Annotated in this window: 47 protein-coding genes and 3 pseudogenes; 27 read left to right on the top strand and 23 right to left on the bottom strand. The window is 67.6% G+C overall.

Annotated elements, in window-relative coordinates:
* Positions 1–443 precede the first annotated feature (443 nt).
* The 5 genes and pseudogenes from AC3FNH_RS29555 (at position 444) to leuD (ending at position 3,928) form a co-directional block, all read left to right on the top strand.
* On the top strand, positions 444–1,205 hold the full coding sequence (locus AC3FNH_RS29555) for a GntR family transcriptional regulator (RefSeq protein WP_488722592.1): 762 nt from the start codon (positions 444–446) through the stop codon (positions 1,203–1,205).
* Positions 1,206–1,233: 28 nt separating this feature from the next.
* A pseudogene (locus tag AC3FNH_RS29550) lies at positions 1,234–2,022 on the top strand (ABC transporter substrate-binding protein); the annotation flags it as partial.
* Positions 2,023–2,038: 16 nt separating this feature from the next.
* Positions 2,039–2,848, top strand: a pseudogene (locus AC3FNH_RS29545) (CaiB/BaiF CoA transferase family protein); the annotation flags it as partial.
* Positions 2,845–3,294 (top strand): aconitase family protein, encoded by a 450-nt coding sequence (locus tag AC3FNH_RS29540; protein WP_488722591.1) that lies wholly within the window; start codon positions 2,845–2,847, stop codon positions 3,292–3,294. The pseudogene AC3FNH_RS29545 and the gene AC3FNH_RS29540, both read left to right, overlap by 4 nt.
* A 1-nt stretch (position 3,295) precedes the next feature.
* Complete coding sequence (gene leuD / locus AC3FNH_RS29535; RefSeq protein WP_488722590.1) at positions 3,296–3,928, top strand: 3-isopropylmalate dehydratase small subunit; 633 nt, start codon at positions 3,296–3,298, stop codon at positions 3,926–3,928.
* A gap of 395 nt (positions 3,929–4,323) precedes the next feature.
* Here the strand turns inward: leuD and AC3FNH_RS29530 are convergent, their stop codons facing one another.
* Entirely contained in the window at positions 4,324–4,845 is a 522-nt protein-coding gene (locus tag AC3FNH_RS29530; RefSeq protein WP_488722589.1) for an O-acetyl-ADP-ribose deacetylase, read from the bottom strand.
* A gap of 53 nt (positions 4,846–4,898) precedes the next feature.
* The gene (locus AC3FNH_RS29525) at positions 4,899–6,047 is read right to left on the bottom strand and encodes an iron-containing alcohol dehydrogenase (RefSeq protein ID WP_488722588.1); all 1,149 of its coding nucleotides are present in this window, start codon (positions 6,045–6,047) and stop codon (positions 4,899–4,901) included.
* A gap of 340 nt (positions 6,048–6,387) precedes the next feature.
* On the opposite strand from AC3FNH_RS29525, the gene AC3FNH_RS29520 reads away from it, so the two are divergent.
* The 3 genes from AC3FNH_RS29520 to AC3FNH_RS29510 all read left to right on the top strand — a co-directional run bounded on the left by AC3FNH_RS29520 (position 6,388) and on the right by AC3FNH_RS29510 (position 8,971).
* Complete coding sequence (locus AC3FNH_RS29520) at positions 6,388–7,359, top strand: alpha/beta hydrolase (RefSeq protein ID WP_488722595.1); 972 nt, start codon at positions 6,388–6,390, stop codon at positions 7,357–7,359.
* 78 nt (positions 7,360–7,437) lie between these two features.
* On the top strand, positions 7,438–8,421 hold the full coding sequence (locus AC3FNH_RS29515) for a tripartite tricarboxylate transporter substrate binding protein (RefSeq protein WP_276097526.1): 984 nt from the start codon (positions 7,438–7,440) through the stop codon (positions 8,419–8,421).
* Between the two features lie 112 nt (positions 8,422–8,533).
* Positions 8,534–8,971: a YbgC/FadM family acyl-CoA thioesterase gene (locus AC3FNH_RS29510; protein WP_276097525.1), complete on the top strand. Its 438-nt coding sequence runs from the start codon at positions 8,534–8,536 to the stop codon at positions 8,969–8,971.
* 100 nt (positions 8,972–9,071) lie between these two features.
* On the opposite strand, the gene denD is transcribed toward AC3FNH_RS29510, so the two are convergent.
* The 7 genes from denD to AC3FNH_RS29475 form a co-directional block, all read right to left on the bottom strand.
* On the bottom strand, positions 9,072–10,046 hold the full coding sequence (gene denD, locus AC3FNH_RS29505) for a D-erythronate dehydrogenase (protein WP_488722587.1): 975 nt from the start codon (positions 10,044–10,046) through the stop codon (positions 9,072–9,074).
* A gap of 20 nt (positions 10,047–10,066) precedes the next feature.
* A complete protein-coding gene (otnI, locus tag AC3FNH_RS29500; protein WP_276097523.1) occupies positions 10,067–10,849 on the bottom strand; it encodes a 2-oxo-tetronate isomerase in 783 nt (260 codons plus the stop codon).
* A gap of 37 nt (positions 10,850–10,886) precedes the next feature.
* Positions 10,887–12,251: an MFS transporter gene (locus AC3FNH_RS29495; RefSeq protein ID WP_488722586.1), complete on the bottom strand. Its 1,365-nt coding sequence runs from the start codon at positions 12,249–12,251 to the stop codon at positions 10,887–10,889.
* A 105-nt stretch (positions 12,252–12,356) separates the two neighbouring features.
* A complete protein-coding gene (gene otnC / locus AC3FNH_RS29490; protein WP_276100620.1) occupies positions 12,357–13,010 on the bottom strand; it encodes a 3-oxo-tetronate 4-phosphate decarboxylase in 654 nt (217 codons plus the stop codon).
* On the bottom strand, positions 13,010–14,308 hold the full coding sequence (gene otnK / locus AC3FNH_RS29485) for a 3-oxo-tetronate kinase (protein ID WP_488722585.1): 1,299 nt from the start codon (positions 14,306–14,308) through the stop codon (positions 13,010–13,012). Before otnK ends, otnC begins: the two co-directional genes overlap by 1 nt.
* A gap of 13 nt (positions 14,309–14,321) precedes the next feature.
* Positions 14,322–15,215 (bottom strand): L-threonate dehydrogenase, encoded by an 894-nt coding sequence (gene ltnD, locus AC3FNH_RS29480; RefSeq protein ID WP_488722584.1) that lies wholly within the window; start codon positions 15,213–15,215, stop codon positions 14,322–14,324.
* Positions 15,216–15,267: 52 nt separating this feature from the next.
* A complete protein-coding gene (locus tag AC3FNH_RS29475) occupies positions 15,268–16,005 on the bottom strand; it encodes a FadR/GntR family transcriptional regulator (protein ID WP_488722583.1) in 738 nt (245 codons plus the stop codon).
* A gap of 197 nt (positions 16,006–16,202) precedes the next feature.
* Here AC3FNH_RS29475 and AC3FNH_RS29470 point away from each other — a divergent pair, with 197 nt between their 5' ends.
* On the top strand, positions 16,203–16,631 hold the full coding sequence (locus AC3FNH_RS29470) for a GNAT family N-acetyltransferase (protein ID WP_488722582.1): 429 nt from the start codon (positions 16,203–16,205) through the stop codon (positions 16,629–16,631).
* On the opposite strand, the gene AC3FNH_RS29465 is transcribed toward AC3FNH_RS29470, so the two are convergent.
* The 3 genes from AC3FNH_RS29465 to ygfZ are packed head-to-tail and all read right to left on the bottom strand — an operon-like array spanning position 16,632 to position 18,819.
* Entirely contained in the window at positions 16,632–17,459 is an 828-nt protein-coding gene (locus AC3FNH_RS29465; protein ID WP_276100616.1) for an NRDE family protein, read from the bottom strand. It lies immediately after the preceding gene.
* A gap of 45 nt (positions 17,460–17,504) precedes the next feature.
* The gene (locus AC3FNH_RS29460; protein WP_276100615.1) at positions 17,505–17,795 is read right to left on the bottom strand and encodes a DUF4936 family protein; all 291 of its coding nucleotides are present in this window, start codon (positions 17,793–17,795) and stop codon (positions 17,505–17,507) included.
* A gap of 16 nt (positions 17,796–17,811) precedes the next feature.
* The gene (gene ygfZ, locus AC3FNH_RS29455; protein ID WP_488722581.1) at positions 17,812–18,819 is read right to left on the bottom strand and encodes a CAF17-like 4Fe-4S cluster assembly/insertion protein YgfZ; all 1,008 of its coding nucleotides are present in this window, start codon (positions 18,817–18,819) and stop codon (positions 17,812–17,814) included.
* 213 nt (positions 18,820–19,032) lie between these two features.
* On the opposite strand from ygfZ, the gene mltG reads away from it, so the two are divergent.
* The 7 genes from mltG (at position 19,033) to AC3FNH_RS29420 (ending at position 24,391) form a co-directional block, all read left to right on the top strand.
* Positions 19,033–20,028: an endolytic transglycosylase MltG gene (gene mltG, locus AC3FNH_RS29450; RefSeq protein WP_488722580.1), complete on the top strand. Its 996-nt coding sequence runs from the start codon at positions 19,033–19,035 to the stop codon at positions 20,026–20,028.
* A gap of 6 nt (positions 20,029–20,034) precedes the next feature.
* Complete coding sequence (tmk, locus tag AC3FNH_RS29445; RefSeq protein ID WP_488722579.1) at positions 20,035–20,646, top strand: dTMP kinase; 612 nt, start codon at positions 20,035–20,037, stop codon at positions 20,644–20,646.
* Between the two features lie 83 nt (positions 20,647–20,729).
* A complete protein-coding gene (locus tag AC3FNH_RS29440) occupies positions 20,730–21,743 on the top strand; it encodes a DNA polymerase III subunit delta' (protein ID WP_276100608.1) in 1,014 nt (337 codons plus the stop codon).
* 96 nt (positions 21,744–21,839) lie between these two features.
* On the top strand, positions 21,840–22,235 hold the full coding sequence (locus AC3FNH_RS29435; protein ID WP_488722578.1) for a PilZ domain-containing protein: 396 nt from the start codon (positions 21,840–21,842) through the stop codon (positions 22,233–22,235).
* A gap of 200 nt (positions 22,236–22,435) precedes the next feature.
* Positions 22,436–23,230 (top strand): TatD family hydrolase, encoded by a 795-nt coding sequence (locus AC3FNH_RS29430; RefSeq protein WP_276100605.1) that lies wholly within the window; start codon positions 22,436–22,438, stop codon positions 23,228–23,230.
* The gene (locus tag AC3FNH_RS29425; protein WP_488722577.1) at positions 23,223–23,966 is read left to right on the top strand and encodes an ankyrin repeat domain-containing protein; all 744 of its coding nucleotides are present in this window, start codon (positions 23,223–23,225) and stop codon (positions 23,964–23,966) included. Before AC3FNH_RS29430 ends, AC3FNH_RS29425 begins: the two co-directional genes overlap by 8 nt.
* Positions 23,966–24,391, top strand: coding sequence for a YkvA family protein (locus AC3FNH_RS29420; RefSeq protein WP_488722576.1), 426 nt, complete (start codon positions 23,966–23,968; stop codon positions 24,389–24,391). Before AC3FNH_RS29425 ends, AC3FNH_RS29420 begins: the two co-directional genes overlap by 1 nt.
* 13 nt (positions 24,392–24,404) lie before the next feature.
* Here the strand turns inward: AC3FNH_RS29420 and egtB are convergent, their stop codons facing one another.
* Both egtB and AC3FNH_RS29410 read right to left on the bottom strand, forming a co-directional pair.
* Positions 24,405–25,694, bottom strand: a complete 1,290-nt coding sequence (egtB, locus tag AC3FNH_RS29415; RefSeq protein ID WP_488722575.1) for an ergothioneine biosynthesis protein EgtB — start codon at positions 25,692–25,694, stop codon at positions 24,405–24,407.
* A 154-nt stretch (positions 25,695–25,848) separates the two neighbouring features.
* Positions 25,849–26,469 carry an FMN-dependent NADH-azoreductase gene (locus tag AC3FNH_RS29410; protein WP_276100600.1) on the bottom strand — a complete coding sequence of 207 codons (621 nt, stop codon included), beginning with the start codon at positions 26,467–26,469 and terminating at the stop codon, positions 25,849–25,851.
* A 149-nt stretch (positions 26,470–26,618) separates the two neighbouring features.
* On the opposite strand from AC3FNH_RS29410, the gene AC3FNH_RS29405 reads away from it, so the two are divergent.
* The 7 genes from AC3FNH_RS29405 (at position 26,619) to AC3FNH_RS29375 (ending at position 34,774) form a co-directional block, all read left to right on the top strand.
* A complete protein-coding gene (locus AC3FNH_RS29405) occupies positions 26,619–27,566 on the top strand; it encodes a LysR substrate-binding domain-containing protein (RefSeq protein ID WP_276100599.1) in 948 nt (315 codons plus the stop codon).
* Positions 27,567–27,736: 170 nt separating this feature from the next.
* Positions 27,737–28,150 (top strand): DoxX family protein, encoded by a 414-nt coding sequence (locus AC3FNH_RS29400; protein ID WP_276100598.1) that lies wholly within the window; start codon positions 27,737–27,739, stop codon positions 28,148–28,150.
* 68 nt (positions 28,151–28,218) lie between these two features.
* Positions 28,219–28,752 carry a DUF4136 domain-containing protein gene (locus tag AC3FNH_RS29395; protein WP_488722574.1) on the top strand — a complete coding sequence of 178 codons (534 nt, stop codon included), beginning with the start codon at positions 28,219–28,221 and terminating at the stop codon, positions 28,750–28,752.
* A 129-nt stretch (positions 28,753–28,881) separates the two neighbouring features.
* Positions 28,882–32,109 carry a DNA translocase FtsK gene (locus AC3FNH_RS29390; RefSeq protein ID WP_488722594.1) on the top strand — a complete coding sequence of 1,076 codons (3,228 nt, stop codon included), beginning with the start codon at positions 28,882–28,884 and terminating at the stop codon, positions 32,107–32,109.
* A 14-nt stretch (positions 32,110–32,123) separates the two neighbouring features.
* Positions 32,124–32,459, top strand: a complete 336-nt coding sequence (locus AC3FNH_RS29385; RefSeq protein WP_488722573.1) for a cupin domain-containing protein — start codon at positions 32,124–32,126, stop codon at positions 32,457–32,459.
* A 4-nt stretch (positions 32,460–32,463) separates the two neighbouring features.
* A complete protein-coding gene (locus AC3FNH_RS29380) occupies positions 32,464–32,997 on the top strand; it encodes a cyclase family protein (RefSeq protein ID WP_488722572.1) in 534 nt (177 codons plus the stop codon).
* Between the two features lie 109 nt (positions 32,998–33,106).
* Entirely contained in the window at positions 33,107–34,774 is a 1,668-nt protein-coding gene (locus tag AC3FNH_RS29375) for a class I adenylate-forming enzyme family protein (RefSeq protein WP_488722571.1), read from the top strand.
* Between the two features lie 95 nt (positions 34,775–34,869).
* Here the strand turns inward: AC3FNH_RS29375 and AC3FNH_RS29370 are convergent.
* The 4 genes and pseudogenes from AC3FNH_RS29370 to AC3FNH_RS29355 all read right to left on the bottom strand — a co-directional run.
* A pseudogene (locus AC3FNH_RS29370) lies at positions 34,870–35,448 on the bottom strand (peroxidase-related enzyme); the annotation flags it as partial.
* Between the two features lie 8 nt (positions 35,449–35,456).
* Positions 35,457–36,005: a CMD domain protein gene (locus AC3FNH_RS29365; RefSeq protein WP_276100592.1), complete on the bottom strand. Its 549-nt coding sequence runs from the start codon at positions 36,003–36,005 to the stop codon at positions 35,457–35,459.
* 26 nt (positions 36,006–36,031) lie between these two features.
* Positions 36,032–37,492: a SidA/IucD/PvdA family monooxygenase gene (locus AC3FNH_RS29360; protein WP_276100591.1), complete on the bottom strand. Its 1,461-nt coding sequence runs from the start codon at positions 37,490–37,492 to the stop codon at positions 36,032–36,034.
* Positions 37,485–38,483, bottom strand: coding sequence for a LysR family transcriptional regulator (locus tag AC3FNH_RS29355; protein ID WP_488722570.1), 999 nt, complete (start codon positions 38,481–38,483; stop codon positions 37,485–37,487). The genes AC3FNH_RS29360 and AC3FNH_RS29355 overlap by 8 nt, the downstream gene beginning before the upstream one ends.
* A 205-nt stretch (positions 38,484–38,688) precedes the next feature.
* Between AC3FNH_RS29355 and AC3FNH_RS29350 the strand changes: the two genes are divergently transcribed.
* From AC3FNH_RS29350 to AC3FNH_RS29335, 4 genes are all read left to right on the top strand, one after another.
* The gene (locus AC3FNH_RS29350) at positions 38,689–40,152 is read left to right on the top strand and encodes a glycine betaine ABC transporter substrate-binding protein (protein ID WP_488722593.1); all 1,464 of its coding nucleotides are present in this window, start codon (positions 38,689–38,691) and stop codon (positions 40,150–40,152) included.
* Between the two features lie 113 nt (positions 40,153–40,265).
* The gene (locus AC3FNH_RS29345; protein ID WP_276100588.1) at positions 40,266–40,451 is read left to right on the top strand and encodes a DUF2970 domain-containing protein; all 186 of its coding nucleotides are present in this window, start codon (positions 40,266–40,268) and stop codon (positions 40,449–40,451) included.
* Positions 40,452–40,514: 63 nt separating this feature from the next.
* Positions 40,515–41,792 (top strand): cytochrome c, encoded by a 1,278-nt coding sequence (locus AC3FNH_RS29340; protein WP_276100587.1) that lies wholly within the window; start codon positions 40,515–40,517, stop codon positions 41,790–41,792.
* 17 nt (positions 41,793–41,809) lie between these two features.
* Positions 41,810–43,648, top strand: coding sequence for a flavin monoamine oxidase family protein (locus tag AC3FNH_RS29335; protein WP_488722569.1), 1,839 nt, complete (start codon positions 41,810–41,812; stop codon positions 43,646–43,648).
* A 2-nt stretch (positions 43,649–43,650) separates the two neighbouring features.
* Here AC3FNH_RS29335 and AC3FNH_RS29330 read toward each other — a convergent pair whose 3' ends face one another.
* From AC3FNH_RS29330 to AC3FNH_RS29310, 5 genes are all read right to left on the bottom strand, one after another.
* On the bottom strand, positions 43,651–44,631 hold the full coding sequence (locus AC3FNH_RS29330) for a glutathione S-transferase family protein (RefSeq protein WP_488722568.1): 981 nt from the start codon (positions 44,629–44,631) through the stop codon (positions 43,651–43,653).
* A gap of 173 nt (positions 44,632–44,804) precedes the next feature.
* Positions 44,805–45,827, bottom strand: coding sequence for a 1-acylglycerol-3-phosphate O-acyltransferase, YihG family (gene yihG / locus AC3FNH_RS29325; RefSeq protein ID WP_488722567.1), 1,023 nt, complete (start codon positions 45,825–45,827; stop codon positions 44,805–44,807).
* 101 nt (positions 45,828–45,928) lie between these two features.
* Positions 45,929–46,228, bottom strand: a complete 300-nt coding sequence (locus AC3FNH_RS29320; protein ID WP_276100582.1) for a hypothetical protein — start codon at positions 46,226–46,228, stop codon at positions 45,929–45,931.
* A gap of 262 nt (positions 46,229–46,490) precedes the next feature.
* Positions 46,491–47,444, bottom strand: coding sequence for a hydroxymethylglutaryl-CoA lyase (locus AC3FNH_RS29315; RefSeq protein WP_488722566.1), 954 nt, complete (start codon positions 47,442–47,444; stop codon positions 46,491–46,493).
* A 1-nt stretch (position 47,445) separates the two neighbouring features.
* Positions 47,446–48,271 (bottom strand): acyl-CoA carboxylase biotin carboxyl carrier protein subunit (locus tag AC3FNH_RS29310; RefSeq protein ID WP_488722565.1); only part of this gene is annotated, 826 nt, incomplete at its 5' end.

The following is a 48,271-nucleotide window of genomic DNA, read 5'->3' as shown; positions in this document are numbered from 1 at the left end:
CTTCCGCCCTCCATTGTCCTTCATCGAAAGGCGGCGAGGCGACAACTATCCTGACATGGAGGGCTCGGACAAAAAGTGACTCGCCGGCTACGCCGGCGAAACAGCAGCGCCTGCCAAGCACGACACCCCAATCCGGACCAAAGCTCGCGCTATCGCTCCAAAACGTTTGGAGCGTTTGCTGAATAATCAGCCCCACCAATCTTCCAGTACTTGCTTCCCATAAGTTGAATTGGGGTAAGCCTCTACTGTGTCCTATCGATTGTCCTATTGAGATAACAATAATACTGATATATCGTTCCGTCACGCCCGAGAAGGCGCGATTGCGACGAAGGGTGCCGTGGTATCAGTATTCTGCATGTTGATAATTCGATCAATGGAAGCGATTGTGGAATTTTATTGCGCTCATAGCGAAGCCAGCCAGAATGCGAAATCCTAACTCTCCGATGCCCCGTTATCACCGGATTTACCTGGTATTAAGGCAGAAAATCCTGACCGGAGTTTATGACGAGGTTGGGCTGCCGGTGGAGTTCAGCCTGATGGAAGAATATGGCGCGGCGCGGGTAACGATACGCCGCGCGCTGTCCGAGTTGTGTAACGAGGGCCTGATTTTCCGGCGGCGCGGGCAGGGCACTTTCGTCAATGTCGACCATGTCCGGGGCAGCGCTACCCCGCCGCGCATGTGCGGGCTGCTTGACAGCCTGCTGGAAGCGGTCGCCGATACCTCGGCGCGGGTGGTCGATTTCGGCATGCGACCCTGCCCGCCGCAGGTGCGCACGGCGCTGCGGCTGTCGGAGCAGGAGGAGGCGCTGCACGTGGCGCGCGTGCGCCTGCACCACGGCAAGCCGGTATCGCTGATCACTACCTGGTCGCCGCCGCATGTGGCGCCGCTGTTGAGCCCCGCCGCGCTGCAGCAGCAGCCGATGCTGGCGCTGATGGAGAACGGCGGCATCCGCATCGGCGAGGCCGAACAGGTGCTGTCCAGTTGCCTGGCGGACGCGCAGGCCGCGGTGCCGCTGGACGAACCGGTCGGCGCACCACTGCTGTCCGTCGTGCGCGTGGTGCGCGATATCGACGGCGATCCGGTCCAGTGGCTGCACGGCCTGTATCGCCCGCAGTGCTACGACTACCGCATGGCGCTAACGCGTGCCGGCGAAGACAAGGCGCGCATCTGGCTTGCGCGCGACTTGGCCGCCGCGGCGCGGTGAGCCCCAAGACAACAAGGAGGAGACCACTATGACGAAGACCTATCCGGCAAGACGCCAATTTCTTGGCCAGGCTGCGCTGCTTGGCGCCGGTGCCCTGGCGCCCCGGATCGGAAGGGCCCAGCCCAGGCCGGTGCGCATTGGCGTGCTGCATCCGGTCACCGGCGCACTGGCATTTTCCGGCACGCAATGCCGTGCCGGCGCGCTGCTGGCAATCGCCGACATCAACGCCGCTGGCGGCATCAAGTCGCTGGGCGGCGCCCGGCTGGAAGCCGTGCTGGGCGATGCCCAGTCGCAGCCGGAAATCGGTGCGGCCGAAGTCGAGAAAATGAACGAGGCCGGCGTCAGCGCGGTGGTCGGCGCCTATGCCAGCGCGATCTGCCTGGCCACCACGCAGGCGGCGGCGCGGCATGGCCTGGCGCATGTGGTCGACGTGGGCGTCGCCGACGCGATCGTCGAGCGCGGCCTGCCCAACACGTTCCGCTTCGGCCCCGGCTACAAGGTCGCGACCGAAACCGCGATGAGCAACCTGCGCACCCTTAACCAGCGCAGCGGCAACCGAGCGCGCACCGTGATGATCATCCACGAGGAATCGCTGTTCGGCAGCGGCACGGCGAAGCTGCTGGGCCAGCGTCTGCCGGAGTTCGGCTTCGAGGTCAGCGAGGTGGTCAGGCACGCCAACCCCACGCGCGACTTCAGCAATATCGCGCTGCGAATAAAGGCGGCCAACCCGGACATCGTCATCGCGGCCAACTACTACAACGAGTACGCCTTGCTGATGCGCACCATGCAGCAACAGAAGTTCCGCCCCAAGGCGATTTAGGGGCTTTCTTGCCGGCCCCTATGACCGCCGCGTGGCACTGGACGAAGTCGCCCAGATGATGGGTGGCCTGGCCTATATGACGGGCCTGCCGGGCAAGCCGATGCGCGCCGGCGCATCGGTGATCGACGTGGCCGGTGCGATGTTCGGCGTGATCGGCATCCTCGGTGCGCTGCAGGAACGGCAACGGACGGGGCGCGGGCAGCATGTGTGCAGCTCGCTGTTCGAGACCACGGCCTTCCTGATGGGCCAGCATATGGCGCAGCAGGCGGTGACGGGCACGCCGGCCCCGCCGATGACGGTGCGCCGTTCGGCGTGGGGCGTCTATGACATCTTCGAGACCAGGGAAGGCGACCCGGTCTTTGTCGGCATCGTCAGTGACACCCAGTGGCGCAAGTTCTGCGAAGCGTTTGCGCTGGCGGACTTTATCGGCGACCAGGGCCTGGACCGCAATGAGGGGCGGGTACGGCAGCGGCCGCGGGTGCTGGGCGCACTGAGGCCGATGTTCGGCCGGTTTGGCAAGCAGGAGTTGATGGCGAAGCTGGAGGCGTGCGGCCTGCCATTCGCGCCGATAGCCCGGCCCGAGGACCTGTTCGACGACCCGCACCTCAATGCGGGCGGCGGGCTGGTGCCGGTGACGCTGCCCTCCGGGCAGCAGGTGCGGCTGCCGGCGCTGCCGATCGCGATGGGCGGCCGGCGCTTCGACGTCTGGCGCGACCTGCCGCGCGCCGGCGAGCATTCGCGGGCAACGCTGCTGGAGGCCGGCCTGAGCGAGGAATCCATCGATACGCTGGAGGCGGAGCGGGCGATCGGAGCGCAGCGATGAACGCCATGCCGCACGGCCGCACCCTGTTTGACCAGCCGATCGCCGGCCTTGCCATCGATGCCGCGTTTATCGGCTCGTGCACCAACGGCCGGCTCTCGGACCTGCGCAGCGCGGCGCGCGTGCTGGCGGGGCGCAAGGTGGCGCCCGGCGTCAGGGCCATCTGCGTCCCCGGCTCCAGCAGCGTCAAGCGCGCCGCCGAGGCCGAAGGTCTGGACCGGATCTTCCTCGAGGCGGGCTTTGAATGGCGGGAGTCGGGCTGCTCGATGTGCTTCTATGCCGGCGGCGAGAGCTTCGGCCAGCGGCAGCGGGTGATCAGCAGCACCAACCGCAATTTTGAAAGCCGGCAAGGGCCGGAAACCCGCACCCACCTTGCCAGCCCGGCCACCGTCGCGGCATCGGCGGTGCTGGGCCGGATCGCCGATCCGCGGCGCCTGCCGGGAGACTGAGATGGAACCGTTCAACGTGCATTGCGGCATTGCCGCGCCGCTGCTGCGCATCAATATCGATACCGACGCGATCATCCCGTCGCGGGAGATGAAAGACGTGTCCAAGGCGGGCCTGGCCGACGGCCTGTTTGCCGGCTGGCGCTACCTGGCGGGCACGCGGCGCAGTCCCGATCCATCCTTCGTGCTGAACCAGCCGGCCTATGCGGGCGCATCGATCCTGCTGGCCGGGGGCAATTTCGGCTGTGGCTCATCGCGCGAGCATGCGGTATGGGCGCTGAAGGAGTACGGCATCCGCGCCATCGTCGCGCCCAGCTTCGGCGCCATCTTCCACAACAACTGCGTGCGCAACGGCGTGCTGCCGGTGGCGCTGCCGATGGAGGCGGTGCAGGGGCTGGCCGACGACTGCGCCCAGGCGCCACGCGAGCGCCAGGTGACGGTCGATCTCGACCAGCTGTACGTGGAGTCGCCTTCGGGCCAGCGCTACGGCTTCACGCTTGGCAGCGAGCAGCGGCAGATGCTGCGCGAAGGGCAGGACCCGATCGCGCTGACGCTGAAGCTGGCATCGCGCATCGATGCGTTCCAGGCCGCGGACAGGGTGCGCCGGCCGTGGATTTATTTCGATAGCCAGGAGTAGCGACGGGCGGGCGGGATTATCTGACGCCTTTGTCCGCCTGAATCCGTCACTCGAAGAAGGGTGGTGGTTCTTCCTTCTGATTGATCCAGGGAATTCGTAGCGGGCTTGCGCCGGCGGCGCAAAGCCTTGCTCACCGCGGTGAGCGGCTTTGTCACGTCCGTTGCCGGTGCCAATCCGCTTGAAGGGTGCAGTGGCAGTGGCTTTTCACAGGGAGTTCGGGGGGGGCGATGGCGATCTGCCAGAGGGCATCGGGGATCGATTCCACCGGCGCGCGCGCGGTGGCCGCGATCAATGGCGTACGCCCGTCGGCTGATGACAGCCAGTGCTGCGCGTGGGCCTGCGCCACAAGTTCTGAGGCAGCGGACAGGGCCGCGGGGCTTGCCCCGCGACCCGTTTCAGGTCAAGCGCTCCCGATACAGGCGGTAGTTCTCGTCGTCGAAGCAGACGAAGGTCACCTGCTCGATGCCAGGCGCCGCCGCCAGCGCGTCGCGCACGGCCTTGATGGCAATATCGGCTGCACGTTCCCGCGGAAAGCCGTAGATGCCGGTGCTGATATTGGGAAAGGCCAGCGTGCGCAGATGGTGCTCGGCGGCCAGCCGGATGCTGTTGCGGTAGGCGCTGGCCAGCTGTGCGTCTTCGTCCTTGCCGCCGCCATGCCAGACCGGGCCGACCGCGTGGATGACGTATGGCGCGGGCAGCAGCCCGCCGGTGGTGATCACCGCTTCGCCGGTGGGGCAGCCGCCCTGCGCGTCGCGGATGGCCTTGCATGCCGCCATGATCGCGGGTCCGCCGGCACCGTGGATGGCGCCGTCCACGCCGCCGCCGCCCAGCAGCCCGCTGTTGGCCGCGTTGACGACAGCATCGACCTCCATCCGGGTAATGTCGCCATGCACAACCTGCAAATGTTCACCAGTCATTCGCTGTCTCCCGCAGTGGATGAGTGCCCCGGGCCGGCCAAGGCCAGGCTGGCCTACATGGACGCCTCAAGCATACGCCGATAATCCTCCGCGCTGGCCTCTTTCGGATTGGTCTTGTGGCAGTGGTCGAGCAGGGCGCCCGCGATCACCTTGTCGAACATGGCCTCGGTCACGCCCATCTGGCGCAGGCCGGTGGGCAGTCCCAGCCGCGCGGTCATGTCGTGCACGGCCTGGGCGATGTCGGCGCCTTCCGGCAGGTGCATGGCGCGGCGCAGGCGCGCATAGCGGTCGTCGCGCACCACGGTCGGCGCGTCGGCATTGAAGCGCAGCACGGCGGGCATGACCACCGCGTTGAGCGTGCCATGGTGCAGGCCGGTCTTGCCGTCGATCTTCAGGCCGCCAAGCGGGTGCGACAGCGAATGCACGCAGCCCAGGCCCTTCTGGAACGCCATGGCCCCCTGCATGGAGGCGCTCATCATGTTGAGCCGCGCATCGCGGTCCTGGCCATCGCGGGTGGCGCGCTCGATATGCATCCAGCCTCGCTCCAGTCCGTCCAGCGCAATGCCGTCGGCGGGCGGGTTGAAGGCGGGGGCCAGGAAGGTCTCGATGCAATGGGCAATGGCGTCCATGCCGGTTGCGGCGGTCAGGCCAGCGGGCAGGCCCAGCGTGAGTTCGGGGTCGCAAATGGCCGACTTCGGCAGCAGGTGCCAGGAATGGAAGCCCAGCTTGCGCCCGTCGTCGAGGATGATGATGGCGCCGCGCGCCACCTCGCTGCCGGTGCCTGATGTAGTAGGCACGGCGATCAGCGGCGCGGCGCGCTCCGTGATCTTCGTGCTGCCGCCTTCGATGGTGGCGTAGGTTGTCAGCTCGCCCGGGTGCGTGGCGAGAATCGCGATGCCCTTGGCCAGGTCGATCGACGAGCCCCCGCCGACCGCGACCAGGCCGTCGCAGCCGGCGTCGCGGTATTGCTGCGCGGCCTTGCGCACCATGGCCTCGGTGGGGTTGGACGGGGTCTCGTCAAACACGGCCACCGGCAGGTCTTGCATCGCGTCGATCGCGCGCTGGGCCACGCCCGCCGCGACCACGCCCTTGTCCGTCACCAGCAGCGGCCGGCGGATGCCGATGCGCTCACATTCGGCCTTGAGCATGTTCACCGCGCCGAAATCAAGATGGATGTGGGTGAGATAGTAGATAAAGGCCATGGTTAGCTGTCTCCTGCGGCGATCCGCCGCGAATTTTGCTTTTTGGGAATCACTGGCAAAGCAGAACGGATAGGGCGATCATCGCCCAGAATTGCCTGCCGTGCTCATGCATGGGGGTTATCTCGTAATGCCCGCTTCCTGAAACACTGGCATGATACTGAAATCGAACGATCGTTCACAATTCGAACTTCTCCCGATGCCTGGGGAAGCCACGAACATTTCCGCGGATGCCGGCCAGGCGGCCGCCAGGGCTGTATCGAATCCAGTGTCTGCCATGTCCGCCGTACCGTCCGCATCGTCTGGGTCGTCCGACTCACCCGCCAGCCACGCTGTTCCCGGCATGCCGACGGTGCCGCTCGACCCGCAGGTGGCCGCGTTGCTGGATCTGATCGCGCGCGCCAAGCGGCCACCGATCCACGTGATGGACGTTGAGGACGCCAAGATCGCGTACGAGAAGAGCGCGCCCATCCTCGATATCTCGCCGCCAGCGGTGCACGCGGTGGAAGATCTCCATATCTGCGCGCGCGACGGCCATGGCATTCCAGTACGCCTGTATTCGCCGCGCGAGGCCAGTTGGGCCGAGCCGCTGCCATTGCTCGTGTATTTCCATGGCGGCGGATTCACCGTGGGCAGCGTGAATTCGCACGATGCGGTGTGCCGAATGCTGGCGTCGCGTGCCGATTGCATGGTGCTGTCCGTCGACTATCGCCTCGGACCGCAATGGCGCTTCCCGACCGCGGCCAATGATGCATTCGACGTGCTGCACTGGGTCTTCGAAGAGGCGGCCCGCCTCGGCGCGGACCCGCAGCGCATCGCGCTGGGCGGGGACAGCGCCGGCGGCACGCTGGCCACGGCCTGCGCGGTGCACGCGCGCGACGGCGGCCTGGCACCGGTGCTGCAATTGCTGATCTATCCGGGCACCTGCGCACGGCAGGACACGCCTTCGCACCGGGCTTTGGCAGAGGGCTACCTGCTGACCGCGGACATGATCCAGTGGTTCTTCTCGCACTACCTGGACCAGGAAACCAGCCGCGACGACTGGCGCTTTGCCCCGCTCGACGGCGCAGTCACTGGCGCCGATGTGCGCGGCTGCTGTCCCGCGTGGATCGCCGTGGCCGGCTACGACCCGCTGCATGACGAGGGCGTGGCCTATGCGGAGAAATTGCGCGCGGCCGGTGTGACTGTCACGCTGGCCGACTATGCCGGCATGATCCACGACTTCTTCAAGATGGGCCGCTTCGTGCCCGCCGTGGCGCAGGCGCATGCCGACGCCGTGGCGGCGCTCCGGGCCGCATTCGGCACCGGTCAATAACAAGCGTCGGGCCGCGGCACGCCGCACCCGATCCCGATAATTTTCAGCAGTGACTCGCAGCACAAGGAGACATCGTAAATGCAACGCCGCCAATTCATCGCCCGCGCCGGCCTCGCCGCCGCCACCGCCGCGCTTGGCTTCGCCGCCATGCCCGCGCAAGCGCAGGCAGAGAAATTCCCGCAACGTCCGATCCGCCTGGTCATCGGTTACACCGCAGGCGGCTCCACGGATATCCCGTTCCGCGTGCTGGCCGAAAACGCGTCGAAGATCCTCGGCCAGCCCGTCATCGTCGAGAACAAGCCGGGCGCCGGCGGCGTGCTGCCGGCCCAGATGATGCAATCGACCGCGCCTGACGGCTACACGCTCGCGCAGGTGGCCATGCCGGTCTATCGCCTGCCGTACACCACCAAGATCAACTGGGACCCGGTCAAGGACCTGAGCTATATCATCAACCTGGCCGGCTACTCGTTCGGGCTGGTCGTGCCGGCGGATTCGCCGATCAAGACCATGCAGGACTACATCGCCTACGCCAAGGCGAATCCCGGCAAGCTGACCTACGGTTCGCCGGGCACCATGACCACGCTGCACCTGACCATGGAAGAACTGGCGATGAAGCAGGGCGTGCAGTTCTCGCACATCCCGTACAAGGGCAACTCGGAATCGATGCAGGCGCTGCTGGGCGGCCATGTGATGTCGGTGGCCGACACGCCCGCGTGGGCGCCATACGTGGAATCGGGCAAGCTGCGCCTGCTGTCGACGTGGGGCGACAAGCGCTCGGCGCGCTTCCCGAACGTGCCGACGCTCAAGGAACTGGGCATGGGCATCGTGCAGACCTCGCCGTTCGGCCTGGTGGCGCCGAAGGGCACCGACCCGAAGATCGTGCAGAAGCTGCATGACGCGTTCAAGAAGGCCATGGAAATGCCGAACTACCGCGAATCGCTGGCCAAGTTCGACATGGAGCCGTACTACATGAGCAGCACCCAGTACGCCCAGTTCGCCGCCGATACGGTGAAGAAGGAAAAGGCCATCATCGAGAAGCTGGGCCTGGCCAAGACGCAGTAAATCCGCAGGCGTTTCCGTTTTCCTGCGCCACGGCTCAGGCCACCATCCCGCTGGCAACAGGCGGGTGGCGGCCTGATGCCATGTGGAACCCCGTTCGAAGGAGACAAGCCAGATGGCAAAAGAAGATTTCCGCCACAGCATGCCGCTGCGCGTGCGCTGGGCCGAAGTCGATCCGCAGTCGATCGTTTTCAATGCGCACTACCTGACCTATTGCGATATCTGCGTGACCGAGTACTGGCGCGATGCCGGCATCCGTTACCCGGAGGACGTGCTGCACGCACATGGCGTCGATATCTTCGTGGTCAAGTCAACGCTGGAGTATCACGCCTCGGCGCGCTTTGACGATGTGCTCGATATCCGCGGCCGCATGGCGCGGATGGGGCGGTCGAGCATGCTGTTCAGGGTGGAGATGTACCGCGGGGACGAGCACCTGATTACGGGTGAGATCGTCTATGTGTGCGCGGATCCGGAGTCGCGCAAATCGGCGCCGATTCCAGGGCCGGTGAGGGAGATTATCGAAGGGTATGAGGTGGTGAAGCCGGCGGCGTGAGCCGCCCATACTTCAAGTCCTGCTTGTTTGCTCCCTCTCCCGCGTTAGGGAGAGGGGCCAGTCCCCGCAAGAGAGGGCAGCAGCAGCGAAGCCGTACCGCTTACTTCGCTGCCCCCGCATCCTCCATATACGCGCGAATCACGTCGTCGAAACTCGCGTCGCTCTGGAACCCCAGCGACAGCGCGCGCTCCGCGTTCCACGCGGCCGGCCACGTGCCGACAATCTTCTCGATGCGTTCCTCGCGGTGCCACGTGACACGGTCGGCCACCGCATCGCCGGCCACGCGGCGCAGCGCCTCCACCATGCCCGCGGCCGTCACCGACAGGCCCGGCAGGTTCACCACGCGGCGGTTGCCCAGCCGCTCGCCCTCCAGTTCGATACCGTTGACAAGCGCCGTCACGGCCGCGCGCGGCGACAGCAGCCACAGCGGCGTCTCGGGCGCGACCGGGCAGTTGGCTTGCACGCCCGCCAGCGGTTCGCGGATGATGCCGCTGGCGAACGACGAGGCCGCGGCATTGGGCTTGCCCGGCCGCACGCTGATGGTCGGCAGGCGCAGCACGCGCCCGTCGACAAAGCCGCGCCGGCTGTAGTCGGACAGCAGCAGTTCGCCGATGACCTTCTGCACGCCGTAGGACGACTGCGGATTCAGTGCCGTATCGTCTTGCACCACGGGCGGCAGTTCGCCGCCATAGACCGCGACCGAGCTGGTGAACAGCACGCGCGGCTGATGGCCGAGTGCGCGGCAGGTTTCCAGCAGCGCGCGCGAAGCGTCGAGGTTGACGCGCATGCCAAGCTCGAAGTCGGCTTCGGCCTGGCCCGAGACCACGGCGGCCAGGTGGAAGATGGCGCCGGTATCGGCATCGATGGCTTGCGCAAGGACGGCGGGGTCCGACAGGTCGCCGGTCACCACGCGCACGCGCGCATCATCGAGGCCTTGCGGCGCTACCACGTCGAGCAGCGTCAGGCGGTCGAAGGCGACCGCGCGGCCGTCCAGTTGCAGGGTGCCGCGCCGCAGCAGCAGGCGCGCCAGTTGCAGGCCGAGGAAGCCGGCGCCGCCGGTAATCAGTACGTTCATGGCAGTGCTTCTCTGTGGGTTCAACGCTTCAGGTACGGCTGGATCCAGCCCAGGCCGGCCGAAGTGCCGGCGCGCGGGCGGTATTCGCAACCGATCCAGCCCTGGTAGCCCAGCTGGTCGATCACGTCGAACAGGTAGGGATAGTTCAGTTCGCCAATGTCCGGTTCGTGGCGCTCAGGCACGCCGGCGACCTGGATATGGCCGATGCCGGCGAAGTCGCGCTCGAGCTTCTTCGTGACGTCGCCTTCGACGATCTGGCAGTGATAGCAGTCGAACTGGACCTTCAGGTTGGCCGCGCCGATTTCCTTGCAGATGGCCTGGCCGTCGTCCTGCCGGTTCAGGAAATATCCGGGCATGTCGCGCGGGTTGATCGGCTCGACCAGCACGGTGATGCCTTGCGCCGCGGCGGCACTGGCCGCATGCGCCAGGTTCTCCAGGTAGGTGGCGCGGCAGCGCGCACGGTCGGCGTCGGCCGGGACCAGGCCGGCCATCACATGGATGCGGTCATTGCCGATCACGCTGGCATATTCCATTGCGCGGCCGAAGGCGGTGCGGAACTCGGCCTCGCGGCCGGGCAGGGCGGCAATGCCGCGTTCGCCTGCGGCCCAGTCGCCCGGCGGCGCGTTGAACAGCGCCTGCACGAGGCCATTGGCATCGAGACGCGCGCGCAGTTCGGCGGCCGGGTGCTCGTACGGGAACAGGTACTCCACTGCCTGGAAGCCGTCCGCCGCGGCGGCGGCGAAGCGGTCCAGGAAGTCGTGTTCCGTGTACATCATCGAAAGGTTGGCGGCAAAACGCGGCATGGTGGGTTTCCGGTTATCAGTCTTGAATGCGGTCCGCTCAGCGGTTGACCAGCTTGGCCGGCGTCAGCCACACGAGCACGGCGCCGACGACCAGGATCGCCGACAGCACGTACATCGGCAACTGCGTGCTGTGCGTCATGTCCTTGAGCGCACCGACCATATACGGCGACACGAAGCCGGCCAGGTTGCCCACCGAGTTGACCACCGCGATGCCCGACGCGGCAGCGATGCCCGACAGGAACGAGGTCGGCAGCGACCAGAACAGCGGCGCGCAGGTCAGCACCCCGGCGGCGGCCAGCGACAGCGCGGCGATGGCCACGGTCGTATTGTCGGTAAACGAGGCCGCAATCGCAAAGCCCGCGGCACCCATCAGCGCTGGCACGATCAGGTGCCAGCGGCGCTCGCGGCGCGCGTCCGCGCTGTGGCCGAGGATGTTCATCACGACAATCGCGCACAGGAACGGAATCGCCGACAGCAGGCCGATATTGAAGTTGCCGGTAACGCCGCTGGCCTTGACCAGGGTGGGCATCCAGAACGTCAGCGCGTACTGGCCCGTGACGAAGCAGAAGTAGATCAGGCACATCCACCAGACGCGGCTGTCGCTGAACACGGCGCCGAGCGAATGGCCATGCGACTTGCCAGCGGCAGCACCGGCGTGACGCTGGTCTTCCGCAACGTTCTGCTTGAGCACGCGCTTCTCGTCGGCGTCAAGCCACGGCGCCTTGTCGATGCCGTCGCGGAGCACGAACACGGTGACCACCCCGATCAGCAGCGCCGGCAGCGCTTCGATCACGAACATCCATTGCCAGCCGCGCAGGCCGTGGGTGTCGTTGAACATGTCCATGATCCAGCCCGACAGCGGGTTGCCGAACATGCCGGCCACCGGAATGCCCGACATGAACAGCGCGATCATCTTCGCGCGGCGGTTGGCCGGGTACCAGTAGGTCAGGTACAGGATCACGCCCGGGTAGAAGCCCGCTTCGGCCAGGCCGAGCAGGAAGCGCATCACGTAGAACTGGGTCGGCGTCTGCACGAACATGAACAGCGCCGAAATGATGCCCCACGTGATCATGATGCGCGCAATCCAGATGCGCGCGCCGAGCTTGTGCATCAGCAGGTTGCTGGGCACCTCGAACAGGAAGTAGCCGATGAAGAACAGGCCGGCGCCAAGGCCGAACACGGTCTCGGAGAAGGCCAGGTCCTGGGCCATCTGCAGCTTGGCGAAGCCGACGTTGACGCGATCGAGATACGCGATCACGTAGCACAGCATCAGGAACGGCATGATGCGCCAGAACACCTTGTTATAGGCGCGTTTCTCGATCTGGGCGTCGACGTCGAGCCGGGCGTTGCCGCCCAGGCTGTCGTAGGCGGGCACGCTGGCCGCGGGTTGGTTCGGGGTCACGGTGGTCTCCGGTCGGGTTTCGGGGGCGCGAGTGTTCTCCGCGGCTGCCTGGCGGCAGTCGCATCCGGGTCGCGTCGGTATCAGTGGGTTGCTATTTTTGGGGTACTACCAGCGGGCCTGGAAAGTGTCCCGCAGTTCTGCCAGTGCGCTTTCGCCGAGCGCGGCGCGGGCGGCAAAGCCCGGCGCATCCTTCATCATCATCCAGAGCTTCGCGGTTTCCTCCAGCTCCTCGAGCGCGAAGGCCGCGCGCGAGACGCTGGACTCCCACACCACGGGGCCCAGGCGCTCCAGCATCACGCCGCGCACTTGGTTGGCGAGCGTGGCAACACGCGCCGCCACGGCCGGATCGCCGGGGCGGTGGTACGGAATCATCGGGACATGGCCGACCTTCATCACGTAGTAAGGCGTGAGAGGGGGCACGATATCGTCGTTCTGCCACACGCCGGCCAGCGTCAGCGCCACGAGGTGCGTCGAGTGCGTGTGCACCACGGCGTTCGCCTCGCGGTTGTTGTCATAGATGGCACGGTGCAGCGTCAGGGTCTTCGACGGCCTGTCGCCCGAGACCCAGTTGCCGTCGCCGGACACCTTGGCCACGGCGGCCGGATCCATCATGCCGAGGCAGGCATCGGTCGGCGTGATCAGCCAGCCGTCATCGAGCCGCGCGCTGATATTGCCGGCCGAGCCGACCGTATAGCCGCGCTGGTAGAGACTCGCGCCGATACGGCAGATCTCTTCGCGCAGCTTGCTCTCCTGGCTCATCACTGGCCTCCGAGTTGTGCGAGGGCTTCGGCGAAGAAATCCTCGCCGCCGAAGTTGCCCGATTTCAATGCCAGCGCGAGCGGTTGCGCATCGAGCGTGACGGTGGCGGGTACGCCTGGCGCGATCTGCGCGCCGATGCGCAGTGCGCGCACGCCGAGCGCCTGCACCACCGCGCCCGAGGTCTCGCCGCCGGCCACGACGAAGCGCCGCGTGCCGCATGCAAGCAGTCCGGCAGCGATACCGGCCAGTGCCTGCTCGACCAGATGGCCCGCGCGCTCCACGCCAAGTTCGGCCTGCACGGCCTTGACCTCGTCGGGACTGCTGGTGGCGTAGATCAGCACCGGCTCATCGTGGCTGGCGGAAAAGGCGAGCGCCGCATCCACCACGGCCTCGCTGCGTGCCAGCGCCAGCGGATCGATGCGCAGCGCGGGGCGGCCTTGCGAAAGCCAGCGAGCCACCTGGCCGTTCGTCGCGCGCGAAGCACTGCCGGCCAGCACCACGCCGTGGCCGTCGATGCGAGGCACCGACGCGGCGTCGCTGCGCTGCGGCAGCAGACCCGCGCGACGGAAGTTTTCCGGCAGGCCCAGCGCGATGCCCGACCCGCCGGTAATCAGCGGCAGGTTCGCACAGGCTTCGCCGAGCGTGAACAGGTCGGCATCGGATACGGCGTCGGCAATCGCGATGCGTACACCATCGGCGCGCAGCGCGCCGATGCGCTCGGCTGCGGCGGCGGTACCGCGCGCGACGGCGTCATAACGCAGCAGGCCGACCTTGCCCTGGCTTTGCCGCTGCAGCACGCGCACGAGGTTGGCGTCGGTCATCGGCGTGAGCGGATGGTGCTCCATGCCCGATTCGTTCAGCAGCACATCGCCGACGAACAGGTGGCCGCGGAAAATGGTGCGGCCATTCTCGGGGAAGGCCGGGCAGGCGATGGTGAAGTCGCTGTCGAGCGCCGCCAGCAGCGCTTCGGCGACGGGGCCGATATTGCCGGCCTCGGTCGAATCGAAGGTCGAGCAGTACTTGAAGACGAACTGCCGGCACCCCTGCGCGCGCAGCCACGCGAGCGCGGCCAGCGATTGCGCCACGGCATCGGCGGCGGGAATGGTGCGCGACTTGAGCGCGACCACGATGGCATCGGCGTGGCCGACGTCCTGCACGGCGGCCGTGTCCGGAACACCGATGGTCTGCACCGTGCGCATGCCGTTGCGCACCAGCGTGTTGGCCAGGTCGGTGGCGCCGGTAAAGTCATCGGCGATGCAGCCCAGCAGCGGGCGGTTTTGCGCTTGGATTGCGGTCATGATGCGGAGCGACTTACTCGGCTTTGGTCGGCAACTCGATGCCGGGGAAGATCTTGATCACGGCGGCATCGTCCTCGCCGCCATGGCCGGCGGTGGAGGCCATCATGAACATCTGGTGCGCGGCCGCGGACAGCGGCAGCGGGAATTTGCTGGTGCGCGCGGTGTCGAGCACCATGCCAAGGTCCTTGACGAAGATATCGACCGCCGACAGTGGCGTGTAGTCGCCGGACAGGATGTGCGGCACGCGGTTCTCGAACATCCACGAGTTGCCGGCGCTGTGCGTGATCACGTCATACAGCGCATTCGGGTCCACGCCTTCGCGCAGGCCCAGCGCCATGGCTTCGGCCGCGGCGGCGATATGCACGCCGGCCAGCAACTGGTTGATGATCTTGACCTTGGAGCCGGCGCCGTGGCTGTTGCCCAGGCGGTAGACCTTGCCCGAGATCGCGGCCAGCACGTCTTCGGCGAGCGAGTAGGCTTCGGCGGGGCCGGAGGTCATCATCGTCATCTCGCCGCTGGCGGCGCGCGCGGCGCCGCCGGACACCGGGGCATCGAGCATCAGGATGCCTTGCTCGCCAAGACGGCGGCCCAGGGCTTCGGCAAAGGCGGGCGGCACCGTCGCGCTCGCGACGACGAGCGTGCCCGGACGCATCGTGGTGGCGGCGCCGTCCGTGCCGAACAGCACGGCCTCGGTCTGCTGCGCATTGACCACGAGGGTGATCACCACGTCGCAGCGGCTGCCGAGTTCGGCAGGGCTCGCGCACGGCACGCCGCCGGCATCGGCAAAGCGCTGCAGCACGTCGGGCCGCAGGTCGCAGGCATGCACGTTGAAGCCGGCACGCAGCAGCGACTGCGCGACACCATTGCCCATGGCGCCAAGGCCAATCACGCCGATATTCCGGGACATAGAAAACTCCTGATGCGGGTAAGACAGGTCAATCAATGAGGGCGGAGCCGGTTCAGTTCGGCGTGCCGGAGCGCTCGTCGTCCGCTTCGTCCTGGCCGAGCTGGGCCAGGCGGCGGGCGGCGTTGTACATGTGGTTCTGCGCGGCATTGCGCGCGGCCAGCGCATCGCCGGCGCGGATGGCAGCCACGATGGCCTGGTGTTCCTCGCGTACCTGGCGCGTGAAGTCTGCGCGGCGCGCCTCGTTGGTTCGCGTCACGCGCGTGGCGGCTTCGAGGTACTGGCTCAGGAATTCCAGCGTCTTGAGGAAATACGGGTTGCCCGTGGCTGCGGCAATGGCGCGGTGGAACGCCACGTCGGCGGCGACACCATCGCCGCCTGCGGCGACCTCCGCGTCCAGCCCGGCCAGCGCTGCGTCGATGGCAGCCATGGTGGCGTCGGTGCGGCGGCGCGCGGCCTGGGCCGCGACTTCGGCCTCGATGGCGCGGCGCAGTTCGACGATCTGCAGCACGGAATCCAGCGTGCCGGTGTCGGTGTAGTCGATCCGCAGCGGGCGGATGCCGGCCTGCTCGGTCACGAACACGCCGCTGCCCTGGCGCGATTCGACCACGCCTTCATACTTGAGCCGGGAGATCGCTTCGCGGATCACCGTGCGGCTGACGCCGAATTCTTCGGACAGCACGGCTTCGGTGGGCAGCTTGTCGCCGCGCGAGAAGGCGCCGCTCTGGATCTTCTCCAGCAGTTGTTCGGCGACGTTGTCGGTCAGGGCTCGGGCCGGGACTTTTTGGAACACGGTCTTATCGGGTCATCGGGTAGTCAGGTCATCATACAAATTTCATGGAAATCTGTTAGTGCAGGTAAACCCTTATATGGTGCAGTCCGCACAAGCCTGGTGCTCCCGATATGGGGTGGATTGTGGCGTATCATGGCGGCCGCAAGCCCGCTTGCGGGTCGATCGACTGCTTATCCCGTCATTTCCCAAGCATTGCCATGCCAGTTACCGTCCTGATTTGTCCCTGGTCCGAGGCGCGCGAACGTGCCCGCGCCATCCGCTATACCGTGTTCGTCGAAGAGCAGGGCGTGCCGGTCGAGCTGGAGTGGGATGAATGGGACGAACCGAGCTGGCACGCGCTGGCACTGGCCGAGGACGGCACGCCGGTCGCCACCGGGCGCCTGCTGCCAGACGGGCATATCGGCCGCATGGCGGTGCTCGGTTCGGTTCGCGGCACCGGGGTCGGCGCGCTGGTGCTGGATGCGCTGATGAAGAAGGCCGCGGAACTGGGCTACCCGGAACTCGTGCTCAACGCGCAGACGCATGCCGCGCCGTTCTATGCGCGCGTGGGATTCGCGCAGGTCGGGGACGAATTCGAGGAAGCCGGCATCCCGCACGTGGAGATGCGCAAGCGCCTGGGCGCCTGATCAGCGCGGCGCCGGTACCGTGCCGGTGTCGCGGGCCAGGTTCAGCTTGCCGCGGTAGGAGACCTCGCCGGTCTGGCCGTTCGCATCGAAGCTTCGTTCACTGAAGTCGAAACGCCCGTCGTGGCGCACGCGCAGCACCGTGCTCGCACGCGTGCCGTAGTTGGGCGAACGGATGAATGCGGACGACAGCAGCTTTTCCCACTCGGGCGAAACGCCGGTCGAAGGCAGTTCGAAATCGGCGGCCTGGCGCTCGTCCGCCAGCATTTGCAGGTAGGGCGCGGCGCTGGCGTTGGCATGGCCGGTGTCGGCCGCCAGCACCTCAGCGAGCGCGCCGACCCGGCTGCGCACCTTGGGCCACGGCGTGTCTAGCAGGGCGTTGGACAGCCCGTACAGTCCCGGCCGCAGACGCTCCGGCTGGCGCGAAGCCGACCGGTTGCTGTACCACCAGAGTTCCCGCAGGTCGCTGGCCAGCAGGTTGAAGCCGTTGTAGCAGCCATCCGCGCCGGTCAGCGCGCCAAGGTAGTCGGCCGGCGCCTGGTGGCCGCGCAGGAAGCCTGCCACCAGTTCGCCGCGCGAGCGGGCATCGGTACGCTTTTCCGATGGGGCGCGGTAGTTTGTCAGCGCGGCAAAGCGGCCTTCACCGGCCACGCCCATCCACGTGCCGGGCTCGCCGATGACATCCGCCAGGTCGCGGCCTGCCAGCACTTGGGCGGCATCCTGCCACCAGTGCGCCGGCGCCGCCGGGCGGACATAGAATTCGTCGCGATTGCCGGCCACCACCAGGGCATAGTCCGGGTGCGATTGCCAGGCAACCAGGATCAGGCACATTGCTTTGCTTCCTTGACTACGTTTCCACGTTTGCTGCGGCCGGTTCTACAGCAGGTCCAGGTCGATGAAGTGCTCGACCTGGCGTTCGCCTTCCACCCACTGTTCCAGTCCGCTCTGACGCCACAGACCAGCCAGTGTGGCGTCGAAGGCGGGCGGTACATCGGCGTAGCATTCCATCCATGTCTGCACGCCGGCACGGGTTTCGGGCCTGCGCATGAGCGTACCACCAATTCCGGTCGCCTCGGCAACCGTCTCCATCCAGCGGTGCCAGTGCGGCAGCGCTTCGGCCGCTGCCGCCTCCGGCACGCGGAAATAGACGAAGAGATGATCGCTCATGGCGGCGTCCTGTGGGTCAGCCGGCGGCCTGGGCAGCCTCCGACAAGGGTACTTCGTAAGGGAGACGGCCCAGCGTCAGCGCGGCGCCTTGCGCGCTGTCCAGATGCAGGGCCGCCGCGGCGGCATCGATCTTCAGTTCGGCCAGGCCCGCCCAGCCGCCCTGGGGCGCCGCAGCGGCATTGACGATCATGCCGCAAGGCTGCTGCGGGTCTTCCGGACGGAAGATCTCCGCGGCGGGCGCCGGGACGGCACCGTCGCCCTGCACCAGCCACATGCGTCGCTTGAGGGTGCCGCGGTACTGGCTGCGGGCCACGATTTCCTGGCCCGGGTAGCAGCCCTTGCGGAAATTGACGCCGCCAACCAGCTCGAAATTGACCATCTGCGGCACGAACTGCTCTTGCGTCGCCGCGACGATGCGCGGGATGCCGGACTGGACTTCGAGCCAGTCCCAGAATGCTGCATCGGCCGGGGCCAGCTCGCCCGCCAGCGCTTCACGGATCTCGCCGGCGCGCCCGGCCGGCAGCAGCAGCTGCCAGCGCGGCTGGCCGGCTGCGTCCGGCAGGCGGATGACGGTGATGCCGTCGGCGCTGTCGGCGTCGAATACGGCCTCGGGCGCGGCCAGTCCGGCCTTGGCCAGAGCCTGTGCGGCCTGCGGTCCGGCGACGCCGAGCACGGCCACGGCCGGGGTGAGGTCGCTGAGCTTCGCCTTGGCGCGCAGCACGAACATGCTCAGGCGCTTCTGCAGCGCGGGGAGGATGTCGGCCGACAGTTGCAGCACGATGCCCTCGGCATCGCGCCACATCAGGAAGCTGGCCTGCAGCCGGCCTTTCGGCGAGCAGTATCCGGCCAGGCGCGCGGTGCCGGGAGCCAGGTCCTCGACCGCGTTGGTCAGTTGGGTGTGCAGGAAGGTGGCGGCGTCGTCGCCTGCCACGCGGATCCAGCCAAGCCCGGCCGGCGCGCAGACGACGCCATGGTTCTGCAGGGCGTCAAGGCTGGCGGCGAGTTGCGGGGCTGGGGTGTTCATTTCAGGCATTCCGTTCAGCGTTTGGGTGCAAATTGGGTGCGTTTGGCAGGTGCGCGCCGCGCATCACAGGACGGGTTGAGACCCGTCGCGTCGTGGCGGCGCAAGGCTCCCGGTATTATATGGGGCTGCCGGCATTTCAGCCGGCGCCGGCGGCGCGCGGCGGGCAGGGGTCATCACCCTCCGCATGGGCGCCGCCGAGACTGAACGGATTTCATGACTCGTCTTTTCCTCCGCCTGGTAATCGTTGTCCTGGTACTTGCCGCAGCTGCCGCCGGCGCATTTGCATGGTGGGCCAACCAGCCGTTGGGGCTATCCTCATCGCCTGTCGAAGTTGTCATCAAGCCGAATTCGGGCGTTGGCAGTGTCGGCCGCCAGTTGCAGCGCGGCGGCGTGGGCATGGACCCACGCCTGTTTCAGCTACTGGTCAGGCTGACCGGGCATGGTCCGGACCTGAAGGCCGGCGGCTACACCTTCGAGACGGGCATCACGCCGCTCGGCGTGGTCGGCAAGCTCGCGCGCGGCGAGGTCACGCACTACGTCGTCACCGTGATCGAAGGCTGGGAATTCCGCAAGATGCGCGCGGCCGTGGATGCCAGCCCGGCGCTGCGCCACGACACGCAGGGCATGTCCGATGCCGAGTTGATGAAGGCGATCGGTGCCACGGAGGCCGCGCCGGAAGGGCTGTTCTTCCCCGACACCTACCTGTTCGCGCGCGGCAGCAGCGATATCGAGCTGTATCGTCATGCCTACAAGGCCATGCAGCGGCGCCTGAACGAAGCCTGGAACGCGCGCGCCGCGGACCTGCCGTACAAGACCCCGTACGAGGCGCTGGTCATGGCGTCGATCGTGGAAAAGGAAACCGGCCAGGGCGCCGAGCGCCCGATGATCGCCGCGGTGTTCGTCAACCGGCTGCGCAAGAACATGCTGCTGCAGACCGATCCGACCGTGATCTACGGTATCGGCGAGCACTTCGACGGCAACCTGCGCAAGCGCGACCTGCAGACCGACACCCCGTACAATACGTACACCCGTACTGGCCTGCCGCCCACGCCGATCGCGCTGCCGGGCCTGGCCTCGCTGGCGGCCGCCACCGCGCCGGCACCGTCCGACGCGCTGTATTTCGTGGCGCGGGGCGACGGCACCAGCCATTTCTCCAACACGCTTCCCGAACACAACCGCGCGGTCGACCAGTACCAGCGCGGCAAATAGGCATCCATGCGCGGAAAATTCATTACCTTCGAAGGCATCGACGGTGCCGGCAAGAGCACCCATATCGACTGGGTGGCGGCGCGCCTGCGCGAGCGCAAGGACATTGGCGCCGTGGTCACCACGCGCGAGCCCGGCGGCACGCCGCTGGGCGAAGACCTGCGCCAGATCCTGCTGCATCGGAAGATGCACCTGGAAACCGAGGCGCTGCTGATGTTCGCGGCGCGCCGCGAGCATATCGCCGAGGTCATCGAACCGGCGCTCGCGCGCGGCGACTGGGTCATCTCCGACCGCTTCACCGACGCCACCTTTGCCTACCAGGGCGGCGGCAGGGGCCTGGCCACGGCGCGGCTCGAAGCGCTGGAGGACTGGGTGCAGGGGGGCCTGCAGCCGGACCTGACGCTGCTGTTCGACGTGCCGCTGGAGACCGCCAGCGAACGCCTGGCGGGCGCGCGCGCGCCGGACAAATTCGAGGCCGAATCGCGCGCGTTTTTCGAACGAACCCGTGCCGAGTATCTGCGCCGTGCCGCGCAGGCACCCCGGCGTTTTCGCGTGATCGACGCCACGCGCAGCATTGAGGAGATTCGTGCCGAGCTTGAGAAAATCATTTCAACGCTTTGATTTTGAAGCTTTATATTGATTGATAATATTGCCATCGCTATCAAGATGGCACTTGAGATTTCACGGCTAACTGACTGATTCGCATGCTCTATCCCTGGCAAACGGAAGACTGGCAACGGCTTGGCGCGCTGCGCGAGCGGCTGCCCCATGCGCTGCTGATCCACGGTCAGCAAGGAACCGGCAAGCGGGACCTGGCGCTGCATTTCGCGCAGGGACTGCTGTGCGAATCGCCGCGGCCCGATGGCCAGCCGTGCGGCCAGTGCGCGGCCTGCCACTGGTTCAGCCAGGGCAACCACCCGGACTTCAGCGTGGTGCGCCCTGAAGCGCTGGAGGCTTCGGGCGAAGTCGAAACCGATGACAGCGGCAAGAAGAAGGCGCCCAGCAAGATCATCCGCATGGAGCAGGTGCGGGCGCTGATCGAGGCGGTCGGCGTCGGTACGCACCGGGCCGGATTGCGGGTGGTGGTGGTCTATCCGCTCGATGCGCTGCAGGTGGAAGGCGCCAACGCGCTGCTGAAGACCCTGGAGGAGCCGCCGCCATCGACGGTGTTCCTGCTGGTCACCGACCGGCTGGACCGGATCCTGCCGACCATCCTGTCGCGCTGCCGCCAGTTTTCGACGCAGCGCCCGACGCCCGATGCGGCGCTCGCGTGGCTCAAGAGCCAGGGCGTGGCGGACGCCGAAGCCCAGCTGGCACTGGCCGGCGGCTCGCCGCTGACCGCGCTGCATGCCGCCGAAGCCGAGGAGCAGCCGCTGCAACGCTGGCTGGTCGGACAGCTCGGCGCCGCGGCGGAATTCGACGCCTCTGCGGCGGCGGAACAACTGCAAAAGCTGCCGGTGCCCGCCGTGCTTGGCATCCTTCAGCGCTGGACGTACGATCTGCTGAAATGTCGGCTTGATGCCTCCGGCGATGCCACGCCGCGCTACTTTCCGAAGGAGCGCGCGGTGCTGGCGCGTTGCGCCGGGGCCTCCAGCGCCCATCGGCTGCAGGCGTTCGCCGCGCGCATCAATGCGCACCGGCGCAGCGAGAACCATCCTCTCGCACCCAGGCTGGTGATGGAATCCGTGTTTCTCGAGTACCGGCAACTGTTCCACTGACAGCGCCGGCGCAGCAGGCAGGGCCCGGCAATCGCCGGGATGCAGGTCCACAACACCTATAAAGCAAAGCCGTAGCAGGTCAAAAAAGGGTCAGCCATGAGTACAGATGTCGCAACCATACCGGCGCGGGCGGCCGGTACCACGGGCGGAGCGCCGTCGCGGCCGAACGTGTTGTCCTTGTCGATCAAGGACCAGGCCGGGCTCTATGCCGCCTACATGCCGTTTCTGGCACGCGGCGGTATTTTTGTGCCTTCGAACCGGCCGTTCCGGCTGGGCGAGCAAGTGTTCCTGGTCCTGTCGCTGCTGGACCGGCCGCAGAAGTACCAGGTTGCTGGCCATGTTGCGTGGATCACGCCGCCGGGCACGCCAATGAAGACGCCAGGTGTGGGCGTGCATTTTCCAGATGACGACACCGGCCGCAACCTGCGGCGCGCCGTCGAGGAAATCCTGGGCAAGCAGCTGGAATCCGGGCGGCCCACGCAAACTTTATGATGTATATGAAGATTGCTTTGTAATTTCTTGTTTTTATTGAATTTTGTCCGATGATGCCGGCGACGTGCCCGGCACTGTCGCTTGCCACCGCAGCACGCTCGCGTCGCGCGCGGTGACGGCCAATACGGCGCGGTTGTCCGCAGCGTCCCGCCAGGCAGGCTGATTTTTGGCGCCTGGGCCGCAGTACTGAGGTTTCCCCCATGTTTGTAGATTCACACTGCCATATCGATTTTCCCGAACTGGCCGCCCGCCTGCCGCAGTTGCTCGACAATATGCGCGCCAACCAGGTGTCGCACGCGCTCTGCATCTCGGTGACGCTGGAAGACTTTCCGCGCGTGCTGGCGCTGGCCGAGCAGCATCCGAACCTGTACGCCTCGGTGGGCGTGCACCCGGACTACGAAGAGGGCGAAGAGCCCACGCTGGAGCGCCTGCTCGAACTCTCCGCGCACCCGCGCGTGGTCGGTACCGGCGAAACGGGGCTGGACTACTACCGCCTGAACGGCCGCAGCATCGCCGACATGGAGTGGCAGCGCGAGCGTTTCCGCACACATATCCGCGCCGCACGCCAGACCGGCAAGCCGCTGATCATCCATACCCGTTCATCGGCGGACGACACGCTGCGCGTGATGCGCGAAGAGAATGCGCGCGAGGCCGGCGGCGTGATGCACTGCTTCACGGAAACCTGGGACGTCGCGAAACAGGCGCTGGACGAGGGCTTTCACATCTCGTTTTCGGGGATCGTCACGTTCAAGAGTGCGGCGGATTTGCAGGAAACGGCGCGCAAGGTGCCGCTGGACCGCATGCTGATCGAGACGGACTCGCCGTACCTGGCCCCTGTGCCGTACCGAGGCAAGACCAACGAGCCGGCCTGGGTGCGCCACGTGGGCGAGTTCATTGCCCAGTTGCGCGGCATTCCAGTGGAACAGCTCGCGGCCCAGACTACCGACAATTTTTTCAAGCTTTTCAAGCACATCAACAGGGAAGCTCATGTTTGACGTGAAATCTATCCGGGCACTGTCCGGGGCGGTGCTGCTCGGGTGCGCCGCGCTGGCCTGGGCCGCGCCGGCCGACGACATGCGCAAGGCCGTGGAATTCGACGACGCGCGCACCGTGCAGAAGCTGCTGGCGCGCGGCGTCGATCCCAATATCGTCGATGGCCGCGGCGACCCGGTGCTGGTCGTGGCACTGCGGGAGAAGTCGCTGAAGGCCGCCACCGCGCTGATCAAGGCCAAGGACATCGACTTCGACAAGGCCAACCCCGCCGGCGAAACCCCGCTGATGATAGCCGCACTGCAGGGCGAGCTCGACATGGTCAAGCTGATGGTTGAAGACATGGAGGCCGAGGTCAACAAGACCGGCTGGACGCCGCTGCACTATGCGTCCACGACCGGCCACAACGACGTCGTCAAGTACCTGGTCGACCACGCCGCCTACATTGACGCCGAAAGCCCGAACGGCACCACGCCGCTAATGATGGCTGCGCGTGGCGGCCATATCGAGACCGTGAAGCTGCTGCTCGACGAAGGCGCGGACATGCGCCTGAAGAACCAGCAGGGCATGACGGTGATCGATTTTGCCGAACGCCATAACCAGGCCGAGATCGCGAACGGCCTGAAATCGCGCTGGCAGAAGCTGTATCCGCAGGTGCCTATCGTTGCCGCGCCGCCGCTGAAAGCGCCGGTGGCGCAGCCCGGGGGCCAGCCGATCAAGGCGCCCGCCAGCGGCAAGTAATGCCCGCGAACGGTACCGGTACGCGAACCGAGGTGGTGCCGCTGAGCCAGCGCCTGCGGCAGTGGGCGCGCAGCCTCAAGTCGAACCTCGTGATGCTGTGGTTTTGCAGCCGCCATCCGGGCACGCCGCTGGCCGCACGGCTGCTGGCGGTGCTGGTGGTGGCCTATGCGTTCAGCCCGATCGACCTGATTCCGGATTTCATCCCGGTGCTGGGCTTTGTCGATGATGTCCTGCTGGTGCCGCTTGGCATCTGGCTGGCCTTGCAGCTGGTGCCGGCCGCCGTGAAGACAGATTGCCGCGCGCAGGCCGACGCCTGGCAAGCGTCGAAACGCCAGCGCCCGCGCAACCTGTGGGCGGCCGCGGCGATCATGCTGGTCTGGGTGCTGCTGGCGTGCCTGGGCTCGCGCTGGTGGTCGGGCCGCTGAATGAGGCCCGGCTTCAGGCGTCGTCCGCCAGCCGTACGCCGGTGAACTGCCAGCGCTGGTGCGGATAGAAGAAGTTGCGATAGCTGGCCCGGATATGCGATTCCGGTGTCACGCACGATCCGCCGCGCAGCACCATCTGGCTGCTCATGAACTTGCAGTTGTACTCACCCACGCCACCGGCGCTCGGGCGGAATCCCGGATAAGGCAGGAAGGCGCTGCCGGTCCATTCCCATACATCGCCAAACATCTGGCGCAGCACCCCCGCGGTGTTCTGGCGGTCGGGCAGCGGCCGCAGTACGCGGCCCTCGACAAAATTCCCCGTAGCCGGAAGGTTGCACGCCGCGTGTTCCCATTCCGCCTCGGTCGGCAGCCGCCGCTCCGCCCAGCGCGCAAAGGCATCGGCCTCGAAGAAGCTGATATGGGTGACGGGGCTCTCCGGATCGACCGGATGCATGCCGCGCAGGGTCATGTGCCACCAGGTGCCTTCGCGTTCCTCCCAGTACAGCGGGGCCTGGATGCCTTGCTCGCACACCCAGCGCCAGCCGTCCGAAAGCCATAGCCCGGCGGTCTGGTAGCCGCCGTCGTCAATGAATTCGAACCACTGGCGGTTGCTGACCGGGTGCGAGCACAACGTGTAGGGCTGCAGGAACACCTTGTGGCGCGGCGCTTCGCAGTCAAAGGCAAAGTCTTCGCCGCGATGGCCGATCTCCACCACGCCACCGTCGAAGCCAACCCAGTCCGGGGCCGGGCGCGGGTCCGCCACCGCCGGTTCCAGCAGTTCCGGCGCGAATGCCGGCCGCAGCGGATTCTGCGCGAACAGGTGCAGGATATCGGTCAGCAACAGTTCCTGGTGCTGCTGCTCATGGTGCAGGCCGAGCGTGATCAGGGCCGCTTCGGCATCGGTCTGGGCGGCGCCGAGCAGGCTCAGCATCGATTCGTCCACCGCCTCGCGATAGGCGAGGATCTCATCCAGCGACGGCCGCGTGAGCAGGCCGCGGCGCGGGCGCGGATGGCGCGGGCCGACGGATTCGTAATAGGAGTTGAACAGGAAGCGGTAGGCGGGGTCGACCGGCTCGTAGCCTGGCACGCGCGCGGCCAGCACGAATTCCTCGAAGAACCACGTGGTGTGGGCCAGGTGCCATTTGGCGGGGCTCGCGTCCTCCATCGACTGCACCGTGGCGTCGGCGTCCGACAGGTCCGCGACGATGGCCTCGGTCGCGGACCGGATATGCCGGTACAGCGACAGCAAGGCGGGTTCGTGGGGCGGGTGGATGGCGGCGGCTGGCAACAGGGCTGAAGTCATGCGGGCTCCCGGGATCGGTCGATGACTGGGCGAAGGACGCGGCTGGCCGTGGCAGGCTGGCCAGTGACGTCGCCAATGGCACGCGGGGCGCCGTAGCGCCCCGCATCCATCATAGACCCGATCCGCCGCCGGGGCGAGCCGGTGCCGCCGGCGCTCAGGCCGCCAGGCGCGCGCCGTCGTTGAGCGCGGCGATCTCCGTGCGGGCGCTGCTCAGGCCGGCTTCGCGAGCGTCCGGACCCATGGCCAGGCCGTGGGCGCGCACGTAGGTGATGTCGGTGATGCCCAGGAAGCGGAACACCACGTCCACGGTCTTCTCGTGCAGGTCCAGTTCATTGGCGTCCTGGCGCACGCCGCCGCGCGACGACACCACGATCACGCGCTTGCCGCCGGCCAGGCCAACCGGGCCGGTCTCGGTGTACTTGAAGGTACGGCCGGCCTGGGCGATGCGGTCGATCCAGGCCTTGAGCTGGCTCGGGATGCCGAAGTTGTACTGCGGCACGCCAACCACCAGCACGTCCGCGGCCAGGAACTCGGCCAGCCAGGTTTCGGTGCGCTGCAGTTCGGCTTCCTGCACGGCGTTCAGGCCGTCCTTCGGGCCGCCCAGCACGGGCAGCAGGTTGCCGGACAGGTGAGCGGGAGCATCCTGGTCCAGATCGCGCACCGTCACCTTGGCGCCGGGGTTGGCGGCGACCAGGTCGGCCACCACGCTGGCGGTCAGGTTGCGGGAAACGGAATTGCCACCAAGGACGCTCGAATCGATCTGCAGGATGTTCATGACTTTCTCCACGAAGGGGCGGTTGCGATGGAGGAAATTTAGCGGCTGGCCATTGGTATCGGTAGTAAGGCAAAATGCAAATAATTGTTCTATTCATGCAACGGCCCGCGCGGCGAGGCTGACGCGCCGTTGCACAGGCGGAGGCCTTCATGCAGGACCTGAACGATCTGTCGCTATTTGCCCAGGTGGTCGAGCACGGCAGCTTTTCGGCGGCCAGCCGTGCCACCGGCATTCCCAAGTCGCGCCTGAGCCGGCGCATCGCACAGCTGGAACGCGATCTCAATGTGCAACTGCTGCGCCGGACAACGCGCCAGGTGCGCGTGACGCCGCTTGGCGAGTCGTTTTACGAGCGTTGCCGCGCCATGCTGAACGAGGCGGATGCCGCACGCGAAGTCATCGAGCAGGCGCGCGACCAGCCTGGCGGCACGCTGCGCGTGAGCTGTCCGGTGGCGATTGCGCAGATCCTGCTCGCACCGGCCATCGGCCATTTCATGCGCGCCAACCCGGCGGTGCGCATCGAACTGGAGGCCACGAACCGGCGCGTCGACCTGATCGGCGAGGGCTATGACCTGGCACTGCGCGTGCGCGAGGTGCTGGAAGATTCCAGCCTTGCCGTGCGCACCTTCGGCGAAAGCCAGCTCATGCTGGTGGCCAGTCCCGGCCTGCTCGACAGCATCGGCCGGCCACGCACGCCGCAGGCGCTCGATGGCATGCCGGGCGTCGGCCAGAAGCCGCACGACGGCAAGCATGTCTGGATCCTTGGCTGCAAGAGCGGCGAGACCATCCAGATTGCCTATGACCCGCGCCTGGTGACCGACGAGTTCGCCCTGCTGCGCGAGGCGGCCATTGCCGGCATTGGCGTGGCCATGCTGCCGCGCATGTACTGCCGCGATGCCATCGACAGCGGCGAACTGGAACTGCTGCTGCCCCAGTGGGAAATGCCCGTGGGCACGCTGCACGCGGTATTCCCGTCGCGCAAGGGCGTGACCCCGGCGGTGCGGCGCTTCCTGGATTTCCTCAGCGAGATCCTGCCCGAAAACGCGCGCAAGGTCGGCATGCACGAGGCCAGGCAGCCAGCGATGCACCGCCTGGTCTGACGGCACCGGCGCAGGACGCCTGTGCCGGTCTTGCGCCTTTACCTTCACGCCGCCGCGCACTAAGGTACATGGGCGAGCCCCGTGCGTGCGGGCGAAGCCGCTTGGCCGTGCCAACGGCCGGCACGCTTCCCGGGAGCTCCGACTGTTCTCAACCGGCAAGGAGGATGGCCATGAGCGGCTCTCAGGGTTCGCAGGACTTGGGCAAGGCGGTGTTGCGCATTGTGTTGGGGGTGCTGATCCTGATGCACGGCATCGCCAAGCTGAAGGGCGGCGTGGGCTTCGTCGAGCAGACCGCCACGCAGGCCGGGTTGCCCACGTGGACCGCTTACGGCGTCTATATCGGCGAAGTCGTGGCGCCCGTGTTGCTGATCATCGGCTTGTGGACGCGGGTTGCGGCGCTGATCGTCGTTGTGAACATGCTGTTCGCGGTCGCGCTGGTACACACGAAGCAGATCGGCATGCTCAATGAAACCGGCGGCTGGCAGCTCGAACTGCAGGGCATGTACCTGGCGGCTGCGCTGACGCTGATGCTCATCGGCGGGGGCCGGCTGGGCGTCGGTGGTGCTGGCGGCAAGTGGAACTAGTCGCTGCCGCCGGTTCCGGGAGACGTCTCGTGGATATTCGGAGAAGCAGAGCGACAACGGCTGTTGCCATGGCTTCTGTGGTGGTGGCGGCTTGTGCCAGCGCGCCGGACATCAAGACCGACTACAACCGCAGCGTGGATTTCGGCGCGTACCGCAGCTTTGGCTTCGTGAAGAACCCGGGCACGGACCGGCAGGGCTACGAAAGCCTGACGACGCAGTACCTCAAAGGCGCCGTGCAGCGCGAGATGACGTCGCGCGGCTACCAGTACAACGCGCAGTCGCCCGACCTGCTGGTCAACTTCAATGCGCGCACGCAGGAGAAGGTGCAGGTCTCCCCGGCGCCGCCGCCGATGATGGGCTATTACGGCTATCGCGGCGGACTCTATGCGCCGTGGCCGGGCTACGGCTTCTACAACGACGTGTACACGTACACCGAGGGCACGCTGAACATCGACCTGGTCGACCGCAAGGACATGAAGCTGGTCTGGGAAGGCGTCGCCGTGGGCAGCGTGGACGCGAGCGACCAGTCCAATATCCAGCAGCGCATCGAAAAGGTGGTGGCGCAGATTTTCGCCAGGTACCCGTTCCGCGCCGGACAGTAGGGCAGGGCGTTCTGTTGCCGCCACGCAGCGCTTACGAATACTTGCGTTTTATTGCGCGGCCCGGGGGCATGGCCGGTCGCCTTAACCGCTACAATCGCTGCCCGTAGTTTTGAACGTGGCATGGCGATCATGGGATTTGGCTGGTTCGGATTTTCGACTCTCTGGCTGGTGCCGCTGGTATGGCGGTTCTTCGGTGGACTGCTTGCGCGCGAGCGGCGCCTGTCCGGTCCCGGCTCGCTGCGGGTCTGGCTCGGCACGCTGATCGTGCTGTGCGCGAGCGCCTCGCTCGAAGCCCTGACCGGCGGCGAGGGCGGAACCGCGGGCGGCTCGGCCGGGCGCGCGCTCGGCGGCATGGTCGCCAACCTGTTCGGCTGGACCTCCGCCTTGCTGCTGATGCTGGGCGTCCTCGCGCTGGCCGCGCCCATGGTATTTGGCGAAACATGGCGCGGCCTGTTCCTGCTGCGCAAGCCGCGCAGCGCGCCGCGCGCCGAAGAAGAGCCCGCCGAGTTCGTGCCGACCCAGCCGATGCGGGAAGCGGAGCGCCGCGAAACCACCTCGCACGGCAGTGCCGCGTCCGGCAGCTGGAACGCGCCATCGGGGCGCCACCGCAGTTTCGAGGCGATTTCCGCGCGCCGACAGCCCGCCTGGCAGCCGCCGCCGCGCACGCGTGAATCGCCGCCGCAGCCCGGCGAGATCTGGTTGCATCATGCCGAATCGCCGGGTGCGGTGAAGCCGCCCCCACGCCCGGTGGCGCCGCCTGTCACCGAGACGGCGCCGCCGCGCGCCGCGCAGACGCCGCCACCGCGTCGCCCGATCAGCCTGCAGGCCGCAGCAGCAGCGGCGGCGGCATCGACACCGACTGCCGCCGCATCGCGACCCGCCGCGCCTGCGCGTGCCACGGCGACCAGCAACCCGTCCCGTCCGCCGCAGCCCATCGTGCGTTCGGCCATCACAACCTTGCCTGAAGCCTCGGCCGTACGGGCACCGGCAAAGGCCGCGGTGGCGGTCGTGTCGACAGCGCAGGCCGTGGCTCCAGCCCCGCAAGTCCGCGCCGGTGTGCCCGAAGCCACTGTGGTCGCGGCACCGCGCGCCGCGGCAGCCGCCGCGCCGGCCGAAGCGACGGCTGACGTGACCGTTGCAGTGGCCGAGCCGGTAGTAGTCGAAGCACCTTCGTCGGTGGATCCGGCCGTCGAGCCCGGCGCGCAGACCGTCGATGCAGACGGGTTTGACGCGGACGAGGCCACGCTCGAAGCCATCCGCGAGGAAGCGCTGCAATTGCTTGCCGAGTTGCAGACGCTGTCACGCAAGGCCCTGCAGCCCGGTGGCGACGGACAGGTGCCCGCCGCGCCGGCGGCCGAAGTACCCGCGCCGGAAATGACGAGTCCCGCGGAACCTTCATCAGGCACCGACCTCGCCGTTGAAGCCGAAGCCGAAGCCGAAGCCGAAGCCGAAGCCGAAGCCGAAGCCGAAGCCGAAGCCGAAGCCGAAGCCGAAGCCGAAGCCGAAGCCCTCCTTGAGGCCGATGCCGACGCCGAGGTCATTGCGGAGCCCGCGCCGGAGGCCGTGCCAACCTTTGTCATGGAGGACGGCCCGCTTTCCGAATCCGGGACCGATGACGCTTCCGAAGCGGAAATGCTCGTCGATGCCAACGCACTGCTGGGGGCATCGGAAACCGGGCCGGCGTCGGTGTCCGAACCTGAGCCGGTGCCTGAGGCTGAGCCCGAGCCGGCGCCCGTCATGCCCGCAGCCAAGCCGCGCATCGTGTTGCAGGCCGTGGTCGGCAAGACGGTTGCACTGAACGCCCAACTGGCTCAACCGGCTCAACCGGCCCAGCCGGCGCCCTTGGCGCCGCCTCCCGCGCCGCGGGTCATGGTCGACTACCGCCTGCCTCCGGCCGAATTGCTGGAGGGCGCCGTCGACCAGGCCGAGCAGGTATCGGAGGAAAGGCTGCGCGAGACCAGCGACCTGATCGAGCAGCGCCTGTCGGAATTCAAGGTGCCGGTCGCCGTGGTCGGTGCCAGCGCCGGTCCGGTGATCACGCGCTTTGAAGTCGAGCCGGCCATGGGCGTGCGCGGCGCGCAGGTGGTCGGGCTGATGAAGGACCTGGCGCGCGCGCTCGGCGTGACCTCGATCCGCGTGGTCGAAACCATTCCCGGCAAGACCTGCATGGGCCTGGAGCTGCCCAATGCGCGCCGGCAGATGATCCGCCTGTCCGAGATCGTGCGCGCATCGTCGTTCCAGTCGCACAGCTCGCGCCTGGTGCTGGCGATGGGCAAGGACATCACCGGCCACCCGGTGGTGACCGACCTGGCCCGCGCGCCGCACCTGCTGGTGGCCGGTACCACGGGCTCGGGCAAGTCGGTCGCGGTCAACGCGATGATCCTGTCGATGCTGTACAAGGCCACGCCCGAGGACGTGCGCCTGATCATGATCGACCCGAAGATGCTCGAGCTGTCGGTCTATGAAGGCATTCCGCACCTGCTCGCGCCGGTGGTGACCGACATGAAGCAGGCCGCGCACGCGCTCAACTGGTGCGTGGGCGAAATGGAGAAGCGCTACCGGCTGATGTCGGCGCTGGGCGTGCGCAACCTGGCGGGCTACAACCAGAAGATCCGCGCGGCCGAGGCGGCGGAGCAGAAGGTGCCCAACCCGTTCTCGCTGACGCCGGACGCGCCGGAGCCGCTGTCGACGCTGCCGCTGATTGTGGTGGTGATCGACGAGCTGGCCGACCTGATGATGGTGGCCGGCAAGAAGATCGAGGAACTGATTGCGCGGCTCGCGCAGAAGGCGCGTGCCGCGGGCATCCACCTGATCCTGGCCACGCAGCGTCCGTCGGTGGACGTGATCACCGGCCTGATCAAGGCCAATATCCCGACGCGCGTGGCCTTCCAGGTGTCGTCCAAGATCGATTCGCGCACCATCCTCGACCAGATGGGCGCTGAAAGCCTGCTGGGGCAGGGCGATATGCTGTTCCTGCCGCCGGGCACCGGCTACCCGCAGCGCGTGCATGGTGCCTTTGTCGCCGACGATGAAGTGCATCGCGTGGTCGAGCACTGGAAGCAGTTCGGGGAGCCGGACTATGACGAGGCGATCCTTGCTGGCGATGCCGCCGAGGCCGGCGCCAGCGACCTGTTCGGCGAGGGCAGCGGTGACGGCGAAGCCGACCCGCTCTATGACGAAGCCGCGGCCTTCGTGCTCAACACGCGCCGCGCTTCGATCTCCGCGGTGCAGCGCCAGCTTCGCATCGGCTACAACCGCGCGGCGCGGCTGATCGAGCAGATGGAAGCCGCAGGCCTGGTCTCGCCGATGGGCCGCAATGGCGCGCGCGACGTGCTCGCGCCCGGACCCGCCGACTGAACCCCGGAGCCGCGATGGATCTCAAGCAAGGCAATCTGTTCGCCGACGTGCCAGCCGGGGCGCCGGACGAAATCTTCCAGTCCCTGATGGAGCGGCCTGGCCTGAAGATCGAGCGGATCGTCTCCAACGGCCAGGCCAGCCCGCCGGGCTTCTGGTACGACAGCCCGCAGGATGAATGGGTGCTGCTGCTCAGTGGCAGCGCCGCACTGGAGTGCGAGGGCGACATGGCCCCGCGCGTCATGCGCCCGGGCGACTGGCTGCATCTGCCGGCGCATTGCCGGCACCGCGTGGCGTGGACCGATGCCACCGCACCGACCGTCTGGCTGGCGGTCCATTGCCAACCGGCGTGACGCCATGCTACCCATTGCCGAGCGCGGCATCGTCGGGCGCGGCGTGCTGATCGACATGGCCCGCCACCGTGGCAAGGCGGTGCTCGATCCGGGCGAGACCTTCACCCATCTCGACCTGCAGGCCGCGGCCGAGATGCAGGGCGCGCGCATCGAGAAGCATGACATCCTCATTATCCGCACCGGCTGGATCGGTTCGTTCTACGAGCGTGGCCAGGCCGAGTTCTACAAGAACTTCGTCGAGCCGGGCCTGACCTACAGCCCGGAGCTGGTGGACTGGTTCCACAAGATGGAGATTCCCAACCTAGTCACCGACACTATCGCCAACGAGGTGACGGTGGACCCGGTGTCGGGCGTGGCGCTGCCGCTGCACAACGCATTGATGCGCAACCTCGGCGTGACGCTGACGGAGATCGCGCAGCTCGACCCGCTTGCGTCAGACTGCGCGGAAGACGGCCAGTGGAGCTTTCTCTATACCGCGGCGCCGCTCAAGGTGGTGAGCGGCAGTGGGGCTCCGGTCAATCCGGTCGTGATCAAGTAGTCGGGACGCGGGCTCCGCCGGAGCCCCACTGTGCCCGCCAGCGTGGCGGGCGAATTCTGCTCCAGCGGTGGGCGCTCAGCGCCGCCGCGCCAACTTCTCCGGAGGCGCCATGACGCCCTATGACCGCAAGCCCTGGCTGTCGAGTTACGAGCCGGGCAAGCCGCACACCATCACGCCGGACTTCACCGATGCGCTGAGCCTGTTCCGCGCCGCCGTGTCGCGCGCGCCGTCGATGCCGGCGCTGCTGTATTTCGACGGGAAGCTGAGCTACGCCGAACTCGACTCACAGTCCGACGCGTTGGCCTGTGCGTGGCAGGATCGCGGCATCGCGCGCGGCGACCGCGTGGCCGTCTACCTGCAGAACATCCCGCAATTCGTCATTGCGCTGGTGGCGGCGTGGAAGCTCGGTGCCGTCGCGGTACCCGTCAATCCGATGAACCGCGCGCGCGAGCTGGGCGTGATCCTTGCCGATTCGGGCGCACGCGTGCTGCTGTGCTCGGAGACGTTGTACATCGATATCGTGCAGCCGATGCTGGCGGAGCCCGCCCACGAAGGCACAGCGGTGCAGCCGTTGGTGATGAGCACTTCCGAACGCGAGTACCAGCAGCGCAACGATCCGCGCCTGTTTGCCAGCGTGCGCCAGCACGAGACGCCGGGCGCGGAATCGTTGTCGGCCGTTATCGCCGCCAATGCCGGGCGCAAGCCACCGCCCGTGCCGCTGGCGTCCGGCGACCTCGCCATGCTGGTCTACACCTCGGGTACCACCGGCGTGCCCAAGGGCGCCATGAACACGCACGGCAACGTCGCGTTCAATGCGCAGGTATATCGCGACTGGATTTCGCTGGAAGAGGGCGAGCCCATCCTTGGCGTGGCGCCGCTGTTCCACATCACCGGGTTGATCGGCCACATCTGCGCCGCCTTCATCTGCGCGGCGCCGCTGGTACTCGCGTGCCGCTTCGAGCCTGGCGTCATGCTCGACACGCTGCGCGAGCACCAGCCCGTCTTCACCATCGGCGCGATCACGGTGTTCATCGCGCTGATGAATCATCCGGACGTGACGCGTGACCACTTCGCATCGCTGACGAAGATCTACTCCGGCGGCACGCCGATTCCGCCCAGCGTGGTGGAGGCCTTTCGCGAACGGTTCGGGCACTATATCCACAACGGCTACGGCCTGACCGAGACCAATTCGCCTACGCACGTGGTACCGCGCGGGGTCGCGGCGCCGGTGGACCCGGCTTCGGGCACGCTGTCGGTCGGGGTGCCGGCCTACAACGTCGAGTCGTATATCGGCGACGACAACGGGAGGCCGCTGCCCATGGGCGAAACCGGGGAGATCATCTCGCGTGGGCCGATGATCGTGCCCGGCTACTGGAACAAGCCGCAGGAAAGCGCGAAAGCCATTGTCGACGGATTCTTTCGCACCGGCGATGTCGGCTTCATGGACGAACGCGGCTGGTTCTATCTCGTCGACCGCAAGAAGGACATGATCAATGCCAGCGGCTACAAGGTGTGGCCGCGCGAAGTCGAAGACGTTCTCTATACCCACCCGGCGGTGCGGGAGGCAGCCGTAGTTGGCGTGCCGGACGCCTACCGTGGGGAGACGGTAAAGGCCGTGGTCAGCCTGAAGCCAAATGCGTCGGCGACGTCGGAAGAACTCGCGGAATATTGCAAGGCGCGCATGGCGGCCTACAAGTATCCGCGTATCGTCGCCATCATCGATGAACTGCCGAAGACGGTGACGGGGAAGATCCTGAGGCGGGAGTTGAGGGGATAAACGAGTTGGGTATTGGCTGGGTGTTGGTGCCTGGCGGGCACAGGGGTTTCGCCTGCGTAGCCGGCGAAACCGGGCAGCATGCCAGGCACAATGACTCAGTCACCCGCCGGAAACACCGGCTCCCCCAAATTCAGCATCAACCGATTCGCCCACGCAAAGATCGCCACGGAGTGAATCAGGTCGAGGATTTCTGCGTCGGTGATGCCTGCCTCGCGCAGCGCCGCCAGGCTCTGCGCCGATACGCCAGCGGGATTCTCGGTCAGCTCGATCGAGAACTTCGAAATCGCCTTTTCCCGTTCGGTCGTACCGGCCGTGCGCGGATCCTCGAACACCTCCCTGATCACGTCATTGCGCTTGGCCAGCTGCTCGAAGCGCTGCGCATGCACCGACGCGCAATAGACGCAGCCATTGAGGCGCGACACCACGGTAGTGGCCAGCTCGCGCTCGGCGCGCGGCATGCCGCCGGGCGCGTACATGATCGCGTTGAACGCCGTGGAGCGCTGGCGCAGGATCTCGGGCTGGTGCACCAGGAACCGGTAGTAGTCCTGCACCCTGGCCTTGGGATGGCTCTCGTCGAGCACGGCCATCTGTTCCGGCGTGGCCTGGTCCAGCTCGACGACATCGAGCCAGGCCTTCCAGTCCAGCACTTCGTTGGTAAAGCCGTGGGCCTTGATGATCTCGCTCATGCCTGTGCTCCTGCGTTGTCGTTCAGTGCCTTCAGGGCATCCAGGCCGGCTACCAGGCGCACCTGGTACGACAGGAAGGCAATCAGCTGCGCCAGCGTGACCACGGCGGGCGTGCTCAGGCCTGCGGCGGGCAGCGCCTGGAGCGCGGCCCGATCGCCTTCCACGGGCTTTTCGATCAGCGTGCGCGTGAATGTGAGGATGGCGCGCAGACGCGGGTCGGCTGAATCGGCGGGGCTGCCTTGCGCGGCGGCGGAAATGGCCGCGGCATCGACGCCGGCCGCGACCAGGCGCGCATGATAGTGGTCCGCCAGTTGGGGCGACGGCGTAAGCCGCGCGGCATAGCACGCGGCCAGCAGGCGTTCGGCCAGCGTCAGGCCGGGCAGGGCCGGATCGAACAGGGCGTCATAGCTGCCCTGGGTGGCAGCCACCACCTTGTCGCGCTTGTGGCGCAGCGCGTGCGTGGCGCTGCCGGGCCGCAGGCCGGTGATGGCGTCGATCAGGTCCGGCGGCGTGGCGCCGGCGTCGGGCGTGGGGGCTTGGCTCATGGTGGTTGTCACGGTTCGGGTTGGATTCAGGATTCCAGCGCGGGCGGCGGCGCCGGCACCCATTCGTCGCCGAAGACTTCAGGCTCGGCATAGGCCTGCAGCGCGGCGTAGTGCAGTTCAACGTCTTCCTGGTACAGCAGGCCGGCAATGCCCTGGCCCAGCCGCCTGGCACCATCGCTGATGGCCGGGATGTCGCCGGACACGGTGCCGTGCGAGAGCGCGGCCGGATAGCAGAACGCATGGATGCGCGACAACCCCGGGCAGCAGCCCGGCGTCTTCTCCTGCAGTTCGAACGCGGGGCCCAGGTCGGGCGAATCGGACAGCTCGCCATCCTCCTGTCCCGGCCGCGGCGCATGGCGGTCGCGCCAGAAGCGGATCTGGGGCGCGAACGCGGCGAACTCCGGGCGGGTTTCCAGCGCAATGCGGAATCCTGTCGAGAAGATCAGGAAATCCAGTTCGAACACACCCTTGGGCGTGCGCACGCGCAGCACGTCGCCGTCCACGTCGATGGCGTCAAGCGCGCAGTCCAGGTTGAAGCGCGCATTGGGGTGGCGCGATACGCGCAGCGTGCTGCCGCGCGGCGGCGGCACCTGCTGGCTGTTGATGTAATGACGCAGGCGCCATTTCCATTCATCCGTCAGGCCATAGTGGCCGTGCGTCAGACCGGGATTGCCGGCGCCCTTGCTCTTGTTGACGCGCGGAATGTCCGCGCGGCGGATCAGCAGGTCCACGCTTGCGGCGCCGGCTTCCAGCGCGGTGGCGGCGCTGTCCATGGCCGAAGCCCCCGCGCCGACCACGCCCACGCGCTTGCCGCGCAGGCGGCCGTAGTCCATCGCATCGGACGAATGCGCCCACAGCGCGCGCGGCAGTCCCTCGGCGACCGGCGGCACGCAGGCGCCGCCCAGTCCGTCGCGGCCGGTGGCCAGCACCACGCGGCGGGCCAGCACGGTACGCGCTCCGTCGGGCGTGGTCATCGACAGCGCGACCAGGCCGTCGGCGCGCGGCAGCACCTGGTCGACACGGTGGTCGTTGCGGATATCGAGCCCGAGCACCTGCCTGTACCAGCGCAGGTAGTCCATCCATTGCAGCCGCGGAATCTTGTCGAGCGCTTCCCAGGCTTCGCCGCCGTACTGGGCTTCAAACCATGCACGGAAGGTCAGCGCCGGCAGGCCCAGCGCAGGGCCCGTGAGTTGCTTGGGCGAGCGCAGGGTCTCCATGCGGGCGGTGGTGGCCCACGGCCCTTCAAAGCCGGCGGGCGACTGGTCGAAGGCGCAGGCCGGGATGCCCAGGTGCTTGAGCGTGGCGCTGACGGCCAGTCCGGCCATGCCGCCGCCGATCACGGCAACATCGAGCACGGCCTGCCCGCCGTGGGTGCGCGGCATGGTCCAGGCCTTGGCGGGCAGTTCCAGCCAGGCCAGGTCCTGGCGCAGGCGCGCTTCGAGCGCGGCCAGGCCGGCCTGGCCGCGTGCGTTGTCGGTATCAGTCATGGCTCGGGGGTTCAGTGTCTTCGGTTGGGGCGGCGCCGTCGCCGTACAGGGACTGGAGCAGGGCGCCATGATCGGCCGGATCGCGGCGGACAAAGTCGGGCAGCAGCGTGGCGGACGCCTCGGCCAGGACATCGACCAGCCCCAGCACGACCGCGCTGGCCGGACGCGCCTGGGGCGTGATCACGCCGAAATAGAACGGGATGTCCGCGTCGACAGGGCGCACGGCAATATCGGTCAGCGGCAGGCCGCGCGCGGTCACGGGTTCGAGCACGGCGATGCCGAGCCCGGCGCGTACCAGCGTCAGCGCGTTGATCGAGGTATTGGTGTCGATCACGGCAGCCGCACCAATGCCTGCGCCGGCAAACGCGGCATCGGTGCGGCGCCGCAGCCGGTACGGGTTCTGCATGGTGACGATGCGGCGTTCGCGGCAGTCGGCCAGGCGAACGGTCTCGCCAGCCGCGAGCGGGTCGTCCGCGCGCATGGCCGCCACGCACGCGGCCTGCCCGATCCAGTGGACGTTCACGCCACGGTGCTCCAGCGGCAGGCTGTTCAGGCCGATCTCGGCGGCGCCGGTCAGCACCGCATGCACGACCTGTTCGGGCGATACGCTCCGGACCTCCACGCGCTCGGGCGCGCACAGTCCGCGCGCAAAGGCCAGTGCGAGCGCCGCGGGCAGCAAGCCGGCCGACAGCGCGGGCGTGGCGGCAATGCGCAGCGGGCGGCCGTCGCCTCGCGCCAGCGCCGCGGCGCGGTTGCGGATCTGCTGCAAGCCGGCCAGCGTCTGCTCGACCTCGTCATAGAGCAGGAATCCCTGCTCGGTCGGGCTGACGCGCGGACCGCTGCGCGTGAACAGCGCAAAGCCCAACTCGCCTTCGAGTTCCTGGATGAGACGGGTAATCGCCGGCTGCGAACGGCCGAGCAAGCGGCCGGCAGCGGTGATACTGCCGGTCGTGACGACCGCTGCAAAGGCTTCCAGTTGCCGGATCTCCATTTGGGGGCGGGTGGCTTTGTATGCGATTTACGAATTCTGTGCCGTCAAGCATGCGAATGGCAAATACTATTTGGCTATGACGTCATGCGCACGCCTATGATGTAGAGATGCCGGATGCACATCGGCCGCCCACAGGAGTGACGTCTTGTTCGCCTTCCCTCGTACCGGCGTTCTTGCGGGCGCGGCAGCCTGGCTTGCCGGCCTGTTGCTGGCGCTCGCACTGACGGGTACGTGCAGCGCACAGGGCGCCGGTACCTTGCGGGTCGGGTCCAAGCGCTTTACGGAGTCCTACATCCTCGGCGAAGTGCTGACGCAGGCGGCCGGAGAAGCCCGCCACCAGGCCGGGCTCGGCAACACGGCGATCGTCTTCGAGGCACTGCGCGCCGGCAGCATCGACCTCTATCCGGACTACACGGGCACGCTCGCGAGCGAGATCCTGAAACTGCCGCCGGGCGCGACGCTGGAGCAGATCAACCAGGCGCTGGCGCCGATGGGACTGGGCGCGGGCATCGCGCTGGGTTTCGAGAACACCTATGCGCTGGCCGTGTCGGACGCGCATGCCGGCGGCTTGCGGCGGCTGAGCGACCTGGTACGGCAGCCGCGGCTGCGGCTGGGCCTGTCGCACGAATTCCTGGGCCGGGCCGATGGCTGGCCGGGGCTGGCCCGACGCTATGGGCTGCCGCAGCTTCCGGTCGGGCTGGATCATGGCGTTGCCTACGAGGCGCTGGCGGCCGGGCAGGTCGACGCGATCGATATCTATTCCACCGACGCCAAGATCCGCAAATACGGGCTGCGCGTGCTGGAAGACGATCTGCACTTCTTTCCGCGCTATGACGCCGTGGTGGTCTACCGGCTGGACGTGCCGCGCCGCTTTCCGGCGGCATGGCAATCCTTGCAGTCGCTCGCGGGGCGCATCAGCGCGGCCGACATGGCGGCAATGAACGCGGCCGCGGAGATCGACGGGCAGTCTTTTGCGGCGATTGCACGCGGCTTCCTGTCCGGAAAGGCGGCGCAGCGGTCCGGCCGTGGCGGCCTGATGCAGGCACTGCTCGGTCCCGACACGCTGCGCCTGACGCGCCGCCACGTGGGCCTGGTGGCGGGTGCCGTGGGGGCTGCCACGCTGGCGGGCATACCGCTGGGCATCATATCGGCGCGGCGCCGGCGCCTGGGGCAGGGCGTGCTCGGCATGGTCAGCGTGCTCCAGACGGTGCCGTCGCTGGCGCTGCTGGCGATGCTGATCCCGCTGCTGGGCCGCATCGGCGTCTGGCCGGCGATGGTGGCGCTGTTCCTCTATGCGCTGCTGCCGATCGTGCGCAACACCTGCACCGGGCTGCAGCAGGTGTCCGCCGGCATGCGCGACGCGGCACGGGCGCTGGGGCTGCGCGACCTGCAGGTGCTGCGCTACGTGGAGCTGCCGCTGGCGCTGCCGGTGGTGCTGGCCGGCGTGAAGACTGCGGCCATCATCAGCGTGGGCACCGCGACCATTGCCGCATTCGTCGGCGCGGGCGGCTACGGCGAGCGCATTGCCACCGGGCTGGCGCTCAACGACACCGTGCTGCTGCTGGCCGGGGCGATCCCCGCCGCGGTGCTGGCCCTGGTGGTGCAGGCCGGGTTCGAGGCGCTGGAATGGGCGCTGCGCCGGCGCGGTCGCGGCGGCCCGCCGATCTGATATGCAAGAATTTCCGATATCTGATGCTGTCATGTTCCGCCGCCGGCGCCGATAATCGGCGCCAGGGCAGGCAGCGCCCCGCAGTGGCTGCCAGGGGAGACAAGGAGGTAGTCATGAACCCGTTGAGGCTGGTCCGCACCGTACTATGGGGCTTCCTTGGCCTGCGCAAAGGCCAGGAACACCAGCGCGACCTGGAGAACATGCGGCCGCTGCCGCTGATCCTGACCGGCGTGACGCTGGCCGCGGGGCTGGTGCTGGGCCTCGTGCTGGTGGCAAAGTTCGCGGTAGCCAGCGCCTGAGGCTGGCTGCCAGCGCGGCAGACAGATCGTGATCACCGAGAACAACAAGACCTGGACGCACCCATGCTTTTCCCCGCAAGGCGGTTGCTGACCGCCGCCACGCTGCTCGCCGGCCTGCTCGGCAGTGCTTGCGCCGCTGCGCAGGCCGCCACGGCCGATGTGGAGCGCGGCCGCTACCTTGCGCGCATCGCGAACTGCGCGGCCTGCCATACGAACCAATCCGGCAAGCCGTTTGCCGGCGGCCTGCCGATCCGCACCGCGGCGGGCACCCTCTATTCGACCAATATCACGCCGGACGCGACCGGCATTGGCGGCTACACGCTGGCGGAATTCGACCGCGCGGTGCGCCAGGGCGTGGCGCGCGACGGCAGGCGGCTCTATCCGGCCATGCCATACCCGTCCTACGCGCGCATGCGCCCCGAGGACGTTGCCGCCCTCTATGCCTATATGCGGGCCGGCGTTGCGCCGGTCAGCCAGCGCAACCGCGATGCCGAGATGCGCTGGCCGTACAGCATGCGCCCGCTGCTGGTAGTGTGGAACGCGTTGTACCTGAGCGGCTCGCCGGTCCGCACCGATGCCGCGAAGGGCGCGGAATGGAACCGCGGTGCCTATCTCGTGCAGGCGGTCGCGCATTGCGGCGCATGCCATACGCCGCGCGGCTGGCTGTATGCCGAAAAGGGCCTGGACGAGCGCAGCAAGCGTTTCCTGTCGGGCGCGAGCGTGGAAGGCTGGTCGGCGACCAATCTCACGGGGGATCAGGTCACCGGACTGGGCGCATGGTCGCGCGCGGAAATCGCCGAGTTCCTGCGCACCGGGCGCAATGCGCACGCGACCTCGTTCGGGCCGATGTCCACGGTGATCGCCACGGCCACCCAGTACATGGCGCCGGCCGATCTCGACGCCGTGGCGGTCTACCTGAAGTCGCTGCCAGGCGCTCGCGGCGAGACCGGGCCGTTCCGGCATGATCCGGCCACGGCGCCACGTCTGCTGCAGGGCCGCTTCGACAGCCCGGGCTCACGCCAGTACTCGCAGTTCTGCATGCCTTGCCATGGCGCCGACGGCAAGGGGTTCGCGCGCGTGTTCCCGCCGCTCGCCGGCAATCCGACGGTCGCCGACCCGGACCCGGCCTCGCTGGTCAACCTGTTGCTTAACGGCGCCGTGACCGCGCGCGTCGACACCGCGCCGACCGACTATCACATGCCCGGCTATGGCTGGACCCTGGACAACCAGGAACTGGCCAACCTGCTCACCTTCATCCGCGGCAACTGGGGCAACCGCGCAGCGCCGGTCGGCGAGGCGGCCGTTGCCGCGCGCCGGCGCGAGCTGGAAGCCGCCCGCTGACCCCGCCACGACGACCCATGACGATTTCGCGCAGAGATTTCCTCAACGGCACCGCGCTGGCCATTGCCGCCGGCATGGCGCCCGCGCAACTGCTGGCCGCCGCGCAGGTGCAGCCCGGCGCGGCTTATCCGCCAGCGCTGACGGGCCTGCGCGGCAACCACGCAGGGACCTTCACACTGGCCCACAGCCTCGCGCGCGAAGGCGCGAAGTACCCCACCGTGATGGCCCACGAGGCCTTCGACCTTGTGGTGGTGGGCGGCGGCCTGAGCGGGCTGGCGGCGGCGTGGTTCTATCAGCGCCGCTTTGGCCCGGGCAAGCGCATCCTGATCCTGGACAACCACGACGACTTCGGCGGCCACGCCAAGCGCAATGAATTCACGGTGCGCGGCAAGCGGCTGGTGACTTATGGCGGCAGTGCGGAGATGCCGCCCACGGCAGCCGCCGATGCCGCCATGCGCGAGCTGCTGGGCGGCCTTGGCCTGGATCCGGCACGCGCGCCGCTGGCGGAGCCGGCGGACCCCTATGCCGCGCTCGGCATGGGCCGCGCGGTGTTCTTCGACTCGGACCATTTCGGCCGGGACCAGTGGCTCGGCGGCGATCCGTTCGGCGAACTGGTCGACGCGCGCGGCGGGCGGCAAGGCGTTGCCGCACCGGGCGCCGCGGTGCTGCAGCGCTTCCTGGATGCCGCGCCATTGCCGCCGCAGGACCGCGCGGCACTGGCCCGGCTTGCCGATGGCAGCACCGACTACCTGCCGGGCATGGCTGCCCCAGAGCGCGCTAGCTATCTTCTCGGCACGCGCTATGCGGCGTTCCTGCGCGACAAGGCCGGCATCGGGCTGGCCGGGCAGCGTTTCCTGCGCAGCCGCAGCAACGATGCCTTCGCGCTCGATGCCGACGGCATCAGCGTGGCCGACGCCATCGGCATCGGCCTGCCGGCTGGCGCGGGCATGCCGGCACCGGCGCTGGATCCGCGCCTGGGCAAGTCGCCGGCCTCGCGGCTGTGGTTCCCGGACGGCAACGCCTCGCTGGCGCGGCTGCTGGTGCAGAAGCTGATTCCCGGCGTAGCGAAGCTCGCGCGTCCCACGGATATCGTCAACGCGGCGTTTGACTACGGGCGCCTGGACCAGGACGGCGCGCCGGTACGGCTGCGCCTGGAGGCCACCGCCATCGCGGTGGATCCGGATGGCCCGATCACGCGCGTCACGTACGGCTGGCGCGGCAACCTGCACCGTATCGAAGCGCGCCACGTGGTGCTGGCGGGCTGGAACATGATGGTGCCGTACCTGATGCCGTCACTGCCGGCCGCGCAAGGCGACACGCTGCGCGGCGAAGTGAAGGCGCCGCTGGTCTATACCAAGGTGGCGCTGGACCACTGGCGCGCTTTTGCCGCGCTCAAGACGCGGCGCATCCACGCCCCGGCCATGGCCCATACCGACCTGTGGCTGGAGCCGCCGGCCGGCTCCAGCCCCGCCGATCCCGCGGTGCTGCACATGCTGTATGTGCCGACGGTGCCCGACAGCGGCATGAGCGCGCGCGAGCGCTTCCGCGCGGGGCGTGCGTTCCTGCTGGGCACGCCGTTCAGCGAACTCGAGCGCGGCATCCGCACGCAGCTCGACCGCATGCTGGGGCCGGCGGGATTCGCCGCGAAGGACGTGATCCGCGCCATCACCGTCAACCGCTGGGCGCACGGTTACAGCTATCGGCCGGATACCCTTGCCGGGGAGGATCCGGCAGCGTGGGCATCGCCTGCGGGCGTGGGCAATGTGAGCTTCGCGGGCAGCGACAGCGCGGGCAGCCCGTCGCTGACGGCGGCTGTGGCACAGGGCCGGCGTGCCGTGGATCGCCTGGCGGGCTGAACTCAGCCCAGGCGCTCGCGCCCGTGCGGCGCGGCAAGGTCCAGCACCGGCCCGGCGGGCACGACGCCGGCCGGATTCAGCGTGCGGTGGCTTTCGTAGTAGTGGCGCTTGATGTGCTCGAAGTTCACGGTGCCGGCGATGCCGGGGTGCTGGTAGAGGTCGCGCACGAAGCCCGACAGCGCCGGATAGTCGGCGATACGGCGCAGATTGCACTTGAAGTGCCCGACATACACCGGGTCGAAGCGGACCAGCGTGGTGAAGAGGCGGATGTCAGCTTCCGTCAGGCGATTGCCGACCAGGTAGCGCTGCGTGGCCAGGCGGGCTTCCAGCCAGTCGAGCGTTTCGAACAGCGGCCATACGGCCTCTTCGTAGGCCTCTTGCGAGGTGGCGAAGCCGGCCTTGTAGACGCCGTTGTTGACCGTGTCATAGACGCGCGAGTTGACCGTGTCGATCTCCGCGCGCAGTGCCGCCGGATAGTAATCGCCGGGCGCCGCGCCAATGCCGTCGAAGGCGCTGTTCATCATGCGCAGGATCTCGGACGACTCGTTGCTGACGATGGTCGCGCGCTGCCGGTCCCACAGCACCGGCACCGTGACGCGGCCGCTGTATTGCGGATCGGCGGCCGTATAGACCTGGTGCAGCACGCGCGCATGGTTGACCGTGTCCGGCACCACGCCAGGCCCGTCGGCAAAGGTCCAGCCTTCCGCGCGCATCAGCCAGTGCACCACCGAGACGCCGATCATGTCCTCCAGCCCCTTCAGGCGGCGCATGATCAGCGTGCGGTGCGCCCACGGGCATGCCAGGCTCACATAGAGGTGGTAGCGCCCGGCCTGCGCGGCGAAGCCGCCCGACCCCGACGGCCCGGCACGGCCATCGGCCGTGACCCAGTTCCGGAACGCGGCGTCCTTGCGCACGAAACGCCCGCCGGTGGAGTCGGTGTCATACCACTTGTCCTGCCACTGGCCATTCACCAGAAGTCCCATTCGCTGCTCCTTGACGGCTGCGCGCGCCGTGCCTGCCGCATGACGCGCCTATGCCGCCATGGTGAGCGCTTTTGGCCCGCTTTCCCTACGATTTTCCAGACCGACTCGTTCGACTGCGTTGAACAAGTTGGCGTATGCGGGCCTTGCGTGGCTGCAGCAAGGGGTGGCGCGGCTCAGTGGTCCGCCGCTTGTGCAAGCAAGCCTTCGATCTCCGCGTCCTTTTCCTCCCAGCGCTCGGCCAGCCAGCGATGGAAGTCGCTGCGGAAGGCCGGGTCGGTGCCGTAGTCGGCGCTGCAGAATTCCGGCGGGATGGGGATCTGCCGCACCCGGACGATGACGGGGCCGGTGCGGCCGCAGGCAAACTGCCAGAAGCTCGGCGCGCCGTGCGGATAGACGATGGTCGCATCCAGCAGCGCGCGAAAGCGCTGGCCCATGGTGTTGATGGTCACCGCCAGACCGCCAGCCTTGGGCTTGAGCAGATGGCGATACGGCGAAGCCTGCGCCGCGCGCTTGGCCTCGGTGAAACGTGTGCCCTCCGTGAACACCATCACGCTGGTTGGCGACAGCGAGAATTTTTCGCACGCGCGGCGCGCCGTGTCCTGGTCCTCGCGCCGGAGTTCGGGCTTGCGGCGCAACTGCGCCCGCGTGCGGCGCTTCATGAAGGGAAAGTCCAGCGCCCACCAGGCCAGGCCGATGAACGGTACATAGAGCAGTTGCTGCTTGAGGAAGAACTTCAGCAACGGCACCTGGCCGTTGAGCGCCCGCTGCAGCACGAAGATGTCCACCCACGACTGGTGGTTGCAGTTGACCAGGTACCAGTCGGACCGCTTCAGGCCGGCCATGCCGTCGACATCCCAGCCGTAGCGCTGGATCGCGCCGAACCACGCGCCATTGCACGTAATCCATGCGCGCGCGATGCCATTGAGCATGGGATCGATGCGCCGCCTCGCGCCGGGCATCGGCAAGGCCAGCTTGAGCAGCGCGAACGGGCAAAGCAGCAGGCACCAGAGCAGCGTATTCAGCGTGAGCACAAGCAGGCTGACGACGCCCAGGGGCCAGCTATGCAGCGGCGGGCTGGACTTGCGCTGGTGGAGGTGGAGAGGTTTGTCGCCGCTCCGGATGGCCTGGCCGGCAGCGCCGGTGCTGCCGGGAGCGGCATGAGTGGTGGGGGTGGTAGGGGTGGTGATCGATTTCATGCGCGCCAGTTTGGCGGCGCGAAGCCGGCGACGATTTGCGCGCGATCAAATCCGATCCCATGCCACTGGGAAATCAGCGATTGTGGCTGCAAGGGCGGGCCTTATTTGGCTGGCGCTTTCTTGCTGTGTGGTTTGCCCGGCGGCTTGGACTGTGTGTCCTTGTCATCGGCCAGTGACGAAGACGTATCCTGTTTCGCGCCCTGCGTGTACGGATCGAACTTGTCCCCGGCACGCTGGGTGTCGGGAACGTATCCGTCCTTGTTGGTGGAGCGTTGCGGATCGGCAGGGGTGCCCTGGCTGCGCATGTTGTAGTCGTAGCGGTCCGCCGGGTTCGCCGGTCCGGCGGCATGGGCGGCTATCGGGACAAGTGCGGCGATGGCCAGTGCGGCAATGGTCTTCATGAATGCCTCCTTGCGAACGGGGTCGCGGGATGCGATGCGTCGGGTTGCACCGGCAATGTGTCTTGCCGATGCGCCAGACTCCTAGCCTAGGCGCCTCGGGCGCCAAGTTCCAGTGCCTGTCAGCGCGGCATGTGGCGCCGGCGTTGCCCGATGTCTGTCGCAACCTGCCTCGTTCTCAGACACACTTTCCGCGTCAGCCGCCGCACACCGGGTTTGGCGGGTGTTTCCTGGCATATGCAGGGCCCGGTCTCGAGCACAGGGCTCAGACGCATTCCCGCGGGCGGCCGCGCTCGAGCACCGCCTTGCCGACGCGCGAACCGTAGGGTCGCCCGATTGCCTCGGAGATGAAGACGCCAGCCTGAATCACCTGGTCCGGGTCGATGCCGGTATGGATGCCCATGCCGTGCAGCATGTACAGCAGGTCTTCCGTCGCCACGTTGCCCGACGCGCCCTTGGCGTAAGGGCAGCCGCCAAGGCCCGCTACCGAGGCGTGGAAGATGCGGATGCCTGCCTGCAGGCTGGCCAGGATGTTCGGCAGCGCCTGGCCATACGTGTCATGAAAGTGCCCCGCCAGCCGTTCGCGCGGGAACACATTCGCGGCGGCTTCCATCACGGCCTGCGTGCGCAGCGGTGTTCCTACGCCGATGGTGTCGGCAATGTCGATCTCGTCGCAGCCCAGGTCGCGCATGCGGCCGACCACGTCGGCCACCTTCTCAAGCGCAATTTCCCCCTCATAGGGGCAGCCGAGCGCGCAGGAGATGCTGGCGCGCAGGCGCAGGCCTGCAGCCTTGGCCGCCGCGGCCACCGGCTCGAAGCGCGCGATCGATTCGGCCACCGAGCAGTTGATGTTGCGCTGGGAAAATGCTTCGCTGGCAGCGCCGAAAATGACGACCTCGCCGGCGCCGGCGGCGAGCGCGGCTTCGAAGCCCTTCATATTGGGCGTCAGTGCCGAATAGACGGTGCCGGCCCGGCGCGCGATGGTGCCCATGACTTCCGCGCCATCGGCCATCTGCGGCACCCACTTGGGCGAGACAAAGGACGCGGTCTCGATATTGGCAAAGCCCGCCGCGCTCAGGCGATCGACGAGTTCGATCTTGGCTGCGGCCGGCACATGGCGCGCCTCGTTCTGCAAGCCGTCGCGCGGGCCCACCTCGACGATCTTGACGGACTCGGGCAGCGCAAGCCGCTGGGGAAGAGCAGGGGCGTTCCGTTCCATGTCAGGCGGCCTCCTGTTCCAGCGTCACGAGTTGCGCCCCTTCCTGGACCTGGTCGCCGACGGCGTACAGCACTTCCTGCACGGTGCCGCCTGCCGGTGCGGTCAGCGTGTGCTCCATCTTCATGGCTTCCATGACGATCAGCGCATCGCCCTTGTTGATGGTGGCGCCGGCCTCGACCATCACCGCAATGATGCGGCCCGGCATCGGCGCGGCCAGCTTGCCGCCTTCGCCTTCGGCTTCGCCGGCATGCAGCAGCGGGTCCGCCAGTACCAGCGAGCACTGGCCTTCGCCGCTGAAGACGTGCAGCGTGTCGCCGTCGATATGGCACTGCCCCTTGACGGTAAGCTCGCCGAGGTCGATGGTGTGCACTTCGTCGCGCAGCGACGCGCGGAACGGCAGGGACTTGCCGCGGGCGGTGAGGCGCTGGCGGCCGGCTTCGCTGTGCACGGTGACATCGATGTTGCCGTCAGGGCTCTGCAGGCGGTAAGCCGTGCTGCCTGGGCCATTGAGCCGCCACGCGCCGCCATGCGTCCACGGCGAGTGCTGGTCTGCTGCATCGATGCGGCGCTCGCGCGTTTCGCGGTCGAGCAGGGCGGCGGTCGCCAGTGCAATGAATTCCATGCCGACCGGCGCGGGCGGCGGGAACAGCGTAGCCTCGTTGCGTTCGATCAGCCCCGTGTCGAGATCGGCCGTGCGGAACGCTTCGGATTTCACCAGCCGCTGCAGGAATGCCACGTTGGTCGACAAGCCCACCACGTGGTATGCCGCCAGCGCCTGGCGCATGCGCGCGAGCGCCTCGTCGCGGTCCTTGCCCCACACGATCAGC

The sequence above is a fragment of the Cupriavidus sp. 22TCCZM01-5 genome, assembly GCF_057798915.1.
The sequence above is the reverse complement of the archived record's forward strand: the minus strand, read 5'-3'. Positions and strand labels throughout refer to the sequence as shown.

What these genes read in the sequence shown, in the direction of transcription:
- AC3FNH_RS29435 (WP_488722578.1), top strand. Translation starts at nt 21,840, where the DNA reads ATGAGTACAGATGTCGCAACCATACCGGCGCGGGCGGCCGGTACCACG.
- denD (WP_488722587.1), bottom strand. Translation starts at nt 10,046, where the DNA reads ATGAACGTACTGATTACCGGCGGCGCCGGCTTCCTCGGCCTGCAACTG.
- AC3FNH_RS29405 (WP_276100599.1), top strand. Translation starts at nt 26,619, where the DNA reads ATGCAGGACCTGAACGATCTGTCGCTATTTGCCCAGGTGGTCGAGCAC.
- AC3FNH_RS29375 (WP_488722571.1), top strand. Translation starts at nt 33,107, where the DNA reads ATGACGCCCTATGACCGCAAGCCCTGGCTGTCGAGTTACGAGCCGGGC.
- AC3FNH_RS29380 (WP_488722572.1), top strand. Translation starts at nt 32,464, where the DNA reads ATGCTACCCATTGCCGAGCGCGGCATCGTCGGGCGCGGCGTGCTGATC.
- AC3FNH_RS29390 (WP_488722594.1), top strand. Translation starts at nt 28,882, where the DNA reads ATGGGATTTGGCTGGTTCGGATTTTCGACTCTCTGGCTGGTGCCGCTG.
- tmk (WP_488722579.1), top strand. Translation starts at nt 20,035, where the DNA reads ATGCGCGGAAAATTCATTACCTTCGAAGGCATCGACGGTGCCGGCAAG.
- AC3FNH_RS29520 (WP_488722595.1), top strand. Translation starts at nt 6,388, where the DNA reads ATGCCGACGGTGCCGCTCGACCCGCAGGTGGCCGCGTTGCTGGATCTG.
- AC3FNH_RS29525 (WP_488722588.1), bottom strand. Translation starts at nt 6,047, where the DNA reads ATGGCCTTTATCTACTATCTCACCCACATCCATCTTGATTTCGGCGCG.
- AC3FNH_RS29355 (WP_488722570.1), bottom strand. Translation starts at nt 38,483, where the DNA reads ATGGAGATCCGGCAACTGGAAGCCTTTGCAGCGGTCGTCACGACCGGC.
- otnC (WP_276100620.1), bottom strand. Translation starts at nt 13,010, where the DNA reads ATGAGCCAGGAGAGCAAGCTGCGCGAAGAGATCTGCCGTATCGGCGCG.
- otnK (WP_488722585.1), bottom strand. Translation starts at nt 14,308, where the DNA reads ATGACCGCAATCCAAGCGCAAAACCGCCCGCTGCTGGGCTGCATCGCC.
- ltnD (WP_488722584.1), bottom strand. Translation starts at nt 15,215, where the DNA reads ATGTCCCGGAATATCGGCGTGATTGGCCTTGGCGCCATGGGCAATGGT.
- AC3FNH_RS29335 (WP_488722569.1), top strand. Translation starts at nt 41,810, where the DNA reads ATGACGATTTCGCGCAGAGATTTCCTCAACGGCACCGCGCTGGCCATT.
- AC3FNH_RS29410 (WP_276100600.1), bottom strand. Translation starts at nt 26,469, where the DNA reads ATGAACATCCTGCAGATCGATTCGAGCGTCCTTGGTGGCAATTCCGTT.
- AC3FNH_RS29425 (WP_488722577.1), top strand. Translation starts at nt 23,223, where the DNA reads ATGTTTGACGTGAAATCTATCCGGGCACTGTCCGGGGCGGTGCTGCTC.
- AC3FNH_RS29470 (WP_488722582.1), top strand. Translation starts at nt 16,203, where the DNA reads ATGCCAGTTACCGTCCTGATTTGTCCCTGGTCCGAGGCGCGCGAACGT.
- leuD (WP_488722590.1), top strand. Translation starts at nt 3,296, where the DNA reads ATGGAACCGTTCAACGTGCATTGCGGCATTGCCGCGCCGCTGCTGCGC.
- AC3FNH_RS29460 (WP_276100615.1), bottom strand. Translation starts at nt 17,795, where the DNA reads ATGAGCGATCATCTCTTCGTCTATTTCCGCGTGCCGGAGGCGGCAGCG.
- yihG (WP_488722567.1), bottom strand. Translation starts at nt 45,827, where the DNA reads ATGAAATCGATCACCACCCCTACCACCCCCACCACTCATGCCGCTCCC.
- AC3FNH_RS29555 (WP_488722592.1), top strand. Translation starts at nt 444, where the DNA reads ATGCCCCGTTATCACCGGATTTACCTGGTATTAAGGCAGAAAATCCTG.
- AC3FNH_RS29540 (WP_488722591.1), top strand. Translation starts at nt 2,845, where the DNA reads ATGAACGCCATGCCGCACGGCCGCACCCTGTTTGACCAGCCGATCGCC.
- AC3FNH_RS29430 (WP_276100605.1), top strand. Translation starts at nt 22,436, where the DNA reads ATGTTTGTAGATTCACACTGCCATATCGATTTTCCCGAACTGGCCGCC.
- ygfZ (WP_488722581.1), bottom strand. Translation starts at nt 18,819, where the DNA reads ATGAACACCCCAGCCCCGCAACTCGCCGCCAGCCTTGACGCCCTGCAG.
- mltG (WP_488722580.1), top strand. Translation starts at nt 19,033, where the DNA reads ATGACTCGTCTTTTCCTCCGCCTGGTAATCGTTGTCCTGGTACTTGCC.
- AC3FNH_RS29385 (WP_488722573.1), top strand. Translation starts at nt 32,124, where the DNA reads ATGGATCTCAAGCAAGGCAATCTGTTCGCCGACGTGCCAGCCGGGGCG.
- AC3FNH_RS29515 (WP_276097526.1), top strand. Translation starts at nt 7,438, where the DNA reads ATGCAACGCCGCCAATTCATCGCCCGCGCCGGCCTCGCCGCCGCCACC.
- AC3FNH_RS29530 (WP_488722589.1), bottom strand. Translation starts at nt 4,845, where the DNA reads ATGACTGGTGAACATTTGCAGGTTGTGCATGGCGACATTACCCGGATG.
- AC3FNH_RS29510 (WP_276097525.1), top strand. Translation starts at nt 8,534, where the DNA reads ATGGCAAAAGAAGATTTCCGCCACAGCATGCCGCTGCGCGTGCGCTGG.
- AC3FNH_RS29400 (WP_276100598.1), top strand. Translation starts at nt 27,737, where the DNA reads ATGAGCGGCTCTCAGGGTTCGCAGGACTTGGGCAAGGCGGTGTTGCGC.
- AC3FNH_RS29420 (WP_488722576.1), top strand. Translation starts at nt 23,966, where the DNA reads ATGCCCGCGAACGGTACCGGTACGCGAACCGAGGTGGTGCCGCTGAGC.
- AC3FNH_RS29315 (WP_488722566.1), bottom strand. Translation starts at nt 47,444, where the DNA reads ATGGAACGGAACGCCCCTGCTCTTCCCCAGCGGCTTGCGCTGCCCGAG.
- AC3FNH_RS29365 (WP_276100592.1), bottom strand. Translation starts at nt 36,005, where the DNA reads ATGAGCCAAGCCCCCACGCCCGACGCCGGCGCCACGCCGCCGGACCTG.
- AC3FNH_RS29340 (WP_276100587.1), top strand. Translation starts at nt 40,515, where the DNA reads ATGCTTTTCCCCGCAAGGCGGTTGCTGACCGCCGCCACGCTGCTCGCC.
- egtB (WP_488722575.1), bottom strand. Translation starts at nt 25,694, where the DNA reads ATGACTTCAGCCCTGTTGCCAGCCGCCGCCATCCACCCGCCCCACGAA.
- AC3FNH_RS29360 (WP_276100591.1), bottom strand. Translation starts at nt 37,492, where the DNA reads ATGACTGATACCGACAACGCACGCGGCCAGGCCGGCCTGGCCGCGCTC.
- otnI (WP_276097523.1), bottom strand. Translation starts at nt 10,849, where the DNA reads ATGCCGCGTTTTGCCGCCAACCTTTCGATGATGTACACGGAACACGAC.
- AC3FNH_RS29330 (WP_488722568.1), bottom strand. Translation starts at nt 44,631, where the DNA reads ATGGGACTTCTGGTGAATGGCCAGTGGCAGGACAAGTGGTATGACACC.
- AC3FNH_RS29440 (WP_276100608.1), top strand. Translation starts at nt 20,730, where the DNA reads ATGCTCTATCCCTGGCAAACGGAAGACTGGCAACGGCTTGGCGCGCTG.
- AC3FNH_RS29465 (WP_276100616.1), bottom strand. Translation starts at nt 17,459, where the DNA reads ATGTGCCTGATCCTGGTTGCCTGGCAATCGCACCCGGACTATGCCCTG.
- AC3FNH_RS29395 (WP_488722574.1), top strand. Translation starts at nt 28,219, where the DNA reads ATGGCTTCTGTGGTGGTGGCGGCTTGTGCCAGCGCGCCGGACATCAAG.
- AC3FNH_RS29345 (WP_276100588.1), top strand. Translation starts at nt 40,266, where the DNA reads ATGAACCCGTTGAGGCTGGTCCGCACCGTACTATGGGGCTTCCTTGGC.
- AC3FNH_RS29320 (WP_276100582.1), bottom strand. Translation starts at nt 46,228, where the DNA reads ATGAAGACCATTGCCGCACTGGCCATCGCCGCACTTGTCCCGATAGCC.